The following is a 57,337-nucleotide window of genomic DNA, read 5'->3' as shown; positions in this document are numbered from 1 at the left end:
CGCGGAACGTCTCGGCCTGCCGGCGCTCCAATCCCAGGAGGTCGGCGGCGCGGGCCATGTCGATGTCCAGGAAGGTCCGGCCCATCAAAAAATTCGACGCCTCGGCCGCGACGTTCTTGGCGAGCTTGGCGAGGCGCTGCGTGGCGATGATCCCGGCCAGGCCGCGCTTGCGCCCGCGGCACATCAGGTTGGTCATCGCGCCGAGGGAAAGGCGCCGCGCCTCGTCCGAGACCTCGCCGGCGGCGGCCGGGGCGAAGAGCTGGGCCTCGTCCACCGCCACCAGCATCGGGTACCAATGGTCCCGGTCGGCATCGAACAGCCCGCCGAGGAACGCGGCCGCGGCGCGCATCTGCCCGTCGGCGTCGAGGTTCTCCAGCGACAGCACCACCGAGACCCGGTGGGTGCGCACCCGCGCGGCGATCCGCTGCAGGGCGGTGTCGTCGCCATCAGCCTCCACCACGACGTGGCCGTAACGGTCGGCCAGACTGGCGAAATCGCCCTCCGGGTCGATGATCGCCTGCTGCACGAGGCCGGCGCTCTGCTCCAGCAGGCGCCGCAGCAGGTGCGACTTGCCGGAGCCGGAATTGCCCTGCACCAGCAGCCGCGTGGCGAGCAGTTCGGTGAGGTCGAGGAGCGCGGGGCGCTCGCCGGTCAGGCCGAGATCGATGTCGGAACGCATGGCGCCTCATAGCATGCCGGCGCCGGTTCCGGGGCCCCCGCGACGGCGCTGTCCACGCTTCCCGCCATACCAGCCAAGCCGTAGCCGGCCTGGACCCGGACATGGCAGACCTGTAGGCCGCACGGCCCTCCTCGCAAAATCCGGATCTCCAACACGATGGCGGCCTGCGGCCTCGATTTCGGCACGTCGAACACCACCCTGGGGCATGCGGGTCCCGACGGGCCGATCCTGCTGCCGCTGGAGGGCGCGCATCGCACGATCCCCAGCGCGATCTTCTTCGAACTTGGCCGCGAGCCGGTGATCGGGCGAGCCGCCACGGCGGCCTACGTGGACGGCCTGTCGGGGCGGCTGATGCGCGGCCTCAAATCGGTGCTCGGCACGCCGCTGATGGACGAGGCGACCCCGGTCGGCCGCCAGCGCCTGCGCCTGCGCGACGTGATCGCCCGCTACCTGACCGCGGTGAAGGCGCGGGCCGAGGCGGCCTGTGACGCGCCCCTCGACAGCGTGGTCCACGGCCGCCCGGTCCATTTCGTGGACGGCGACCCGGAGGCCGATCGCCGGGCCGAGGACACGCTGCGCGCCATCGCCCGCGACGTCGGTTTCCGCGAGGTCTCGTTCCAGTACGAGCCGATCGCCGCCGCCCTCGACTACGAGCGGCAGGTCCGGTCGGAGGAGATCGCCCTGGTCGCCGATATCGGCGGCGGCACCTCGGATTTCTCCATCGTGCGCCTGTCGCCCGAGCGGAGGCGCCGGGTGGAGCGGGCCGGCGACATCCTGGCCAATGACGGCGTGCGCATCGGCGGCACCGATTTCGACCGGCAGCTCAGCCTCGGCACGGTGATGCCGCTCCTCGGCCTCGGCAGCCCGATGCGCCGGGGCGACCTCGCCGTGCCGAACGCCTATTATCACGACCTCGCCACGTGGTCGGCGATCAACCGCCTCTACAATCAGAAGACCCTGCGTGAGATCGACGAGGTGATCCGCGATTGCGCCCGCCCCGAGCTCGTCGCGCGCCTGCGCGAGGCGGTGGAGGGCGAGCGCGGCCATGCCCTGGCGGGGGCGGTGGAGGGCGCCAAGATCGCGGCCTCGGAAGAGGGTGCGACGGATCTCGATCTCGGCCTCGTGGAGCGTGGGCTGTCGGTGCCGGTGGATCGCGCGCGCCTCGCCGCGCAGACGGGCGACCTCGCCCGGGCGGTGGCGGCCCGGATCGGGCGCTGCCTCGTCCAGGCGGAACTAGCGCCGGAGCGGATCGACGCCCTGTTCCTCACCGGCGGCTCCACCGGCCTGCCGCACCTGCGCGCCGCCCTGACCGCGGCGCTGCCGGCCGCCCGGGTGGTGGAGGGCGACACGTTCGGTTCGGTCGGCCTCGGCCTGACCATCGAGGCGGCCCGGCGCGGGGGGTGATGACGGAGCGGGCCCTGTCCCGGGGACGCTTCGGCCGGAACCCGGCCTCTCGGAAGGCGAGCCGGCCCGGGTCATCGAGCTCGATCTGTGACAGGCGGAACCCCGATTGACGCGCCCGCGCCGATCCCCGACAAGGCGGTCCCTCCCGGTCGGAGACAACGGCGGCCCATCCGGCGCCTTCCTCGCCGCCTCGCCCGATGCTGTTCAACTCCTTCGTTTTCCTTCTCGCGTTCCTGCCGGCCGCCCTGGTCCTGCACGGGCTGGTGGCGCGTGCCGCGCCGGCCTGGCGGCTGCCGCTCCTCGTCGGCCTCTCGTTCGTGTTCTACGGCTGGTGGGACATCCGCTTCGTGCCGCTGCTCGCCGGCTCGATCCTTGCGAACTGGAGCGTGGCCCGCCTCTATCGCCGCTGGCCCGGCCGCTGGCTGATCCCGGCGGCCATCGCGGCCAACCTCGCCCTGCTCGGGGTGTTCAAGTATCTCGACTTCTTCGCCGACCTCGCCAACCTGATCCCCGGCCTCGGGGCGCAGCGGCTGGGCCTCGCCCTGCCGCTCGGCATCTCGTTCTTCACCTTCCACCACATCATGTACCTCGCCGACCTCCGGGCCGGCCGGGCGCCCGCCTTCGGGCTGGTGAAATACGCCCTCTACATCGCCTTCTTCCCGCAGGTTCTCGCCGGCCCGCTCGTGCGCTGGAGCGAGATCATGCACCAGTTCGACGCGGCGCCCTACGCCCGGCCGGACGCCGCCGAGCGCTTCAGCCGCGGCCTGATGCTGCTGACGGTCGGCCTCGCCAAGAAGGTGTTCCTCGGCGATCCGCTCGCGGCCTACGTCAATCCGGTGTTCCAGGCCGCCGCTTCCGGCAGGGTCGTCACCGTCGCCGAGGCGTGGCAGGCGACGCTGGGCTTCACCTTCCAGATCTATTTCGACTTCTCCGGCTATACCGACATGGCGCTCGGCATCGCGCTGCTGTTCGGTCTCGTCCTGCCGCAGAACTTCGACGCGCCCTACCGCGCCACGTCCCTGCGCGACTTCTGGCGGCGCTGGCACATGACCCTATCGCGCTTCCTGCGCGATTACCTGTACATCCCGATGGGCGGGAACCGGCACGGGCTGCCGCGCCAGGTCGGCGCGCTCCTGGCCACCATGACGCTCGGCGGGTTGTGGCACGGGGCCGGCCCGACCTTCCTGGCCTGGGGCGGCCTTCACGGCCTCGGCCTCGGCGCCGGCCTGCTGGCCCGCCGCACGCGGCTGGCGATCCCCGCGCCGCTGGGTTGGCTGCTGACCAGCCTGTTCGTGATGCTGACCTGGGTCCTGTTCCGGGCGACGAGCTTCGAGGCGGCGATCCTCCTGTTCAAGGGCCTGTTCGGGCTGGCGCCCCGGGGCTCCGGCTTCAAGTGGCGCACCATCGCGGTCGCCGCCCTCGTCGCCACGGTTGGGCCGACCGCCTGGACGGCGGTCCACCGCCTGCCGCCGCGGCGCCTCCTCGCCTTCGGCTTCGCGCTCCTGTTCGTGATCGTCCTGCTGAAGATCGGCGACGATGCGAACTACGAGTTCATCTACTTCCAGTTCTGAGGATGGCGGCCCCCCGACCCCCCTCGGACCAGGACTGGCGCGGCTTCGCCCGCGCCCTGATCCTATCCGTCTTCGGCGTGTTCGCGGCCTATCTCGCCCTGGCGGTACTGGTCGATCCCTACGATACCGGCCGCTCGACCCTGCTGTCCCGCGGCGCGGTCCGGCCGCAGGGGCCCCGCACCGCATCGGCCGTGCGCGGGCGCGATCCGGCCTTTGCGGGCGCGGTGATCGGCAACTCGCACATCCAGCTCATCGAGCCGGCGACGCTGACCCGGCTCACCGGCATCCCGTTCGTCCAGCTCTCGGTGCCGGCCACCGGTCCGGCGGAGCAGTTCGCACTCCTCGACTGGTATTTGCGGCACCATGCGCGGCCCGCCGCCCTCGTGCTCTCGGCCGACGCGTTCTGGTGCGCGGACGATCCGAGCTTCCCGAGTGAGCATGGGTTTCCCTTCTGGCTGCTCGGCGGCTGGCCCGACTACCTCGGGGGACTCGTGCGCTTCCCGGCCGCGCAGGAGACGATCAACCGCCTCGGCTGGCTCCTGAACCCCCGCCGCAGGAACGCCGCCCCCGATGGCTGGTGGGATTACGAGCGCAACTATCTCGGCCAGGGCTTCGGCATCGATCCCGCCAAGAAGGCCGCCCTGGAGAGGCCCGTAGGCCCCGAGCCCGAGCCGCAGCGTGGCGGCCCGTTCCCGATCGCCGGACGGCTCCGGGCGGAGCTCGCGCGGGTCCCCGCCGAGACGCCGGTGGTGGTGGTCTTTCCGCCGGTCTATGCCCGCGCCGAACCGCCGCCCGGCAGCCCCCGGGCGGCGGCCGAGGCCGCCTGCCGCTCCGAGGTTCGCGCCGCGCTGGCGACGCACCGGTCGAGCACGGTGGTGGATTGGCGCGACGGGCGCCCCGAGGCGGCGGATCCGGACCTGTTCTTCGACCAGACGCATTACCGCCTGGGTCTGGCCCGGCCCCTCACGGCGGAGATCGCCGCCGCGATCGAACGGCTGCGGAGGCCGGTGACAGAATAAAAGCGCTGTAGCGTGGCTTGTTTGCCGCACGCGGCTGGACAGTGGCGGCGCTTTATGGGCCCCGCTTCCGTGTGCGTTGTCGCGATTGGGCACCTCGACTATACGGCACCTCACGTTATCGCCGCGCACCGGCCATCCCCTGGTGGGCGGTCTTACGATCCAGCGAGGGTGACGCATGGCGAAGGTGACTCTGGAGGACGGCTACGTCCCGTCCGACGACGAGCCCTTCATGAATGACCGGCAGCGCGAATATTTCCGACGCAAGCTGCTGGGCTGGAAGAATGACATCCTGCGCGAGGCGCAGGACACCCTCGTCGCGCTCCAGACCGAGAACGAGAACCATCCCGACCTCGCCGACCGGGCATCGTCCGAGACGGACCGGGCGATCGAGCTGCGGGCGCGGGACCGGCAGCGCAAGCTCACCGGCAAGATCGATGCGGCCCTCGCCCGGCTGGAGGACGGCTCCTACGGATTCTGCGAGGAGACCGGCGAACCGATCTCGCTGCGCCGCCTCGATGCCCGGCCGATCGCCACCATGTCCCTCGAAGCCCAGGAACGGCACGAGCGCCGGGAGCGGGTCTACCGCGACGATTAACCGAGCTGCTCCGCCGCCATCCGGAGCCCGCCCTGGCCGACCTCCCCGGCGGGTGCCACCGAACCGGCGCGTGCCGCAGGCGTTCTGCGTCGGACCCTTTTCGTGTCCGGAGAACCGCATGAGACGTCCCCTGATTGCGACGATCGCCGGTGCGGTCGCCGCGCTCGCGCTCGCCGGCTGCGAGCCGGCCAAGCCGGGCCCGGCCGGGCCGGCCGGCCCCAAGGGTGACCAGGGGCCGCCCGGGCCGCAGGGTCCGGCCGGCCTGAACGGGGCGACCGGCGAGCGCGGACCCACTGGCGAACGGGGCCCGTCCGGCGCTGCCGGCCCCCCGGGTCCGGCGGTCAACAGCCAGGTCCGGCTCGACGTCGCCTGCCGTCGCGAGGAGGTGTTGATCGGCGCCTATTGCCGCGGCATGGCGGTGGTACCGTCCGTGACCGTCACGGACGGCGTGTCCACGGTCGGCTGCCTCGACATGACCGCCAAGGCCGCCAAGGATACCCAACCCGTCGCGGTCTGCATGAAGGCGCCATGAGAATCTGGGTCCCTCGCTCGCTGGTCCCCGCTGTCCTGGCCGCGCTGGTCTCCACCGCGGCCGGTGCACAATCGGCCGTGCCCACGGAGCGTGCGGCGATCGACCTCGTGCGCGATCGCCGCACGGCCGCCTTCGCCACGGTGGCCCAGACCCTGGCCTACGCCCAGCGCGTGACCGGCGGCGCCTTCCGGCTCGGCGGGTATCGTCTCGATTATCGACCGGAGGCGCCCTTCGCCCGGGTGCAGATCTGCTATCGCCTCGGGATCGACCCCCCGACCTGCGGGCTCGACTACCGCGTCGCGGTGAACCCGGCCCATGTCGAGCCTTCCGACCGCTACGACGGCCTCACCCGTGACCTGGAGCACGGGCCGCAGGCCTTCCTGCGGGCGCTGGCCCGGGACGTGGATCTCCAGCGCCAGCCGGCGCTCCTGCGGAAGATCCAGGCCGCGCTGGACCCGTACAACCCCTACGACTGGCGGTAGGTTTTCGCTCGGGCTCAGAACAGGCTCGGCCAGCGCAGCAGCCGTTCCGGCCCGAAGGCCGCCACCGGCACCGCCGGGGTTCGGCCGGTGGCGAGGTCGGCCACGATCTCGCCGGTGATCGGGCCGGTGGAGAGGCCGATATGGCCGTGGCCGAAGGCGAAGAGCAGGCCGTCGTGCCGGGGCGCCCGGCCGATCACCGGCATCCCGTCCGGCGTGGACGGGCGGGAGCCGAGCCAGGGCTCGTTGTCGAGGGGACCGCCGAGGCGCAGGGTCCCGGCGGCCTCCCGCGCGGCCGCCTCGATCTGGGTGTGGTCCGGGGCGGCGTGGCGGGCGTTGAGTTCCACCCCCGACAGAACCCGCACCCGGCCTTCGCCCATCGGCGACAGGATCGAGCCCGCCCCTGTGTCGAGGACGGGCCGCGTCAGCGGCGGGCTGTCCGGGTGCAGGGCGTAGTGGCGATGATAGCCCCGCTCGGCCGCCACCGCGAAGCGGTAGCCCAGCGTCCGCGCGATCGCCCCCGAGGCGGCGCCGGCCGCGAGCACCACCTGCCGGGCCCGCACCGCGCCGGTTTCGTGGTCCACGCGCCACCCGTCCGGTCCGGGCGCCAGTCGCCCGACGCTGCCGCGCAGGCGGCGTCCGCCCAGCCCCGCGAACAGCGCTTCGCAGGCCTCGATGAGCCGGCCCGGCTCGCGCACGGAGCCGGTCTCGGTCAGCAGCATCGCCCGGGCGTAGGGACGGACCAGCGCCGGCTCGAGGTCGCGCAACGCCGCGGAATCGAGGATCTCGAAATCCACCCCGTGCCCGGCCAGGATCTCGCGCTCCAGGGCGGCACCCGCGAAGGCGGCCTCGGTCCGGTAGGCCTTCAGCCAGCCCGTGCGCTGAAGCCGGTCGCCCGTCCCGGCCCGGGCGGCGAGGCGCTCGTGGGCGGAATAGGCGGCGCTCGTCAGGGGCAGCAGCGCCCCGGCGGCCCGGCGCCAGCGCGCGGCGCGGGCGCTCGCCAGGAAATGCGCTGTGTAGGGAATGATCCGCGGCAGGTGCGCGTAGCTCAGGCGCAGGCCCCGGTCGGCGTTGCGCAGGTAGGCCGGGAGCTTGCCCCACAGGGCCGGGCTCGACATCGGCAGGATCGAGCCGCGGCTGATCACCCCGGCATTGCCGTAGGAGGTCCGGGCCCGGGCCTCGCCGGGATCGCACAGGACCACGTCGAGGCCGCGATCCCTCAGCGCGATGGCGCTGGCGAGGCCGACCATCCCGCCGCCGATCACCACGATATCGGCCGTCTCGTCCGTCGCCATCGAGCCTCGTCCCGCGCCAAGCGGAGCCTTGTGACGGGTTTTCACGACCCTGGGTAGCGCTCCGGATGCGGCACCCCATGAGTTCGGTGAAGGGCGATTTCCCGGAGCGCCCGCGGCAATCCGGTCCGAGATCGGTTACAGAGCGCATATGACTCTCGTCCGCTTCGCCCCGTCGCCGACCGGCTACCTCCATATCGGCAATGCCCGTCCGGCCCTGCTGAACGCGCTGTTCGCCCGGAGGACGGGCGGGCGCTTCCTGCTGCGCCTCGACGATACCGACGCCGAGCGCTCGACGGAGGCTTTCGCCGATGCGATCCGGGAGGATCTCGCCTGGCTCGGGATCGAGCCCGACCTGTTCGCCCGGCAAAGCGCCCGCAAGGTGCAGCACGATGCCGCCGCGGATCGCCTGCGCGCCGCCGGCCGCCTCTATCCCTGCTACGAGACGCAGGAGGAATTGGAACGCCGCCGCAAGCGCCAGCTCGGCCGCGGCCAGCCGCCGATCTACGACCGGGCGGCGCTCAGCCTCACCGCGGAGGAGCGGGCGGCACTGGAGGCCGAGGGCCGCCGGCCGCACTGGCGCTTCCTCCTGGAGGCGCGGACTGTGGCCTGGGACGACCTCGTCCGCGGGCCCGCCCATGTCGATTGCGCGTCCCTCTCCGACCCGGTGCTGATCCGGGCCGACGGCAGCTACCTCTACACGCTGCCCTCCGTGGTGGACGATGCCGACCTCGGCGTCACCCACGTGATCCGCGGCGAGGATCACGTCACCAATACCGGCGTGCAGGTGCAGATCTTCGCGGCGTTGGGCGCGGCCGTGCCGGTCTTCGGCCACCACAACCTGCTGACCACGGCGGACGGGGAGGGCCTGTCGAAGCGGCTCGGCCACCTGTCGCTGCGCGGCCTGCGCGAGGCCGGCTACGAGCCCGCCGCGGTGCGCTCCCTGGCAGTTCTCACCGGCTCGGCCGAATCCGTGCGGGCGGTGCCCGACCTCGAGACCCTGGCGGGGCTCGTCGATCTCGCCGAGATCTCGCGCGCGCCGGCCCGGTTCGACACGGCGGAACTCGACGGCCTGAATGCGCGCCTCGTCCACGCCATGGACTACGCCGCGGTGGCCGGCCGCCTCGCGGATCTCGGGATTCCGCCGGACCGCGCGGAGGCGTTCTGGCTGGCGGTGCGGGCCAATCTCGGCCGGGTCCCGGAGGCGGCCGCGTGGTGGCGGGTGGTCGCCGGCCCGGTCGAGCCGGTCCTCACCGAGGCGGCGGTGATCACGGCGGCCCGGGAGACCCTGCCGCCGGAGCCGTTCGGACCCGAGACCTGGAAGGCCTGGACCACCGAGATCCGGAGCCGCACGGGGGCCAAGGGCCGGGGGCTGTTCATGCCGCTGCGCCTCGCGCTCACCGGTCTGGAGCACGGGCCGGATCTGGCCGGCCTGCTGCCGCTGATCGGGCGGGACCGGGCGGCGCGGCGGCTGGCCGGCGAACCCGCCTGATCTACGGGGTCTCGGCCTCTGCCAGCGGAGTCGCCAGCAGCTTGTCGACCCGGCGTCCGTCGAGATCCACCACCTCGAAGCGCCAGCCGGCGATCTCGCAGGTCTCGCCCGTCTCCGGCAGGTGCTGGAGCGCCGCGATGACCAGGCCGGCGGCCGTGGCGTAGTCCCGCGACGGCGGGAGCCGCAGCCCGAGCTGGTCGGCCAGTTCATCGGCCGGCATCGAGCCGGCGATCAGCCAGGAGCCGTCGGCGCGGTGCACGGCGTCCGGCTCCGCGGTCCCGAAGCGGAAGGCGCCGGCGATCGCATCGAGGATGTCGGCGGGAGTCAGGAGCCCGTCGAAATGGCCATACTCGTCGTGGACGAGAGCCATCGGCACCGGCGCGGTCCGCAGGGTGTCGAGGGCATCGAGGGCGTCGAGGGTGTCGGGCAGAACCGGCGCCGGGCGCACATGCGCACGCAGGTCGAGGCGCTCCCCCCGCGACAGGGGCCCGAGGAGGTCGCGCACCTGGAGGATGCCGATCATCGCGTCCGGGCCGCCATCGGCCACCGGCAGGCGGGCATGGGGGCTCGCCAGGATCTGGGCCCGCACGGCGTCTGGATCGTCGGACAGGTCGATCCAGACTACGTCGGTGCGCGGGGTCATGACGCCCCGCACCAGCCGATCGCCGAGGCGGAGCACGCCGGAGATCATCGCCCGCTCGCCACCCTCGATGACACCCGCAGTCTCCGCCTCGGCCACGAGGCTGCGGAGCTCCTCCTCGGTGACCGCGCTGGCGCTCTCGGTCTCCTGGCCGATCAGGCGGAACACCGCCCGGGTCGAGGCGTCGAGCAGCCACACCGCGGGCAGGGCCACCTTGGAGACGATCCCCATGCCGGGCGCCACCGCGCAGGCGATCCGCTCCGGGTCGCGCAGGGCGAGGTGCTTCGGGACCAGCTCGCCGATGATCACCGACAGGTAGGTGATCACCCCGATGACGAGGCTGTAGCCCAGCGTGTCGGCCCAGCCCTTGGGCAGGCCGAGGTCGATCAGAACCAGGGCGAGCCGGTCACCCAGCGCCGCCCCCGAGACGACGCCGGACAGGATCCCGATCAGCGTGATGCCGATCTGCACGGTCGAGAGGAACCGCCCCGGCTCCTCCGCGAGGATCAGCGCCGCCTTCGCGCCGGGATGGCGGGCGTCGGCCAGGGCCCGCAGCCGGCCCTTGCGCGCCGAGACCAGGGCCAGCTCAGAGAGCGAGAACACGCCGTTGAGCGCGATCAGCAGGACGACGATGACGAGCTCGATCAGGCCGGATCATTGAGCCGCGTCCCGCGGGGCGGGGGCGGCTTCCTCTGTGGCGCGGGCCTGCAAGATGGGCGCGGGGCGCCGTCCGCGCAACGGCCAAGCCGCGGCTCAGCGCGGGCGCGCCTCGATCAGGGCCGAGTCGAGCAGGAAGCTGCCGTCGGGCTCGATCCGGAAATGGGCGGCGACCTCCACCGGCGCCGAGGCCTGGAGCGCCCGGATCGCCGCGACATGGGCCGCCGGCGTGCGCATCCGGGCGATCCAGCTCGCGAATTCCATGCGCGGCCGGCTGGCCATCACGGCGCCGGGGGCGAAGCCCGCCGCCTCCAGCATGGCGCGCCATTCCGAGACCCGGTAGTCGCGCACGTGCGACGGGTCGCGCAGCAGCTCCACCGCCTGGAGATGCGTGTCGAGCAGCGGGTCCTCGGGCGAGATGATGTCGCAGGCGACCAGCAGGCCCTCCGGCTTCAGCACCCGCCGCGCCTCCGCCAGGGCGGCCGGCACGTCGCGCCAATGGTGGGCGCTGAACCGGGTCAGCACCGCGTCGAAGGCCGCGTCGGGGAACGGCAAGGATTCCGCGGACCCCTGCCGGGTCTCGATAGGGGCGAGGCCGCGGCGGTGCGCCTCGGCGGTGACGGCCGCCAGCATCGCGTCCGAGAGATCGTAGGCGGTGACCGCGGCGCCCGCCGCCGCCGCCGAGAAGGCGACGTGGCCGCCGCCGCAGCCGAGGTCGAGCGCCCGCGCCCCCGGCATACCGCGGAGCAGGCTGCCGATCCGGTCGAGATCGGCGCCGCCGGCATGGACCGCGCTCGCCACGTAGGCCGCCGCCTGCGTGCCGAACTGGTCGACGACGTGGCTGGCATGGTCGCGGGCGCTCATGGATGCCTCTCGGGTTCAGACCGCCAGCGGTGCCAGGCGCGACAACCGAATCGCGATGGCGAGCGCCAGACCGTAGAGGGCCGCCACGAACAGCACCACGCCGGTCCAGCCGGAATGGGCGAAGAACCAGCCGCCGGCGGTGCCGAGCACCGAGGAGCCCAGATAGTACAGGCACAGATAGACCGAGGAGGCCTGCGCCCGGTCACGCCGGGCCCGCCGACCGACCCAGCTGCTCGCCACGGAGTGCGCCCCGAAGAAGCCGACCGTCGTCACCACGATCCCGAAGACGATCAGCAGGATGTTGTCCGATAGGGTCATCAGGATCCCGGCGAGGCCCAGGCCGGTGGCGAGCCAGAGCACCCGCCGCCGGCCGAAGCGGCTGGCGAGTTCGCCGGTCACCGGGCTGCTCACCATCCCGGCGAGGTAGACCGAGAAGATCAGGCCGATCACCGTCTGGCTCAGGGAGAACGGCGGATCGAGCAGGCGGAAGCCGATGTAGTTGTAGATGCAGACGAAGCCGCCCATCAGAAGAAACGCCTCGACGAACAGCCAGGGCAGCCCGGCATCGCGGAAATGGTGGCCGAAGCTGCCCGGCACCTCCCGCCAGGCCATCCGGCGCGCCACGAAGCTGCGCGAGGACGGCAGCCAGCGCCAGAAGGCCAGTGCGGCCACGAGCGCCAGAACCCCGATGGTGGCGAGCCCGGTGCGCCAGCCGACATGGTCGGCCATCACGCCGCTGATCAGGCGGCCGGACATGCCGCCGAGCGCGTTGCCGCCCACCAGCAGGCCCATGGACAGGCCGATGGCCTGGGCGTCCATCTCCTCCGCCAGATAGGCCATGGCCACGGCGGGCAGGCCGCTGGCCGTGAGTCCGCTGAGCGCCCGCAGCGCCAGGAACCCGTGCCACCCCGGGACCAGGGCGGCCACGAGGGTGAGCAGCGCGGAGGCCAGCAGCGAGGCGAGCATCACGGGCTTGCGGCCCCAGACCTCGGAGAGGGGGCTGACCACCAGCAGCGCCACCGCCAGCAGCCCGCAGGGGAGTGACAGGGCGAGGCTGCTCTCGGCCGGAGAGACGCCGAATTCGTCCGAAAAAATCGGCAGCAGGGGCTGCACCGCGTAGAGCACCGCGAAGGTCGAGAACCCGGCGGCGGCCAGCGCCAACGCCGTGCGGCGGAAGACCGGCGTACCCGACCGGATCAGCCGCTCGTCGCTCTCGCTGTCCATCCTGGCCCCGCGCCGCCGATTTCGACCGGTGGTGCGGGGCGGAGCCGCCGGCGTCAACCGCGATCGGCGCAGTCTCGCCCTGCGGCTGAGTCAGCCCGGCGCGCGCGCCGCGCCGGGTCGCTCAGCGCGGCGGGGCCGCCGGCGCCGGACCCTGCTGGAGCAGCGGGGTGATCCGCCGGACCGTGACCCGGCGGTTCTCCCGGGACGGTCCCGGCGTGTTCACCTTCAGGTACTGCTCGCCGTAGCCCTGGGTGGTCAGGTTCTCGGGCGGGACCTGGAACTGCCGGGTCAGCACCGTCGCCACCGACTGCGCCCGACGGTCCGACAGGGACAGGTTGTCGATATCCGAACCGACCGCGTCGGTGTAGCCCTCGATCAGGAAGACCTCCTGCGGGTTGGAGCGGATCGCCCGGTTGATCGCCGCGGCGATCACCGACAGCCGCGCAGCCTGATCCGGCGTGACCGTGAACGAGGCGGTGTCGAAATTGATCGTGTCGATGTCCACCGAGCGCATCCGGGCGCGCAGATCCGGGCTGTAGCGGACCTGGTCTAGGGTATAGCGCCGGTCGATCGCCACGACCGGCGGGGCCGTGAGCGCCTCGTAGACCGCGCCCTCGTCGGCCTGGTCGTACTCCACCACGTAGCGGTCGCGGGGGATGCGGATGTCCGGGGGCGGCAGAACCACCACGTCGTCGTAGATCGGGCGCGGCGGGCCTACATAGCTGTTGTCGATGATCACCACCTCGCGGCCATCGCGAAAACGGCGGTAGCGGCGCAGCATCCGGCCGTCATCGTCCGTGACGGTGACGATCTGCTCGCCCCCCGGCCGGTCGATGAAGCTGTAAAAATCGGCGCCCCGCCGTTCGGAGCGGAAGCCGCGCGGGTCGAGGTCGCGGAACCGCTCGTTCTCGTCGTGGCGGATCAGGTAGCCGTCGCGGTCACGCACGATGATGCGGCCGGGCTCCCGGTAGACGGTGCGGCCGCCCTCGCTGTATTCCCGGCGGTCGCGGCGGACCTGCTCGTAATCGCGCACGTCGTCGTCCTGCCGGAAGCCACCCGGGACGTAGCCGGGCTGTCCCGGGGCGTTCAACGCACCGCGACCGACCGCTCCGGCGGGCCCGTTGGCCGGCGGTTGTCCGGGTTGCGCTGGCCCTGGTGCGGGTGCCGGACCGGGCGGCTGGAACGGTCTGCCCGGCACGCCGGGCGCCATATTCGGCGGAAGCGGCCGACCGGGCTGGGCACCGGGCCCTTCGTTCGCCTGCGGCCGGCTCCCCGGCTGGACCTCTTCGCGTTGGACCGGCCGTCCGGGTACGCCGGGCGCCATGTTGGGCGGGAGGGGCCGCCCGGGCTGGGCCTCGGGGCCGCCGCTCGGCTGCGGCCGGTTGCCCGGCTGCACATCCTCGCGCTGGACGGGGCGTCCGAGCATGCCCGGCGCCGGGTCAGACGGCGCGGGCCGGCCACGCTCGGCACCGGCGCCCGCGTTCGGGCGATCCGGTTCGGGCGCGCCGCGGTCGCGGTCAGGCGACGGGCGGAGCTGCGGCGGAGCCGAGGGCCGCTCGTTGCCCGGCGGCCGAGGCTGCGCGCCCGATCCGCCGTCCCGATCCGGGGCCGGCCGATCCTGGCGCGCCGGCGGGCGTTCCTGGCGCTGCTCTTCCCGCGGCTCCTGCCGACGCTCCTGCTGTTCCCGGGCCGGCAGCGGTGGGGCCGCGGGCCTGGGTTCGGGGGCGCGTGGCCGCTCCGGCGGTTCGGCCTTGCGTGGCGGCGGCGGCTCGGGGTGCTCCCGGGCGGCCGGGGGCGGCGCGGCCCGGTCCGGACGCGGCTCAGGCCGTTCGCGCGCCGCCGGCGGACCCGGTGGTGGGCCGGGCGGCGGGCCGGGGCGTTCCTGCGGCGGCCGGTCCGGACGTGGGCCACCGCGCGGGGGCTCGCCGCCCCGGGGGCCGCGCTCCTCGGGACCGCCCTGTGCCAGCAGAATCGCGCCCGACGCTGCATCGGCGGCGTGGAGGGGCGTCAGCACCGGCAGCACCGTGCCGGTCAGGAGGATCAGTCGCAGGAACCGCATCGAGGCCTCGTATCGGGTGGAGCCGAACACGGGACTCGGTCGTTGGTTCCGCCGAAGCTCCGTTACGGCGTCAGCCGCTGGGGCACCGCGATCACGTTCGGGGCGATGATCCGAACGGCCACGTGATCCGGCTTGGCCAGCACGGATGCGGTCTCGTTCGGCGCCGCCCCGTCCTTCCCGGATTCGGAAGCCATGGCCGCGGCCTCCTCCTTCGTGCCGATTCCGGCGCGCCCGGCGGCGTCGGCCGCGAGTTCCGCCGCGGTCCGGTCGGCCCGGCCCACGAGGGTCAGCCTGACCTTCGGACGGGACAAGGCCTCGGCCTGCATCGGCGTCACGAAGATGTCGCCCTTATGCCGGACCAGCATGCTCTCCGCCTTGACCAGGGACTGCGCCCAGGACTTGCCGTCGGGCTTGCAGGAGCAGTTCGGGACGAATTCCTTGCGAAACTTGAAGGCGTTGGCGAGGCTCGCATAGGCGCGGCTGCCCTTCACCGTGGCGGCGTGCTTCAGGGCATCGTCGCCGTAGGGCATCGAATAGGCCTGCGCCTCCGTGCCGGGGCAGAGCGCCTGGCACATCTCGTCCGCGCCGCCGCGGCCTTCGGGCAGGTTCCGCATCGGGAAGAAGCCCCCGTCGCAGGTCCGCACGCAGACCATCTGCGGGCCGCCGCGGGCGTAGCTTTCCCCGCTCGCCGCATAGGTCTCCCGCGCCGGGCAGGTGGAGGCCACGAGGCTCTGGAGTTCGCGCCGGCGGGTTCCGTCGTCGTCGAACACCGCGCCGCCGTAGGTGGCCTTGAGGGCCCGGATACGCTGCTCGACCGCGCCGCATTGCGGCGGCCGCGTATCGAAGAACAGGAATTTCTCCGTGCAGTTGAGGCCGCGGTAATAGGCTTCCAGCCGCCCGATCTCGTCGTTGAGGGCCCGCGTCGTGCTGGCGCCGTTGTGCAGCGCGGTCAGCTCGGCCCGGTACCGGCGGCATTGAGGTGACGGCAGCTGCGGCGTCGGCCGCATCTCGGCGGCCGGCGGATCGGCCGGCGCCTCCTGCGCATCGGCCGTCGCGAGAAGCGTTGTGGACAGCCCGAGGGCGAGGACCGCGCTCAGGATGAGGCGGCCGAGCGAACGGGCGATCGGGCGGTGAGGCATCGGCTGCATCGCATTGACCGGGTGCGCGGCGCTCCGGAGGCCCCGGGCGTGCGCATCCGCGCTTCGGGACCGAAGCAAAGACATCCTACGCCCCCTCGCAACACCGCGACACCCCTCCTACATCCCGCCCGCAAGCTTCAGGGGGGATTGGCCGGCGATGTGGTTTCGGAGTCTCACTTATGTCGGGCTTCTCGGGCTGGGGCTGGCCGCGGCCGGCCCGGCGGCGGCCCAGGAGCCCGACCGGATCTTCGACAAGTCGACGGTCTGGCGTCCGCTGACGCCCAACGACAAGCTCGTCGTCTACGGCGTGGATGATCCGGCGGTCTTGGGGGTCGCCTGCTGGTACACCCAGCCCGAGAAGGGCGGGATCAAGGGCACGCTGGGCCTTGCCGAGGACGTCTCGGACATCTCGCTGGCCTGCCGCCAGACCGGGCCGATCGCCTTCAAGGGCAAGCTCGGCCAGGGCGAGGTCGTATTCAGCGAGCGGCGTTCGCTGATCTTCAAGTCGATGCAGATCGTGCGCGGCTGCGACACGCGGCGCAATACGCTGATCTACATGGTCTATTCGGACAAGGTCATCCAGGGATCGCCGAAGAACTCGACTTCGGCGGTGCCGCTCGCCCCCTGGGGCACGGAGCCGGCGCCCAAATGCGCGGACGCCCTGAAGGGCTGACCGGGGGCGGGGTCGCCCCGTCCGGCCGGGTTCAATCCTGGCAGGTGATGCGGATCGGGCGCTCGGTCGGGGTCGAGATCGGCTGGCTGATGGCGCCGGTATATTCGTCGGCTGCGGCGATGCCGTAGGCATTGGCGGCGGCGTAGCCCTGCGCCTCGCACCACGCGTTGGCGACGACCTGACCGCAGCTGCTGCCGGGCGTCGTCAGGCACTCGCCGACGCCGTATCCGTCGCTCGACGGGATCAGGAAGGTCTTCTCGACGTGGCCGGGCGCCTTCGCGGGGGTCTCGCCGTCGCTGCCCGCCAGGGCGGCATGCGCCAGTCCGGCGGTGGCAAGGGCGGTCACGAGGGCGAGGAAACCGGTGGCCGAGCGTCGCATGGAGGGTCCTTGGGCACAGGATCTGTGGCGTGAGGAACGTCGGACGGACGGTCCGACGGCGCGGTTAAGGAAGCCTTACCCGGATGGCGCGAAGGCCTTCTCGAATTCCTCACGCTTTTGGGTTAGCCCGATCACGCGCGCCGCGCCGTCGCGGCGATGCAACAGGATGCGGTGGCGGTGTGGTTTGCAGCGCCACGGTTCTGCCGCTCTTCGCCGTGCGCGACCCGTAGGTCTTTGACGGCAGGGTGGATTTGGCCGGCGGTAGCGGGGCGTCGCGCGCCGGCCGCGGCGCCGGGCGGAGGATGGATTTCATGGCGCCGATGTTGCGGCTTCACAACACGCTGACCGGCACCAAGGAAACCTTCGCGCCGATCGATCCCGCGCATGTCCGGCTCTACGCCTGCGGCCCCACCGTCTACGACGCCGCCCATATCGGCAACGCCCGGCCGATCATCGTCTTCGACCTGCTGTTCCGGCTGCTGCGCTACCTCTACGGCCCGGCGCACGTGACCTACGCCCGCAACGTCACGGACGTGGACGACAAGATCAACGCCCGGGCGGCCGCGCGCGGGATCACCATCCGCGACCTCACCGACGGGACGCTGGCCCAGTTCCACCGGGACGTGCGCGACCTCGGCGTCCTGATGCCGGAGGACGTGAACGTGGCGGGCGAGCGGCCCCGCTTCGTCGAGCCCCGCGCCACCGACCACATCGCCGAGATGGTGGCGATGATCGAGGCGCTGGTCCGCGCGGGCCACGCCTACGTGGCGGAGGGCCACGTCCTGTTCGACGTGCCGTCGATGCCGGATTACGGCGGCCTGTCCCGGCGCCCCCTCGACGAGATGGAGGCCGGCGCCCGGGTCGAGGTCGCGCCCTACAAGCGCTCGCCCCTGGATTTCGTGCTGTGGAAGCCGTCGAAGCCCGGCGAGCCGTCCTGGCCGTCCCCCGCCGGGATCGCCGAGCCGGGCCGGCCCGGCTGGCATATCGAGTGCTCCGCGATGTCGGCGAAGCACCTCGGCAAAACCTTCGACATCCATGCGGGCGGGATCGACCTGATCTTCCCCCACCACGAGAACGAGGTGGCCCAGTCGCGCTGCTGCTTCGGCACGCCGGTGATGGCCAATGTCTGGCTGCACAACGGCTTCCTCCAGGTCGAGGGGGAGAAGATGTCGAAGTCGCTCGGCAACTTCATCACCATCCGCGACGTGCTGAAGGACTGGCCGGGGGAGGTGGTGCGCCTCACCATGCTCAAGACCCACTATCGACAGCCGATCGACTGGACGCTGCGCGGGCTCGAGGAGTCGAGCCGCGTGCTCGACCGGTGGTACAACGCCGCCGGGGACGAACCCGCCGCCCCCGCCATGCCCGGCGCGGTGGTCGATGCCCTGTGCGACGACCTCAACACACCGGCGGCGATCAACGAACTCCACCGGCTCGCGGGCGCCGAGGCGCAACCGGCGGGCCTGCGGGCGGGCGCGAACCTGTTCGGGCTGCTGACCCGCACCCGCAGCGGCCGCGAGCAGGAACAGGTCGCCGCCGCCGGCATCGACGTCGCGGCGGTCGAGGCGTTGATCGCCGAGCGCCGCGCCGCGCGGGCCGCCAAGGACTGGGCCGCCTCCGACCGGACCCGGGACGCGCTCGCGGCGTTGGGCGTGACCGTCAAGGACAACAAGGACGGCACGACCACCTGGACCGTAGCCCGCTGATCGCCGCGCCCGCGTCCTCTCGCCCGCTTGCGCCGGTCCGGGCGGACGGCATCTGTGGTTCGGGCCGTCCCATGGCGGGACACGGCGCCGGGAGGGATCCGCAGGTGAGTATCTTCACGACCTTCGGTGCGCGGTTCGCGGTTTTGGCGTTCGGGCTCGGCCTGTCCGGGCCGGCCGCAGCCATCGAGGGCGGCGCCCCGGCGGGACGGGACGCCCTGGCGCAGGCGACTGTCGCCATCGGCACGATCACCCAGCCCGAGGAGGCGCTGCGCCTGACCCGCTGCACAGGGGTGCTGATCGCCCCGGACCTCGTGCTGACGGCGGCGCATTGCGTGAACGGCGATCCCCTCGGCGCCCTGGTGGTGTTCTTCCGCGGCAGCGAGCCGGCGGGGCGGGTCTACGCGGCCCGGATCGCCGCCCGCTACAGTCCCGATCCCGGGGAGATGCTGCCGAACGCGGCGCCGGACGTCAGCCTCGCCGACCTCTCCCTCGACCTCGCCGTGCTGCGCCTCACCGAGCCGGTGCGCGACCGGCGCCCGATCGCCTTGGCGACCGAGCCGCGCCGGGTGCCCAAGAGCCTGCGGATCGCCGGGGCGGGCCTCTCCGGGCGCATGGTCGGGCGGCTGCGGACGGCCAGCCTCACGCCGCTCGCGGCCAGCAGTACGGGACTGACCATCGCGCGGGCGAACGGCGCCCGGGTCTGCTTCGGCGATTCCGGCGGGCCGGTGGTCGCGCAGGATCGGGGCGGCACCTACGTCTGGGGGATCGCCAGCGCCGTGATCAGCCGGTCCGCCCCCTGCGGCGGCTACGTGGTGATCGCCCCGGCCGCCCAGGTGTTCACGGGACAGCGCTGAGGCTGCCGGTCCACCAACCCGCAATCGCGTTCTCAGCTACAAGTGTGACGGGTCTCGCGGGAGAATGGCCGATACTGACTTCGTATTCGGCGCCGCCGCGCTGAAAGAAGAGCACTTTTCCCTCCCCCTTGCGGGGAAGAGCGTGCGTTGCGACCGTCCGAAAATGCGAAAACCCCGCGCGGTCGGACCGCACGGGGTTTTCGGGACCGGATGGGAGGCGGTTCAGACCGCCATGCGCTCCTCGCCGTCCATCGGCTCGCGCAGCACGTAGCCGCGGCCCCAGACGGTTTCGATGTAGTTCTTGCCCTGGCTGGCGTTGGCGAGCTTCTTGCGCAGCTTGCAGATGAACACGTCGATGATCTTCAGCTCGGGCTCGTCCATGCCGCCGTAGAGATGGTTGAGGAACATCTCCTTGGTGAGCGTCGTGCCCTTCCGGAGGGAGAGGAGTTCCAGCATCTGGTACTCCTTGCCGGTCAGGTGCACCCGGGCGCCGCCGACCTCGACGGTCTTCTGGTCGAGGTTCACGATCAGGTCGCCGGTGGTGATCACCGACTGGGCGTGGCCCTTCGAGCGGCGCACGATGGCGTGGATGCGGGCGACCAGCTCGTCCTTGTGGAACGGCTTGGTGAGGTAGTCGTCCGCCCCGAAGCCCAGACCCTTCACCTTGTCCTCGATGCCGGCCATGCCGGACAGGATCAGGATCGGCGTCTTGACCTTCGCCACCCGCAGGTTGCGCAGCACCTCGTAGCCCGACATGTCGGGCAGGTTCAGATCGAGGAGGATGATGTCGTAATCGTAGAGCTTGCCGAGATCGATCCCTTCCTCACCCAGGTCGGTGGTGTAGGTGTTGAAGTTCTCGGACTTGAGCATCAACTCGATGCTCTGCGCGGTCGCGCTGTCGTCCTCGATCAAAAGTACCCGCATCGTCGGTCCCCAGCCCAGCCGGCCGCATCAGCGCGCAGACACGTCCCCACCGTTCGCCCGCCACCGGCCTGTGGACGGGCGCTCCGTCGCTCTTGACGTGGAACGCTATGGATTAATCGTTAACAAAACCTGATTCCCACCCGCAAGCGGCTCGTTCCCGGATCCGCGCGTTTGACCGAAGGAATGTTGCTCCCCCGGTCCCGTTCACGGCCGTGATTCCACCCCGTTCGCGGCCAGGGCATCCGCCCTGGCGGTGTAAGTACTTCTCACGCAACGCTTCGCTCAGACCTGTGGTTCACCGGACACAGGGGCCCGACTTTTCGTCGAGCTTGGCCGTCGAACACCGCCGGATCGAGCCGCTACGTGCCCGTCCAGCGCAGTGTTAAGGAGGCCGGTAAACGAAGCGTTGAGAGCGCGGCTCATGACACAGGATTCGGCAAGATCCGTCTCTTCGCTGGCGGCGGCGCGGGCGGCCCTGGACCGTGTCGAGGTGCTGGAGACCTTCGGCCGGGTCGTGGCGATCCGCGGCCTCCTCGTGGAGGTCGCCGGACCGGTCGCCGCCATGCGGCTCGGCGGCCGGATCGACGTGGAGGGGGCGAACGGCCACGGGCTGGTGCCCTGCGAGATCATCGGCTTCCAGGGCGACCGGGCGCTCGCCATGCCGTTCGGATCCCTGGAGGGCGTCCGCCGCGGCTGCCCGGCCTATGTGCGCGATGAATCGGCCGGCGCGATCCGCCCCTCCGGCGGCTGGCTGGGCCGGGTGGTCGACGCCCTGGGGCGGCCGGTGGACGGGATCGGGCCCCTCCCGCAGGGGCCGGACGTCTACGCCCTGCGGGCCGATCCGCCCCCCGCGCACGCCCGCAGCCGGGTCGGGCCGCCGCTGGATCTCGGCGTCCGGTGCATCAACACCTTCCTGACCATGTGCGCCGGTCAGCGGATGGGCATCTTCGCGGGCTCCGGCGTCGGAAAGTCGGTGCTGCTGTCGATGCTCGCCCGCTACACCGCCGCCGACGTGGCGGTGATCGGCCTCGTCGGCGAGCGCGGCCGCGAGGTCCAGGAGTTTCTCCAGGACGATCTCGGCGCCGCCGGGCTGGCCCGCTCGGTCGTGGTGGTGGCCACCTCCGACGAGCCGGCGCTCATGCGCCGCAACGCCGCCTACGCGACCCTCTCGATCGCCGAGTATTTCCGCGATCAGGGCGCCAAGGTCCTGTGCATGATCGACTCGATCACACGCTTCGCCATGGCCCAGCGCGACATCGGCCTCGCGGCGGGGGAGCCGCCCACCGCCAAGGGCTACACCCCGACGGTCTTCTCGGAACTGCCGCGCCTGCTCGAACGGGCCGGGCCCGGGGTCGGGCAGGGGACGATCTCGGCGCTGTTCACCGTCCTGGTCGAGGGCGACGATCACAATGAGCCCGTGGCCGACGCCGTCCGCGGCATCCTCGACGGCCACATCGTCATGGAGCGGGCCATCGCCGAGCGCGGGCGCTACCCGGCGATCAACGTGCTGCGCTCGGTCTCGCGGACCATGCCGCGCTCCTGCGATCCGGCCTATCTGCCGGTGGTCCGCCGGGCCCGCCGGGTGCTGTCCACCTATGCCGACATGGAGGAGCTGATCCGCCTGGGCGCCTACCGCGCCGGCTCCTCGCAGGAGGTCGACGAGGCCGTTGCGCTCATGCCGCACCTTGAGGCTTTTCTGGGGCAAAGTAAGGAAGAAGCAACGTCCATCGGCGATGGTTACGCACGGCTCGGCCAGATCGTCGGCGGGGCCTAGGGGCACGGGCCGGGCGCGATCCCGGGCGGGGCCTTGAGCGTTGCGTGGAGTGAGCGTCCAGATGAAATCGCGTGACACGCTGATCCGCTTGCGCCGCTTCCAGGTCGACGAGAAGCGCCGTCGCGTGACCCAGATCGAGATGATGATGGCCGACTTCCAGCGGATGGCGGTGGAGCTCGACCGCGAGGTCTCCGTGGAGGAGGCACGCGCCGGCATCACCGATGTCGGTCATTTCGCCTACCCGACCTATGCCCGCGCGGCGGCCACCCGCCGGGACAACATGCGCCAGTCCGCCCAGGCGCTGGAGGGCCAGCTCGCCGAGGCCAAGGCCGAGCTCGGCGAGGCCTTCGAGGAACTGAAGAAGGTCGAGATCCTCAACGATCGCGAGCGCACCGCCGAGCGGGTGGCCGAATCGGTCCGCGATCAGGCCGCGATGGATGGGATCGGGCTGAACCGCGCCCGGGGCTGAGGCGTGTCGCGGCGGCGGGCTTGACCGTGCGCGCGGCACGAAACCGTCATGATCCCCTGACAAGGGGGTTCCACGGTGGCGTCACGCCGCTTGCAGGGCGTCGCATGACGGCGCATCAGGGGCACTCCCCGGGGCGTCGGTGTTCATGAAGAAGATCAGCGAGTTCATCTGGCCGGTCATCGGCCTCGCCGCCGTCGTCGTGTCAGGTTACTTCCTCTACCAGGAATTGAAGACTACATCCCTCGCGGCGATCTGGGCCGCGATCCTCGCGATCCCGCCGCACCGGATCCTGCTGGCGGCGTTCTCGACCCTGGTCGCCTACGCGGCCCTGGCCTGGTACGACCGGATCGCGCTGCTGCATCTGGGGGTGCGCCACATCTCGTGGCAGTTCGTCTCGCTCTGTTCCTTCACGACCTACGCGCTCTCGCACAATATCGGCGCCTCGGTCTTCTCCGGCGCCCTGGTGCGCTACCGGGCCTACACGGCCAAGGGGCTGACGGCGGCGCAGGTCGCCGTCCTGGTCGCCCTGTGCTCCTTCACGTTCTTCCTCGGCACGGTCCTGCTCGGCGGCTTCACCCTGGTGGTCGACCCGAACCTGCTATCGCGGCTCGAAGGCAAGCTGCCGGGCTTCCTGACCGATCCCAAGGCCGCGCTGATCGTCGGCATCGGCATGCTGGGCTTCGTCGGGCTGTACGTGATCGGCTCGATCCTGCGCCTGCGGCCCCTGCATATCCGCGCGTTCAAGCTCGAATATCCCCGCCCGGGCATCATGGCCCGGCAGCTCCTGGCCGCGCCGCTGGAGCTGCTCGGCGCGGCGGGCATCATCTACTTCGCCCTGCCGGACGCGATGAATCCCGGCTTCATCCCGGTGCTCGCGATCTTCCTGGCTTCGTTCTCGGTGGCCCTGGCCTCGCATGCCCCGGGCGGCCTCGGCGTGTTCGAGATCGTGTTCATCACCGCGATGCACATCACCGACGAGGCCCAGAAGGATGCGATCATCGCGGCGGTGATCATCTTCCGGATCTTCTATTTCTGGATCCCGGCCCTGATCTCGGTGATCGTGGTGATCGCCTTCGAGCGCTCGCGGCTGGCCGCGGCCATCGGCACCGCCGCGCAGGGACCGAAGGCGACCCCGGTGCCGGAGCCGCCCGTCACCATCCCCGGCCTCGACGCACACGAGCTGGAGCGGGAGCTCAAGCAGAAGGCGGTGTGAGACCGGCGGCCGGGCGCGTCCACCGTCGTGGACGACGAGGACGGGCGGGCTCCGCGTCTCTCCCCCCGCGGAGGGGGAGGGTGCAAATCGGTTCTGAACCGCAACACCTTTCGACCGGGCAATGATCCCAAACCCGATCTGTGGCTCCGGTAGCCCGCAGCTCGGAAGGAGAGGTACGGGTCCGGCCCGCTTCGCCCCGAACTGGAACGTCGAAGAAGCAGCGCAGCGCTGCCCGGCGCAGGGGAAGGCCCCACCGCCTGCGGTCCACTCAGATCGAGTTCACCGTCCGCAGCCGCGCCCGCGGATGGATCTCGGCCTGGCTCATCACCGGGGTTTCCCGGCGGAACCGCTCGATGATCGAGCGCACGAAGGGCCGGGTCTGGCCCGAGGTGACCAGGACCGGCATCTCGCCCTGGCGGGCCGCCGTCTCGAAGCGGTCGCGCACCGCCGTGACAAATTCGCTGAGCTTCGAGGGCTGCATCGCGAGGTAGCGTTCCTCCCGCTCGCCGACGATCGCGTCCAGGAAGGCCTGCTCCCAGGCCGGCGACAGGGTGATGATCGGCAAGGTGCCGTTCTGATCCTGGTACTGGGCGCAGATCTGGCGGCCGAGCCGGGCGCGAACGTGCTCGACCACGTCGCGGGGGTTCTTCACGCCGCCCGCCACCTCCGCGACCGCCTCGACGATCGCGCCGAGATCCCGGATCGAGACGCGCTCGGCCAGCAGGAACTGCAGCACCCGCTGGATTCCGGTGGTGGAGATCTGCGACGGCACGATCTCCTTGAGCAGCTCGGCATGCTCCTTGGGCAATTCGCGCAGCAGCTTCGAGACCTCGACGTGGTTGAGGAGTTCGGAGACATGCGCCTTGATCACCTCCGTGAGGTGCGTCGAGACCACCGTGGCGGCGTCCACCACCGTGTAGCCCTTGAGCTGGGCTTGGTCGCGGAGCGAGGCGTCGATCCAGGTCGCCGGCAGGCCGAAGGTCGGCTCCAGCATGTGCTGGCCCGGCAGCTGCACCTGCCCGCCCATCGGGTCCATCGCCATGAATTGGCCCGGGAAGATCCGGCCGGTGCCGGCCTCGATCTCCTTCACCCGGACCACGTAGGTGTTGGCGTCGAGCTGGACGTTGTCCAGGATGCGCACGGACGGCATCACGAAGCCCAGTTCCGCCGCGAGCTGCCGGCGCAGGGCCTTGATCTGATCGGTCAGCCGGTCCTGCCCCTCGCCGTTGACCAGGGCGAGGAGGGCGTAGCCCATCTCGAGCTTCAGGTCGTCGAGCTTCAAGAGGTCGGTGACCGTCTCCTCCTTGGCGGCCGCCGCGGCCGCGACCGCCTTGGCGTCGATCGGGACGCCCTCCGCGTCGACGGGCGGTGCCTCCTTGGCGGTCTTGCTGATCCGCCACGCGGCGTAGCCCGCGCCCCCGCCGAGCAGGAGGAACGGCAGCATCGGCATCCCGGGCAGCAGGGCGATCAGCAGCATCACGGCCGCCGACATGCCGAGCGCCTTCGGATAATGCGCGAGCTGCTTGCCGAGCGCCTTGTCGGCCGCGCCCTTCACGCCGGCCTTCGAGACGAGGAGGCCCGCGGCCGTAGAGACGATCAGGGCCGGGACTTGGCTGGCCAGGCCGTCGCCGATGGTCAGCAGCGTGTAGCTCTTGGCTGCCTCCCCAAAGCTCAGGCCCTGCTGCGCCACCCCGATGATGATGCCGCCCACGACGTTGATGAAGGTGATCATCAGGGCCGCCATCGCGTCGCCGCGGACGAATTTCGAGGCACCGTCCATGGCGCCGAAGAAGGACGATTCCTCCTCCAGCGCCGCGCGCCGGGCCTTGGCGGCCTTCTCGTCGATCAGCCCCGCCGACAGATCGGCGTCGATGGCCATCTGCTTGCCGGGCATCGCATCGAGGGTGAAGCGGGCCGCGACCTCGGCGATGCGGCCCGAGCCCTTCGTGATGACGACGAAGTTCACGATGATCAGGATCGCGAACACGATGATCCCGATGACGAAATTGCCGCCCATCACGAAATGGCCGAAGGCCTCGATCACCTGGCCCGCCGCCGCCGTGCCCTCGTGGCCGTGACCGAGGATCAGGCGGGTCGAGGCGAGATTGAGGGCCAGCCGCAGCATCGTCGCGATGAGCAGCAGGGTCGGGAAGACCGTGAATTCCAGCGGGTTGTCGATCGACAGGCCGGTCATCATGATCAGCACCGAGGTGATGATCGAGACCGCCAGCAGCAGGTCGAGCAGCATGGCCGGCAGCGGGAAGATCAGGACCGCGAGGATCCCCAGCACGCCGGTGGCGAACAGGAGGTCCGAGCGCTTCGACAGGGCCTGCATGTCGCCGCGGGTGGGCAGCGCGAACTGTCCCAGCATCGCTGCGACGCCCGTTCGTGCCGGCGCGATCGCCGTCTCCGCCATCGATCCCACCCATCGCCCTCCGCCGCGGATGCATCCCGCGCGACGGACCCGGCAAGATCTGCCGGGCGGATGGTTAGCGGTCCGTTAAGGCGGTCGCGGCGCAGGACGGGAACCCGGTGCGGCCCCGCCGCTTGATCGGTCGGCGATCGCACCGCGCGGGACTGCGGGACCAATCCCGGGCTGCACCGACCGGCGGTGCCGTCGCCGAGCATCCGGGCCCACGGCCCGTCGACTCGGGAGACTTCCATGGCCGCGCGCGCTCTGACCGCTCTGTTCGATGATTACGAGGCCGCTGCCCGGGCGGTGGATCAGATGGAGGCGGCCGGCATCCCCCACGCCGACATCAGCATCATCTCGAACCGGGGCGAGCCCGGCGCCACCGCGCTGCCGCCGATCGACAAGGCGCATGAACCGGTCGAGGCAGTGGATTCCGCCGGCACCGGCGCGACGGTCGGGACCGTGCTCGGCGGCGGTGCGGGCCTGCTCGCCGGCCTCGGGCTTCTCGCCATCCCCGGCCTCGGCCCGGTCGTGGCCGCGGGCTGGCTCGTGGCGACCGTCACCGCCGCCGGCGTCGGGGCCGCCGCCGGAGGGCTGATCGGCGGTCTCACCGGGGCGGGATTGAGCGAGGGCGAGGCCGAGACCTACGCCGAGGGCGTGCGACGGGGCGGCACCCTGGTGACGGTCCGGGTCGAGGATTCCCGGGCCGACCATGTGCTGACCATCCTGGATCAGGCGGGCTCGATCGATCTCGACGAGCGTGCCGACGGCTGGCGGTCGCAGGGCTGGACCGGTGGAACCGTCGGTCCGGCGGCCGGTCGGTCCGACATCCCGGCCTGAACCGTCCGCCGCTCCCGGGGGCGGACCGTCAGGACATCATCTTGCGGGCGAACATCGCCGCCGCGAACAGGACCGCGGCGCCCGCGGTGACGAGGCTGATCATCAGCATCCGGCGCGGCTCGGTCGAGGATTCGGCCCGGACCGGCTCCACGATCGGGCTGAAGAACTCGATCTGCCGGGATGCGACGATGCGGGCGCGCTCGTAGGCGGTCAGCACCTGCTGATAGTATTTCTCGGCGTTCTTGCGATCGTTCTCAAGCGCCTCGAACCGCGTCAGCGCGTCCGAGAGCAGGCGCTTCTGCTCCGGATCCTGGCTGGCGGATTGCCGCTCGATCCGGTTGATGTTGTCGTCGAGATCCCTGATCTGCTGCTTGATGTCGATGATCCGGCGGGATTCCGGCCCGAGGTCGCGCTGGCCGATGGCGAGCTGGACCGCGAGGTTGATGCGGGCCGCGCGCAGTTCGGCCACCATCTTCAGATTGACTTCGTTCGACTTCTGCGCGTCGAGCACGCCCTCGCGGTTGCGCAGGTCCCGCATCGCGACGCGGATCTTGGTCATCCGCTCTTCGGCGAGCTTCAGCTCGCGGGTGCTCTCGGCCACCGCATCCTCACGCGCCTTGACGCTGAGGTCGTTCACCATCCGCTCGGCCTCCTTCATGACGGCCTTGGTGATGGCGAGGGACTGATCCGGGTCGAACGCCTGGACGCTGACCGCCATGATCCCGGATCCGGGCTCGATCTCGATATCGACGCGCCGCTTCCAGTAGCGAAGGAACTTCTCGATCGGCTTGTTCGGGTCGAAGCGCGAGAAATAATCGATGCCCTCGTTGCCGAACCACTCGCGCAGGGGCAGCTGCGCCTCGAGCGTCTCCAGCATCGGTCGGCTCAGGATGTATTCGTGGGTGATCATCGTGTCCTGAGCCACCATCTGGCTCGGCACACCCGAACTGGTCCCGACCGAATCCGGGGTCGCCTTGTCGGCCGTGCCGATGGCCGGCCGGATCGCGAACCGCGCTTCGGTGACGTACCGGTCCGAGGCGATCAATCCGTAATAGACCGCCCCGGCCAGCGCCGGCAGCACGAAGCACAGCGCGAACAGAACCGGGACCCAGGGATCGTTCTTGACGTGGCTCTGGTAGGACCGGATGCCCTTCTTGCGGTCGGCGAAGCGCGACATGCGGGCGATTTGGCGCAGCGACTCGGTGATCGCCTGCTGGCGGGCCGCAGTCGTGACCGGCTGCCCCTCGGCTTTCCGGATCTCCATGTTCATGGCTTGATTCCCGGCCTCCCCGGCCTCGAAGGTCGACCCCCGCCGAGGCTCTCGACCGGGCCGCAGCGCACGCGTCCGAAGCCTGTCCCACGCGGAGACGGCAAAAGCATGTCTTTACGGCCGCGCCACGTCCCGGCTCACGCGTTCAGGCGCCGATAGACCTCGATGGCGTCGTTGACGTCCTCGTAGATGATCGCGCGGCCGTTGAGCAGCACGAGGCCCTGCGAGCACCATTGCCGGATCACCTCCATGGAGTGCGAGACCATGATGACGTCGGCATGCTTGCGGCGCTGGGAGAAGACCTCGTCGCAGCGCTTGGAGAACCGGGCGTCGCCGACCGAGGTGATCTCGTCGATCAGGTAGCAGTCGAACGGGATCGCCATGCTCATCCCGAAGGCGAGGCGCGCGCCCATGCCCGACGAGTAGGTGTAGATCGGCACGTCCAGGTAGCTGCCGAGCTCCGAGAAGTCCTCGACGAATTCCAGGACCTTCCGCGGATCTTCCCCGTAGATCCGGGCCACGAACATGACGTTGTCGCGGCCGGTCATCTTCGGGTGGAACCCGCCCGCGAAGCCGAGCGGCCACGAGACCCGCAGGCCGCGGTGGATCTTGCCCCGGGTCGGGTCCTCGGTCCCGGCGATCAGCCGCATCGTGGTCGACTTGCCGGCGCCGTTGATGCCGAGGATCCCGTAGGAGACGCCCGGCTTCAGGGTGAACGACGCGTGTTCCAGGATGGTCCGCTTGTGACCGTCCGTCCGGTAGACCTTGCTGACTTTCTCGAATCGGATCACCGGGGTGGTCTCCAGGGCGGATCGCCGAACCGCCGGTCCGAGCTGTCGGATGGGCGCGCTCCTGCCCGCCGAAAGCGGCAAATATGAGAACGCGCCCGACCCGGACGGCCACCCCGAGGCCCCTTTCCGAACAGGCGGGCTACAGAACGGGCCAGCATGAAAGTGCAGCTCATGGCCACGTCATTGACGCATTCCGGCATATGGCATACCAAATACCAGCGGTCCGGACGCAGATCAGCGGTGCTGGGCCGACGATCTGGAACTTTAACTCCAGGCCGGGGGAGAAAGGTCGTCCATGTCCGACGCGGAGACCCGCATGCGAGCCGGTGCCTCGTCCGACGTCGCCCGATTCAGCTCCGCCATCGGGGACGCCGTGGTGGTGGCCGACCCGGAGGGTGCGATCACGGTCTGGAACCCGGCGGCCGAGCGGATCTTCGGCTTCGCCGCCGCGGAGGCTCTGGGCCGGACCCTGGACCTGATCACGCCCGAGCGGCACCGCCGCCGTCACTGGGACGGCTACGCGAAGACGATGCAGACCGGCATCACCCGCTACGGGGCGGAGACCCTGAGGGTGCCGGCGATCCACAAGGACGGGAGCCAGCTCTCCATCGCCTTCACGGTGGGGATGGTGCGCGACGCGTCCGACCGGATCACGGGAATCGTCGCGGTGATCCGCGACGAGACCGAGCGCTGGACCGCGGAGAAGCAGCTGCGCCAGCGCGTGGCCGAACTCGAAGCCGCATCGGATCGACCGGACCGGGCCTCCTGAGTCCCGGCGGGCCGCCCGGGGCCGCCATCACCGAAACTGCCATCACCGACAGGGAGAACGCCCCATGAGCAAGCCGCTGGAAGGGATCAAGATCATCGACTTCACGCACGTCCAGGCGGGGCCCGCCTGCACGCAGTTGCTGGCGTGGTTCGGGGCCGACGTCATCAAGGTCGAGCGCCCCGGCTCCGGCGACGTCACCCGCACGCAGCTGCGCCACGTCGAGGACGCGGATGCCCTCTACTTCACGATGCTTAACTCCAACAAGCGCTCGCTCACCCTGGATACCAAGACCCAGGCCGGCAAGGAGGTTCTGGAGAAGCTGATCAAGGATTCCGACGTCATGGTCGAGAATTTCGGCCCTGGCGCGCTCGACCGGATGGGCTTCTCCTGGGCGCGGATCCAGGCGCTGAACCCGGGCATGATCCTCGCCTCCGTGAAGGGCTTCTCGGACGGCCACCACTACGAGGATCTGAAGGTCTACGAGAACGTCGCGCAATGCGCCGGCGGCGCCGCCTCGACCACCGGCTTCTGGGACGGGCCGCCCACCGTCAGCGCCGCGGCTCTGGGTGATTCCAACACCGGCATGCACCTGGCCATCGGCATCCTCACGGCGCTCCACCACAAGAACAAGTCCGGCACCGGCCAGAAAGTCGCCGTATCGATGCAGGATTCGGTGATCAACCTCTGCCGGGTCAAGCTGCGCGACCAGCAGCGCCTCGACGCGCTCGGCTACCTCGAGGAATATCCGCAATACCCCCACGGCGAATTTTCGGACGTGGTGCCGCGGGGCGGCAACGCGGGCGGCGGTGGCCAGCCGGGCTGGGTGCTCAAGTGCAAGGGCTGGGAGACCGACCCGAACGCCTACATCTACTTCACCATCCAGGGCCATGCCTGGGCGCCGATCTGCAAGGTGCTCGGCCGTGAGGAGTGGATCACCGATCCCGGCTACGACACCGCCCGCGCCCGGCAGGACAAGATCTTCGACATCTTCAAGACCATCGAGGAATGGCTCGCGGACAAGACCAAGTTCGAGGCCGTCGACATCCTGCGCACCTACGACATCCCCTGCGCGCCGGTGCTGTCGATGAAGGAGATCGCCGAGGACAAGTCCCTGCGCGCCAGCGGCACCGTGGTCGAGGTCCCGCACCCGAAGCTCGGCTCGTACCTGACCGTCGGAAGCCCGATCAAGTTCTCCGACATGAGCGTCGAGGTGAAGGCCTCGCCGCTGCTGGGCGAGCACACCGACGAGGTGCTGCAGGGCCTCGGCTACACGCCGGACCAGATCCGGGCCATGCACGAGGCCCGGGCGGTCTGACCGAGACCCTCCGACCTCTGCTATCCTGAGACAGGACGGCGCCGGCCCGCGCCGTCCTGTCGCTGTGCGAGCCGCGGATCGATGCGCCTGTTCCTGAGCCGTTTCCTGCCGGAGCTGAGCCCGGTCAGCCGGCGCGAGCGCCTGCGCGCCGCCGCGGGCGCCCTGGTGGGGATCCTGGCGACGGGCCTCGTCTGCCGGGCCGCGGTCGGTTCGGAGGCGCTGCCGATCCTGATCGCCCCGATGGGCGCCTCGGCGGTGCTGCTGTTCGCGGTCCCGGCGAGCCCGCTGGCGCAGCCCTGGTCGATCCTCGGCGGCAACGTCGTGGCGGCCCTGGTCGGCGTCACGGCGGCCTCGTGGATCCCCGACCCGTTCGTCGCGGCCTCCTGCGCCATCGGGGTGGCGATCGCCCTGATGATGGCCCTGCGCTGCCTGCATCCCCCGAGTGGGGCCGTCGCGCTGACGGCGGTGCTCGGCGGCCCGGCGATCCGCGCGCTCGGCTATGGCTTCGTGCTCTGGCCCGTGGCGGCGAACTCGCTGCTGCTGCTCATCGCCGCCCTGCTGTTCAACAACTTGACCGGACGCGCCTACCCGCATCAGCGCCTGGCCGGCCCTCGGACCGCCGACCCGCCCTCCGACGCCCGGGTCGGGTTCCGGGCCGCCGACCTCGATGCGGCGCTGGAGGATTTCGACCAGGTGCTCGATGTCGACCGGGGCGATCTGGAGCAGATCCTGCGGCGGGTGCAGATGCGGGTCTATGGCCGCCGCTCCGGGTCGATCACCTGCGCGGCGATCATGTCGCGCGACGTGATCGCGGTGGCGCCCGACGCGCCGCTCGGCGAGGCGCTGCGGCTGCTGCGCCACCACCGGATCAAGGCGCTGCCGGTCACCGACGAGGGCGCCCGGGTGCTCGGGATCGTCACCCAGACCGACCTCCTCGACAAGGCGGCCTGGGACCGGGCGGGACCGCGCCTCGGCTGGGGGCGGCGGCTGCGCCTCACCGCGGAGCGGGGCAGGGCGCCCCATGGCTGCGCCGCCGACATCATGAGCCCGGTCGAGCCCGTCCGCCCGGACATGCCCGCCGGCGAACTCGTGCTGCGGCTCTCGGAGGCGGGCCTCCACCACCTTCCGGTGGTCGGTGCCGATGGCCGGCTCGTCGGGATCGTGTCGCAGACGGATCTCATCCCGGCGCTCCTGGCCGAGGCGGGGGCCGCGCGCGCTCCGGCCCGGACCGCCCCGGCCTGAGGCTCAGGCGCTGTCGGGCGGCTCCGCCAGGACGGACGATACCGCCTGCGCCACTACGGCGGGCTGGTCGGCGTGTGGTCCGTTCTTCCGGAGACCTCTGACATCCTCCCCCGGGCGGGAGAGGTCTGCTCTCGCGGAGAGCCGGGTGAGGGACGAGACCTGATCCCAACCCCCTCCCGCCCGGGCTACGCCGTTCACAGATCGCGTCCGGATAGGGGCAACGGGCGACCCCTTTCGGAGGCCACCTTTCCCCGCAGAAGCTACCGGACTCACGCTTCGCAGTCTGACATCAACATCTTGAAAACTGAGCGCTTTTCCCCTCCCCCTTGCGGGGAGGGGTCAGGGGTGGGGGTGGTGCAGAAGGCACCGCCGCGCGTCGTCCGGGACCACCCCCACCGCCAACGCCTCCCCGCACGGGAGAGGGAACCCGCGCCCCGCCGATCTGACCGGCAAGCTTGCTGAGACCTCAAGCCTGTGTCGCCCGTAGCCGCAAGGGGGAGGAGAGAGCGTCTCGGCCAGCGATGCGTGGAGTATCGTAGCCCGCAAAAGGGAGGGCGGGCGTGCGCCTCCGTTGGAGGGGCATTCCCGAACCGGCCGTACCTCACTTCTTCTTCTGGATCCCGCTCTGCGGGTTGAGGCTGCCGATGTTGCCGCTCTCGCTGCCGGCCGCCGGGTCGATCACGGCGTTGATGAGAGCCGGCCGGCCCGAATCCATCGCCGCGTTCACCGCCCGGGTCAGTTCGTCCGGCGTGGTGACGTGGTAGCCGGTGCCGCCGAAGGCCTCCATCATCCGGTCGTAGCGGGAATCCGGCACGAAGACGGTCGTGGCGGGATCCCGGCCGGTCGGGTCGGTGTCGGTGCCGCGGTAGATGCCGTTGTTGTTGAACACCACGATGCAGACCGGCAGCCCGTAACGGCAGATCGTCTCGACCTCCATGCCGGAGAACCCGAAGGCGCTGTCGCCCTCCACGCACAGGACCGGCTTGCCGGTCTCGACAGCCGCCGCGACGGCGAAGCCCATGCCGATGCCCATGATGCCCCAGGTGCCGACATCGAGCCGCTTGCGCGGCTGGTACATGTCGATGATGCCCCGGGCGAGGTCGAGGGTGTTAGCGCCCTCGTTGACCAGGATCGCGTCCGGGCGCTCCTTCACGATGGTCCGCAGGGCGCCGAGCGCGGCGTGGAAGGTCATGGGCGACGCGTTGCTCATGAGCTTCGGGGCCATCTTGGCGATGTTCGCCTCGCGCTTGGCCTTGAGCGTCGCGATCCAGTCGGCCGGGGGCTGCTGCCAGCCCTGGCCCATGCCGTCGAGGAGCGCCTGCACGCAGGAGGCGATGTCGCCGACCACGGGGGCCACGATCTCGACGTTCGAATCCATCTCCCGGGGCTCGATGTCGATCTGGATGAACTTGGTCGAGCCCGGCTCGCCCCAGCTCTTGCCCTTGCCGTGCGACAGCAGCCAGTTCAGCCGGGCGCCGATCAGCAGCACCACGTCCGAGTCCTTCAGCGCCGTGGACCGCGCCGCTCCGGCCGAGAGCGGGTGCGTGTCGGGCAGGAGGCCCTTGGCCATGCTCATCGGCACGTAGGGGATGCCGCTGGTCTCCACCAGCGCCCGGATCGCGTCGTCGGCCTGCGCGTAGGCGGCGCCCTTGCCGAGCACGATCAGCGGCCGGCGGGCGGCTTTCAGGACCGCGAGCGCTCGCTCGATCGCCTCGGGGGCGGGGCGCTGCGCCGGGGCCGGATCGATCACCTTGACCAGGGACTTCAGGCCGGCCTCGGCGTCCAGCACCTGGGAGAACAGCTTGGCCGGCAGGTCGAGATAGACGCCGCCGGGCCGGCCCGAGCAGGCCGCGCGGATGGCGCGCGCCACGCCGATGCCGATATCGGCCGCGTGCAGCACCCGGAAGGCCGCCTTGCACAGGGGCTTGGCGATGGCGAGCTGGTCCATCTCCTCGTAGTCGCCCTGCTGCAGGTCGACGATCTCGCGCTCGGAGGAACCCGAGATCAGGATCATCGGGAAGCAGTTGGTGGTGGCGTTGGCGAGGGCCGTCAGGCCGTTCAGGAAGCCCGGGGCCGAGACCGTGAGGCAGATGCCCGGCTTCCGGGTGAGGAAGCCCGCGATCGCCGCCGCGTTGCCGGCATGCTGCTCGTGCCGGAACGAGATGACCCGCATCCCCTCGGCCTGGGCCATGCGGCCGAGATCGGTGATCGGGATGCCCGGCACGCCGTAGATCGTCTCGATGCCGTTGAGCTTGAGCGCGTCGATGACGAGGTGGAAGCCGTCGGTGAGATCCGGCTCGGCCTCCACCTCGGGGTTGGTGTGGACGATCTTGGCCAGGGCGGTCATCGCAGGGTCTCCGGAGAATTCGTATCGGTTGGGTCGGCGCTCGGCGCCGGCCGGATTGGTGATCTCCCATCCACCCCCTCATCCTGAGGTGCCCGCGTCAGCGGGCCTCGAAGGAGGGCTCCGGAGGTCTCAGCGATCCCTGGATGCCTCCTTCGAGGCCTCCGCTTCGCTTCGTCACCTCAGGATGAGGGGGTGGATGGGAAATCGGTGATTGTTCGGCGTCCTTTGTGTCGTATCGGAGAGCGGCGCTCAGGCCGCCCGGATCGGCTGAACGGCGAGCGCCGCGGGGGCGTCGTCCGCGGCGAGGTAGCGGGCCCGCATCGGGCGGAGCAGGAACATGGCCAGGGCCGCCGCCGTGACGTTGAGGACGATGATCAGCGTGAATACCGCCGACCAGCCGTAGGCCGCCGAGAGCAGGCTGGCGAAGGGGACGAGGAACGCCGCGGTGCCCTTGGCGGTGTAGAGCAGGCCGGCATTGCTGGCGGCGTATTTGGAGCCGAACGTGTCGCCGCAGGTCGCGGGGAACAGCGAGTAGATCTCGCCGAACACCCCGAAATACACCGCCGTAGCGAAGACGAACACCATCGGGTTGTGCCCGTAGGTCAGGAGCACGATCACCGCGAGCGCCGCGGTCGAGAAGGCGATGAACATCGTGTTCTCACGGCCGATATGGTCGGACACGAAACCGAAGAACGGCCGTCCGAACCCGTCGAAGATCCGGTCCAGGGAGATCGCCAGCGTCAGCGCCGCCATCTGGAGGCCGAACAGGCTCACCGGGACGCCGGCCACTTGGAAGTCGTGGGCGATGGGCGCGATCTGCGCCGCCGCCATCAGGCCACCGGAGGCGACCATCACGAACATCGCGTACATGACCCAGAAGACGGGGGTGCGCACCGCCTCGCGGGGTGTGCGGTCGACCTTGGTCTGCGGCAGCCGCAGGCTCTTGCGCTGGATCGGGGCGGCGGTGGCCGGCTTGCGCAGCAGGAACGCAATGGCGAGAACCACCGCTCCCTGGCCGAGGCCGAAATACAGGAAGGCGTCCTGATAGCCGCTCGTGGCGATCATCCGGGCGATCGGCACCACCGTGATGGCGGCGCCCGCGCCGAAGCCCGCCGCGGTGGCGCCCGCCGCGAGGCCGCGCCGGTGCGGGAACCACTTGAGGGCGTTGCCCACGCAGGTGCCGTAGACCGAGCCGGCGCCGATGCCGGCGGTCACGGCGCCGAGATAGAGCAGGAACAAGCTGTCGGCATAGGCATCGATCGTCCAGGCGAGGGCGATCATCACGCCGCCGAAGGCGACCACGAGCTTCGGGCCGTAGCGGTCGACGAACCAGGCCTCGACCGGGACCAGCCAGGTCTCGGTGGCGACGAACAGGGTGAAGGCGAGCTGGATCGCCGCGCGGCCCCAGTGATACCGCTGATCGATCGGGTCGACGAACAAGGTCCAACCGTATTGAAGGTTGGCGATCATGGCCATGCAGATCACGCCGAAGGCGAGCTGCCACCATTTCGCCGCAGGCGAATCCTGGCGTTCCATCCCTGAGCCTCTCTCGTGGGCGGCGCGGCCTTGCGGTGGCCCGTCTCGTACGTTGCAGATCATGCACATCCCCATCAGGTATGCAATATACCAGCATGCGACGGTCGGGACGAACTGTCAGGCGGCGATATTATTCCGGTTGCGTGGCTTGGGTAATCCGCCCCCATGCGCCGAGCGTCGGGTGGTCGGCCGGGTCCAGCGTCTCGTCGAGGTGAGGAATCGACGCGGCGTCGGCTGGAATGCCAAGCAATGGACGGGCCGCCGCCCAGTCCGGCCCCGCGTCCGAAACCGCCAGGGCGTCACGGTCCAGTCCGACGATCCGGCCGCGGTCGAGGCGCAGGATCGCCCGCCCGGTCCCGGCCTGGACGAAGCGGATCGACGCCATCCGGCTCAGGCAGGCCTGCAGGAACGCGGTGTTGGCCGCCGCCGACAGGTCGGCACCCGCAAAGACCGTATCGGGGCCGCAGGCGAAGATGTCGACCTTGCGGAACCGGTCGATGTCGATCAGCCCCTTCACGTCCAGGATGTTGAGGATCCCGCCGGCCCAGAACGCGATGGTGCGCGGGCGCTGCCCCAGCGGAACGCTGTTGTCGAGGAACTCGCAGACCACCTGCTTGTCCCGGGCCAGCGCCCAGTTGAAGAACAGGCGCGGCATGCCGGTATAGGCCTCGACATTGTGGGCGAGCAGGTCCTCCACCGCCTTGTAGCGGCCGAACAGCTCGCCCCGCTTCCAGGCGCGCTCCACGGTGTCGGCCGGGGGCGTGACCATGAACTGCATGTAGACCCGGTCGCCGAACCGGGTGAGCAGCTGGCCGCCGCCGTCCGAGCCGGCCTCGGCCTGGAAGCTGTCGAACCGGAACCGGTCGATCAGCAAATTGGAGATCCGCCCCTCCGCCGCCTTGCGGGTGACGTAGCGGTCGAGCTTCATGTCGATGATCTCGACCTCGTAGCCCGTCAGGGTGCCGGCGTAGCGATGGGCCCCGCCGAGGCTGTCGTAGTCGAGGAGGTACTTGCGCCAGACGTCCGGGGTGATCACCGCGAAGTCGGACCAGGCCATGCCGAGACGCCTGGCGAGGGCCAGCTGGTAGGGCCGGATCGTGCTCTTGCCGGAGGCCGAGGCGCCCTTGACGTTCATCACCACCGGATGGTCCTGCGGCGCCAGCCGGCGGTAGCCGCGCGCCTCCACCACGCTGGCGATCCAGGGTTCGATCTGCTCGCCGATGCGGCGGCTGCCGTAGCCGTTCGAGACCAGCGTCCCGGCGAGGCTCCGCAGCAGGGATGCATCGCGAATCAGGGTGTTCTGTCGGGCGATGAGACCCGACACCACGGTGCGCAGGGCCTCGCAGGCGGCGATCTCCAGGCCGTCGCCAGACTCCGCGGCCCGCCGCTGCCAGGATTCGAGGTGGCGCAGGGCCCGGGTCGCGGGGTCCTCGCGCGGCGCTGCGGCGGGGACCGGGCGCCGGCCGAGAAGGCGATCGAGCCAGCCCGGCTCGGGCGGGGCGGGGGTTGGGCGGTCGTCCAGGATCGCGGCGATCGCGCGGCCGAGCACCGCGTCGGCCGCGGCGCGGATCTCCGCCAGGGTCGCCTCGACCGCGCCGAGGCGGGGCTCGATCCCATCGCGCAGGATCGTGGCGACGATCGCCCGGAAGTTCACCCCGAGATCGGCGTAGACCGCCCCCACCGGCACGGACAGGTCCGACATGACCCGGATCAGGACCTCGTGGACGACGAGGCGGCTGGCCCTGAACCGCACGAGCTGTCGGGCCGGCAGCCCGCACAGGTCGCTGAGCTCCAGGGCATCGCGCAGTGGCGTCTCGACGTGCTCAGGCCGGTAGACGGTGATCAGCGGCAGGAAGGCGGCCGGCAGATCCGACCGGACGCCCGGGTTCCACGGTCCGGCGGATGGTTCCGGAGGGGGGGGCGCCGCTCCGGTCATCCGCGCGTTTCCCTCGCCCCTCTGCGGGCTACGATGTTCACGCATCGCCGCCGGAGATGCACCCGTGTCCGGCCGCTGCCCTGGTTCGTCGACGATGTGTGCGTCCGGTAGCCCCCAGAGGGAGCGTGGGCGCGCGCCATTCCGCCCCGCCCGACGCCCCTGCGAACCGCCGCGAAACCCTAAAAGATCTTCTGGAACCAGCCATGGGCATCATTGGAATTGCCCCGCTGGATATCGACCAGGAGATTCCGCAGCCGCTGTGCCACCGGTCCGGCCTTGCCGGTCCCGATGGTGAAGCTCTCCTCCCGGCCTTTCACCGTGCCGATCGGCGTGATCACCGCGGCGGTGCCGCAGGCGAAGGCCTCGGTCAGGCGGCCCTCCCGCACGTCGGCGCGCCACGCGTCGATCGTGTAGGGCTCCTCCCGGACTGTCATCCCGGCTTCCCGTGCGAGGGTGATCACCGAATCCCGGGTGATGCCGGGCAGGATGCTGTCCGAGAGCGGCGGCGTGACCAGGGTGCCGTCCCCGAACACGAAGAACACGTTCATACCGCCCAGTTCCTCGATGAAGCGGCGCTCGGCCGCGTCGAGGAACACCACCTGCTCGCAGCCCTGGGCGGCGGCCTCCGACTGCGCCGCGAGGCTCGCCGCGTAGTTGCCGCCGCACTTGGCCGCCCCGGTGCCACCGGGGGCGGCGCGGGTGAAATGCTCGGAGATCCAGACCGTGACGGTGCCGGTCGGATCCTTGAAGTACGAGCCCACCGCCGAGGCGATCGTCACGAACAGGTATTCCGAGGCCGGCTTCACGCCGAGGAACGCCTCGGATGCGATCATGAACGGCCGCAGGTAGAGGCTGCCGTCGGGGGTGTCGGGGATCCAGGCGCGGTCGATCTCGACCAGCCGGCGCATCGCCTCCACGAAGGCGTCCTCGGGGAAGGGCGCCATCGCCATGCGCTCGGCCGAGCGGCGGAAGCGCAGGGCGTTGGCCTCGGGCCGGAACAGGGCGGCGCCGCCATCGGCGGTCCGGTAGGCCTTGAGACCCTCGAAGATCTCCTGCGCGTAGTGCAGCACCGCGGCGGCCGGATCGAGGGGGATCGCCTCGCGCGCCTGGATCCGGACATCGGACCAGCCGCGCCCGGCCGCATAGCGCGCCACGACCATGTGGTCGGTGAACACCTTGCCGAAACCGGGATTCGCCATCAACGCGGCCCGCTCCTCGGCGGTCCGCGGGGCGGGGTGACTCTTGATGTCGAACGTCAGGTCGCTCACGGTCTCATCCTCATCGGCTGAGGCTCTTATGGCGCGCTCCGGCGCGCGAATCTACGGAGCCGGCGCATGACGGCGTCGCCGCGGGTGCGGCTCACGCCGCCGTCGCGGGCTCCGACAGCTGCAGGCGGTGCAATCGCGCATAGGTGCCCGCGGCCGCGATCAGGTCGTCGTGCCGGCCGGTCTCGATCACGCGGCCGGCCTCCATCACGGCGATCTGATCGGCCTCGCGCACCGTCGAGAGCCGGTGGGCGATCACCAGGGTGGTGCGGCCACGCATCAGCCGGGTCAGCGCCTCCTGCACCAGACGCTCCGATTCGGAATCGAGGGCCGAGGTCGCCTCGTCGAGGAGTAGGATCGGCGCGTCTTTCAGGAAGGCGCGGGCCAGCGCCACGCGCTGCCGCTCGCCCCCCGAGAGGCGTCCGCCGCCGGGTCCGACCCGGAACGCGTAGCCCTCCGGCAGGGCCGTGACGAACTCGTGCGCCGCCGCCGCCCGCGCCGCCGCCTCGATCTCCGCCGGGGCGGCCCCGGGGCGGCCGAAACCGATATTGGCGGCGATCGTGTCGTCGAACAGCACCACGTCCTGCGAGACCACCGCCACCGCCGCGCGCAGGGAGGCCAGGGTGACGTCCCGGACATCCTGGCCGTCGATGGTCACGCGGCCGGCGGTCACGTCGTAGAGCCGCGGGACGAGGTTGAGCAGCGAGGATTTCCCGGACCCCGAGCGCCCGACGAGCGCCGTCACCGACCCGGGCCGCACTGCGAGGTCGATCCCCTCCAGGGCCGGGGCGTCGGGCCGGTAGCGGAACTGCAAGGCCTCGAAGCGGATCGCCCCGTCGGTCACGGCCAGCGGCGGGGCGCCCGGCGCCTCGCGGATGCAGGCGGCCTCGTCCATCACGTCGAAGTAGCGCCGGAGCGCAGCGGCTGCCTCCTGCAGGATGGCGTTGAGATTGCCCAGCGCCCGGGCCGGCTGGGCCGCCAGCAGCAGGGCCGCCACGTAGCCGGTGAAGTCGCCGACCGTCTTCTCCCCCGCCAGCACCCGCTGTCCGACCAGAACCAGCACCCCCGCCACCGCGATGCCGCCGCCGATCTCCAGGAGCGGATCGAGGCGGCCCCGGGCATTGGCGGCCTTCATCTTGAGCCGGCGCACCTCGTCGAGGGCCGCGGCGGCGCGGGCCTTGAGGTAGCTCTCCATCGCGTAGGTCTTGGCGACGCGCGCGCCCTGCAGGCTCTCGGAGATTAGGCTGGCGGTGGCGCCCATCTGCTCCTGGGTCGAGGTCGAGACCCGCCGGAGCTTCCGGCCGATCCGCCCGATCGGCCCCGCCACGAACGGAACCGTGACGCCGGCGATCAGCGTCAGCACCGGGTCCATCCAGAGCAGCGCCGCCACGAGGCCGATCAGCATGGCGATGTCGCGCAGGAGCACCGTCGAGATGCGGGTGAGCGCCTCCTTGATGAAGGCGAAGTCCGTGGTGAAGCGCTGGGTCAGCGCCGCCGGGCTCTCGCGGCCGAGCTGGGCGAGATCGGACTCGATCAGGTGGCCGTAGAGCGCCGCCTGCATGTCGGCCTCGACCCGCGTGACCACCCGGTTGGTCAGCACCGTCTGGCCGTAGAGGGCGAAGCCGCGCAGGGCGGTGACCACGATCACCACCAGCGGCCCGTAGGCGATCGCGGCCGCGTCCTTGCGGTCGAAGGCGTCGAAGGCGGCCTTGATCAGCGCCGGATAGAGCCCGGTCGAGGCGCCCACCAGCGCGATCAGCACCAGCACCACGGCCAGCGTCGCCCGGTGCGGAAACAGCCACGTGCGCCAGAGCCGGACGAGGAGGGGAGCCGTGTCGCCGGGAAGGCGCGCCATGAAACCTACGGGGTCGGACCAGGGCCGCCCGCACACGGGAGGCGCCGCGGCAGCGGTGTGCCGCCGCAGCCGCCGCGGATCAAGGCCTTCGGTCAGCGCCCGTCGCCGCCCCGTCCGTGCTCGTCGTCGTGGTCGTGGTCGTGGTCGTGGTGCCACCCGCCCCGCATGCCGTGACCGCCCATCGGGCCCATCGGCCGGGCGAGGATCATCGCCCGCCGCTTCTGGTCCTGATCGAGGCTGGCGTAGAGCGGCTGCGACGCGTCGGCGAGCTTGCGCAGGGCCTCGCCGCGGGCCGATGCGGCATCGGCCATCGCCCGGAGGGCCGCCGGGGCGTCGTCGCGGAATTTCGGCCGGTCGCGCATCGCATCGCGGCGCTGCTGGCGCAGCTTGGCCATGTCGCGGATCGCCGATTCCACCGGCGGCCACAGCTTCTCCTGGTCGGGATTGAGCGTCAGGCCGGCATGCAGGGCGGCGATGCGGGCATCCGTGAACGCCGCCCGATCCTCGGGGCTGAGGGCGCTCCAGCGCCCATGCCCGCGGAAGCCCTCGGGGCCGTGGTCGCGGGCGGCGGCCGCGCCCGCCAAGCCCAGGCCGAGGGCCCCGGTGACGAGGATCGCGGCTCTCAAACGTCGGGACATGGAAACCTCCGTCTCACGCTCCGGACGCCGCCAGGCCGAACTGGCCGCGGCGCCCGACGCCGCCCATCAGACCCCGGTCGTGTATCCCGCTTGTGTATGTAACACTGTTACACTAGGGGCAGACCGGATCGGAACGGTTCAGGGAGTGGGGCGGTGCGGCGGGCGGCGGGAACGATCCGGACCTTGGTCCAGGCGGCGGTGGGCTTCGCGATCCTCGGCCTCGCCGTCCCGGCCCGGGCGGTGCCGGAGGGGAGGCCGGTCCGGGCGGTGGCCAGCTTCTCGATCCTCGGCGACCTCGTCCGGCAGGTCGGCGGCGGGCACGTGACGGTGACCACCCTGGTCGGGCCGGATTCCGACGTCCACGGCTTCAGCCCGACCCCGGCCGACGCGCGCAAGCTCGCCGAGGCTGACATCGTGGTCGTGAACGGTCTGGGACTGGAGGGCTGGCTCGACCGGCTGATCCGGGCCTCCGGCACCCGGGCGCCGGTGGTGGTCGCCTCCACGGGGGTGACGCCCATCCCCGCCCGGGACGAGCACGCGCAGGGCGAGGGCGGCCACGGCGACCATGCCGTCGACCCGCATGCCTGGCAGAACGTCGCCAACGTGCGGATCTATGTCGCCAACATCCGGGACGGCCTCGCGACGGTCGATCCGGCCCATGCCGCCGCCTACCGGGAGGCCGCCGCCGCCTACATCGTCAAGCTCGACGCCCTGGAGCGGGACCTGCGCGCCACGATCGCCGGCATCCCGCCGGAGCGCCGCCGGATCATCACCACCCACGACGCCTTCGGGTATTTCGCCGCGGCCTACGGCCTGCGCTTCGTGGCGCCGCAGGGCGTCTCCACCGACAGCGAGGCGAGCCCCCGGGACGTGGCCGCGATCATCCGGCAGATCCGCCGGGACCGCGTGCCGGCGGTGTTCCTGGAGAACATCAGCGACCCGCGCCAGATGGAGCAGATCGCCCGGGAGAGCGGCGCCCGCCTCGGCGGCAAGGTCTATTCCGACGCGCTCTCCGGTCCGGACGGCCCGGCGCCGACCTATCTCGACCTGATGCGCGCGAACCTGCGGGCCTTCGCGGCGGCCCTGGCGCCCGGCTGAGGTCCGGGCGTTGGTTCGCCTTCGGGGCGTCCGACATGACATAGCGTAAACCGCCGGTTAAGAGGCCTCTTCTAGCCTTACGCAACGGGTGCCAGCCGATCCTCGTCCGCGAGGGCTCAGGGCCGTGGGGCCTTGTGAGAATCGCGCAGCTCGGAGATCGCGTGGCTTGGGGGCCTGACCGCTGGCGCTTCTATCGGCTCCTCGCGCGCGAGGCCGTGCGCGCGATCCGCGCGGCCGGCGCGAGCCTCACGGCATCCCCCGACATCCTCGCCCGGATGCGGGTCACGGGTCTGGTGATCGCGCCCCAGGACCTGCGCACCTCCGACGCGACCTTCGCGGACGACATCTATGCCGGCCTGTTCGTCTTCGCCGGCCGGTCGCTGGCGGCGAGCGGCGGCTCGCCCTTCGATTACGCGCCGCCCTCGCCGGAATGGGCCGACGAGCTCTACGGCTTCGGCTGGCTGCGCCACCTGCGCGCCGCCGACACGGCGCTGGCCCGGGCCAATGCCCGCGCCTTCGTGGCCGACTTCATCGCCGGGCGGGGCGATCCGGCGCTGGCCCGCCAGACGCCGGTGGCGGCGCGGCGGCTGATCTCGTTCCTGTGCCAGTCGCCGCTCGTGCTGGAGGGCGCGGACCACGCCTTCTACCAGAACTTCCTCAAGGCCATCGGCCGCAACGCCCAGCAGCTCGAGCGCGACCTGCGGCGGGGGGTGCCGCCGCAATGGCGCCTGAACGCCGCCGTGGCGCTCTGCTACGCCGGCCTGTGCTGCGACGGGATCCAGCCGATCCTGCGCCGGGCGACCCGGATCCTGTCGCGGGAGCTCGACCGGCAGATCCTGACCGATGGCGGCCACCGCTCGCGCGATCCGCGCTTCGCCATGGAGCTGCTCCTCGACCTGCTGCCCCTGCGCCAGAGCTACCTGAGCCGGAGCGTCGAGCCGCCGCTGGCGCTCCTGCGCGCGATCGACCGGATGCTGCCGCTGCTGCGACTGCTGCGCCATCCGGATGCCTCGCTCAGCCATTTCAACGGCATGGGCGCCACCGACGCCGACCATCTCGCGACCCTGCTGGTCTATGACGGCGCGCTCGCCCGGCCGCTGATGCACGCGCCGAATTCGGGCTACGAGCGCCTGGAGGGCGGCCGGGTCGTGATCGTGGCCGATGTCGGCGCGAGCCCGCCGCTCCCGTACTCGATCAATGCCGGCGCCGGCTGCCTCGCCTTCGAGATGTCGAGCGGACCGCAGCGCATCGTGGTCAATTGCGGCCTGCCGGCGAGCGGGCCGGACCTGCGCCTCCTGGCCCGGTCCACCGCGGCGCATTCCACCGCCTCCGTGGCTCGCACCTCCTCGTGCCGGTTCCTCACCCGCGACGGCTGGTGGGGCGAGCGCCAGCTGGCCGATTGGCTGATCCGGCGGCGCGGCCCGGTGGTCCTGAGCGGCCCGACCGCGGTCGCGGCCGAACAGGCCGAGGAGGCCGACAGCGTCATGCTGGCGGCCCGGCACAACGGATTCGGACCGGAATTCGGAATCGTCCACGAGCGGCGCTGGCAGCTCTTCGCCGCCGCGGCGCTCCTGGAGGGCCGGGACGCGTTCCTGCGCCAGGGCAAGGCGGGAAGCCGGGCGCGCCGACGCCCACACGACGTGGCCATCCGCTTCCATCTCCACCCCGGCATCGCCGTACGCGGGGTGCCGGAGGGACTCGAACTGGCCTCGGCCCTCGGTGAGATCTGGGTGTTCCGCGCGGAGAACGTCGAGATCGCCCTGGAGGAGAGCGTGTATTTCTCGGGCCTCACCGGCGCCCGCCGCACCGACCAGATCGTCCTCCATCTCAGCGTGTCGGAGGATGTCGAGGTGCGCTGGAGCTTCGAGCGCCGGGCCTCGGCGCCGTTGCGAGGGGTCGCGCCGGCCTGACGCGTGTCTGGCCCGGTTCCCCGTTTCCATGCTACCGCGCTCGAAAATCTCGAACATCCGGCACGAAACCATGGCGCACGATCAGGTGCGGGTCTCCCGCGCGCTCCTCTCGGTCTCCGACAAGGCCGGCCTCGTCGACTTCGCCCGCGCGCTGCATGCCCGCGGCATCGCGCTGGTCTCGACGGGGGGCACCCATCGGGCGCTGCGGGAGGCCGGCCTGCCGGTGACGGAAGTCGCCGACCTGACCGGCTTTCCCGAGATGATGGACGGCCGGGTCAAGACCCTGCACCCGGCGGTGCATGGCGGCCTGCTGGCGATCCGCGACAACCCGGAGCACCAGGCCGCCCTCGCGGCCCACGGGATCGGGGCGATCGATCTCCTGGTGGTGAATCTCTATCCGTTCGAGGCGACGATCGCGGCCGACAGGCCCGATGCCGACTGCATCGAGAACATCGATGTCGGCGGGCCGGCGATGATCCGCGCGGCGGCCAAGAACCACGCGGACGTGGCCGTCGTCACGGATGTCTCGGACTATGCCGGCGTGCTCGCCGCCCTGGAGACGAACGACGGCGCGATCGGGGCCGACCTCCGGCGCCGGCTCGCCCAGAAGGCCTTCGCGCGCACGGCGGCCTACGACGCCGCCATCGCCAACTGGATGGCCGGCCGCTTCGGCGCGGACGAGCCGGCGCCGTTCCGCGCCTTCGGGGGCGCCCTGGCGCAGGGTCTGCGCTACGGCGAGAATCCGCACCAGGCGGCGGCCTTCTACCGGGCCCCAGGCAAGCCCCGCGCCGGCGTGGCGACCGCCCGCCAGCTCCAGGGCAAGGACCTGTCCTACAACAACTTCAACGACACGGACGCCGCCTACGAATGCGTCGCCGAGTTCGAATCTGCGCGCGCGGCCGCGGTGGCGATCATCAAGCACGCCAACCCATGCGGTGTCGCCGAGGGCGCGAGCCTGCTCGAAGCCTACGAGCGGGCGCTCGCCTGCGACCCGACCTCCGCCTTCGGCGGCATCGTGGCGCTAAACCGGACCCTGGACGCGGCGGCGGCGGAGAGGATCGTCGAGATCTTCACCGAGGTGATCATCGCGCCGGACGCCACCCCGGAGGCCGCGGCGATCGTCGCGGGCAAGAAGAACCTGCGCCTGCTCCTGGCCGGCGGCCTGCCCGATCCGCGGGCGCCGGGCGAGACGGTCCGGACCCTATCCGGCGGATTGCTGGTCCAGGGCCGGGACGCGGCCGTGGTCGACGACATGCCGCTTCAGGTCGTCTCCCGGCGGGCGCCCAGCGCGGCGGAACTCGCCGATCTCCGGTTCGCCTACCGGGTCGCCAAGCACGTGAAGTCCAACGCCATCGTGTACGCGAAGGGCGGCGCCACGGTCGGGATCGGCGCCGGCCAGATGTCGCGGGTCGATTCCTCGCGCATCGCCGCCTGGAAGGCCGCCGAGGGTGCCAAGCGTCTGGGACGGTCCGAGAGCCTCGCGGTCGGGTCCGTGGTCGCGTCCGACGCGTTCTTCCCCTTCGCCGACGGTCTGATGGCGGCGGCCGAGGCGGGGGCGACGGCGGTGATCCAGCCCGGCGGCTCGATGCGCGATGCGGACGTGATCGCGGCGGCCGATGAGGCCGGCCTGGCAATGGTCTTCACGGGCCATCGCCACTTCCGGCACTGACGCGGCACCACCTCCGTCGACCCTTCACGGCACCGGACGCGTTCGACGGCCCCGGTATTCTCGGCCGTCGGACCCGTCGGACGTGATCGCGGCGGGGCCCGATGGCGACCGCGGCGTGGTGGCGGAGCCGTTAAGGATCCCCCGAGATCGGTCGAGCAGCGCCGCTATCAGATGCAGGACCGCGGGCAATCGAGAGATTGTCTGTAATGCTCATGGCGCAAGCAAGAGTATTATGGTCTAAATTTCGATTTCCTGGACATTATCGATTGCAATATTTTAGGATCAAAGATCGGATTTGCCCGAGACGTCTTTCCGTGTTGCGGCCGGGCTTGATATCAGGCCGTCGCCACGTCATCATTCCCGAGATTTTTGCAGGATGATCGCGCGATGCATCTCCTCGAACGGTTCTTGCCTGGGTGATGAGATGCTGGTCGCGGCAATGTTGTTCTTGGTAGGATGGCTCATCGGCCGGTCCTACACGGTCGTCGTCTTGGCCATGACGTCGTCCGTCATCATGTTCACAGCTTTGACGATCTTCGTCACCCGGTATGAGATCGATCTGCTCCACGTGCTGATCACCGTGGGCTATCTCGCCGCGCATCAGTCGGGATACCTGCTCGGCGCCTACATGAGCGGCTATCAGCAGAATCACTGACGCAACGCTTCGCGCTTACCACCACCAGACCGGCCGTGCCGCGAGGATGTCGATCGCCACCCATAAGACGACCGTCGCCGCCGACCAAGAGCATACAAGGATAAGTGGCGGCCTCGTGCCAGGCTTGCGGCACAGTTGTGCAAAGGCGTTGTTCACGTCTGGAGTCCTGGGCTTCGGTTGGTGAAGAATGCCATATACGGCCGGAAACCGTTTATGGTTCCGCAAATTCGATGATGGCCATGCCTTGGAATAGTCAAGCGCGACATCTTGCCTGCCTCTCGCGCTGTCTGTGATCAGGCCAATCCAGGGTAAGTCAAAACCGGAAATCGGACTTTCAAGACTTTTATATTTTGCAAGATTTATTTACAAAAAGTCTTTATTAGAGATTTGTCGCGGCCGACTGTGATACGAAACGCATATTGGGCAGGGGGTCAGCGGCGCTTTCGGGAGCGGGCGCACGCAACGCGATGCCGTATCGCGATTCCCCCTGTCGGCCTTCGGCGCGCTGCCGAGGCCCCGAGGGCGAACGCCCGGGCCGCGCCTACGGCCCGGGCGTACAGGATCGGACGACGTCGGCGTCCCCGGGGCCGAGGGTGTCAGGCATCCGTGAAGATGTCGCGATCCCTGGTCTCCGGCACGAACAGCACGCCGATGATCACCGTCGCGACCGCGATGACGACCGGGTACCAGAGGCCGAAATAGATGTCGCCGGTCTGAGCCACCATGGCGAAGGCGGTGGCCGGGAGCAGTCCGCCGAACCAGCCGTTGCCGATGTGATAGGGCAGCGACATCGCGGTGTAGCGGATCCGGGTCGCGAACAGCTCCACCAGCATGGCGGCGATCGGGCCGTAGACCATCGTCACGAACAGCACGAGGAGGAACAGCAGGCCGATCACCCGGGCGACCTGCGACCGGAACACATCGAACGGGTTCGCCATCTTGACGATCCCGGGATCGCCCGCCTCCGGGTAGCCCGCCGCCTGGAGCGCTGCCGTGGTAGCCCTGTTGGCCTCGGCCGCGCCGCCCGGGGGGTAGGGGATCTCGGTGCCGTTGACCCGAACCGTGGCGGACTGGCCGGCCGCGCCCGCCACGGTGGCGTAGCGCACAGACGACTTCGACAGGAAATCGCGGGCGCTGTCGCAGGGCGCTGTGAACACCCGGGTCCCGACCGGATTGAACAGGGTCCCGCAGGCGGCCGGATCGGCCGTGACCGTGACCGTCACGGTCTCGATCGCCGCCGCGAGCTTCGGGTTGGCCGCGGCGGTGATGCCCTTGAAGATCGGGAAGAAGGTGGCGGCCGCCACCGCGCAGCCCGTCAGGATGATGACCTTGCGGCCGATCCTGTCGGAGAGCCAGCCGAACACCACGAAGAAGCCGGTGCCGAGCAGCAGCGACCACGCGATCAGGAGATTGGCCGTATAGCCGTCGACCTTGAGGATCGATTGCAGGAAGAACAGCGCGTAGAACTGGCCCGTGTACCAGACGACGCCCTGGCCGGCGACGAGGCCGAACAGGGCGATCACCGCGACCTTGGCGTTCGTCCACCGCCCGAAGGCCTCGGTGAGCGGCGCCTTCGAGGTCTTGCCCTCGTCCTTCATCTTCTGGAAGGCCGGCGATTCCGAGAGCTGGAGGCGGATCCAGACCGAGACGCCGAGCAGCAGGACCGAGACCAGGAACGGGATGCGCCAGCCCCATTCGGCGAAGGCCGCCTCGCCCGCGAACGTCCGGGTCGCCAGGATGACCAGCAGCGACAGGAACAGGCCCAGCGTCGCGGTGGTCTGGATCCAGCTCGTGTAGAAGCCGCGCCGGCCGTTGGGCGCGTGCTCGGCCACGTAGGTCGCCGCGCCGCCATACTCGCCGCCCAGCGCCAGCCCCTGGGCCAGCCGCAGGACGATCAGGATGACCGGCGCTGCGATCCCGATCGTGGCGGCGTTGGGCAGCACGCCGACGAGGAAGGTCGACAGGCCCATGATCAGGATCGTGACCAGGAACGTGAATTTGCGCCCGACGCGATCACCGATCCGGCCGAACACCAGGGCGCCGAAGGGGCGGACGATGAACCCGGACGCGAAGGTCAGCAGCGCGAAGATATCCCGCGTCGCCGGCGGATAGGCCGAGAAGAACTGTGCCCCGATGATCGCCGCCAGCGAGCCGTAGAGGTAGAAATCGTACCACTCGAACACGGTGCCGAGCGAAGACGCGAAGATCACGCGCTTCTCGGCGGAACGCATCGGCCGCGCGGCCCCGTCCGCCCGTGCAACGACACTCGCCCCCGCCATGACCCGTTTCTCCCCGGACGAACCCTGTGCGCGACGCAGATGAGCGATGCGTGATCGCTGGGACAGGCACGGTCAACCGGTCGACCGATCGTGAATTTTCTGATCGACACCGATGAGTGGGTTGCGTGGCGGCGTCGCCGCAGCAACCGCGTGGGCGCCTCCGGACGCCGCGCGCCGGCAATGTCCGGCGCGCACGAGAACCACTTGGGGCGCCTGAAACGAAGAAGGGCGCGGCCCGTGCCGCGCCCTTCGCTTTCACCGCGTCTCGGTCGGTCAGTGCGCGTGTGCGCCGGACGCCCCGATGCCGGTTTCGGAACGCACGAACTGCGCCTCGAAGGCCGCGCGTTCGCGCTGGGCCCGGCGGGACCGGTCCATCAGGGACACGACCCAGATCGTCGCGAAGGCCAGCGGCATCGAGAACAGGGCCGGGTTGTCGTAGGGGAAGATCGGTGCGGCATTGCCGAACGTCGCCACCCAGACCGCCTTCGACAGCACCACCATGGCCACCGCCGAGATCAGCCCGACGAGGCCGCCCGCGAGCGCCCCCCAGGTGGTGGTGCCGCGCCACAGGATCGACATGGCCAGTACGGGGAAGTTGCAGCTCGCCGCCACCGCGAAGGCCAGCCCGACCATGAAGGCGACGTTCTGGTTCTCGAACACGTAGCCCAGATAGATCGCTACCAGGCCGATCACCACCGCCGAGAGCTTCGACAGATTGACCTCGTGCTTCTCGGTGGTGCGCCCGCGGGCGATCACCTGGGCGTAGAGGTCGTGGCTGATCGCCGAGGCGCCGGCCAGCGTCAGGCCTGCCACCACGGCCAGGATGGTCGCGAACGCCACCGCCGAGATGAAGCCCAGGAAGTACGGGCCGCCGACCGCGTTGGCGAGGTTGACGGCGACCATGTTGGTGCCGCCGATCATGTCCTTGAGCTTGTCGAAGGTGCCGGCCGCGCCGAGCTTGAAGTAGCTCGGATCGGACATCAGCAGGGCGATGCCGCCGAAGCCGATGATGAACGTCAGGATGTAGAAGTAGCCGATCAGGCCGGTGGCGTAGAACACCGACTTGCGCGCGGCCTGCGCGTCCGAGACCGTGAAGAACCGCATCAGGATGTGCGGCAGGCCGGCGGTGCCGAACATCAGGCCGACGCCGAGGGAGATCGCCTCGACCGGGTTCGACACGAGGCCGCCGGGCGCCATGATGGCGTCGCCCTTCGGGTGGACCTGCACGGAGGCGGCGAACAGCGTTTCCGGGTTGAAACCGTACTTGAACAGCACCGCCCCGGCCATGAAGGTCGCGCCGCCGAGCAGCAGGCAGGCCTTGATCACCTGCACCCAGGTGGTCGCCTTCATGCCGCCGAAGGCGACGTAGACGATCATCAGGATGCCGACGATGATCACCGCGTAGAGATAGGGCAGGCCGAACAGGAGCTGGATCAGCTTGCCGGCGCCGACCATCTGGGCGATCAGGTAGAAGGCCACCACCACCAGGGTGCCCACCGCCGAGATGATGCGGATCGAGGTCTGGTCGAGGCGGAAGCTCGCCACGTCGGCGAAGGTGAACTTGCCGAGGTTGCGCAGGCGCTCGGCGATCAGGAACAGCACGATCGGCCAGCCGACCAGGAAGCCGGTGGAATAGATCAGCCCGTCGAAGCCCGAGGTGTAGACGAGGCCGGAGATGCCGAGGAACGAGGCCGCCGACATGTAGTCGCCGGCGATCGCCAGGGCGTTGGTCCCGGCCGAGATGCCGCCGCCCGCGGCGTAGAAGTCGGCGGCCGATTTGGTGCCCTTGGCGGCCTTGTAGGTGATGCCGAGGGTCAGCAGCACGAAGAACAGGAACATGCCGATGGCCGGCCAGTTCGTGGCCGATTGCGTCACCGCGCCGAGATCGGGGCCGGCCGCGTAGGCGCCGCTCGCCACGATCGCGGCGAGCGTCAGGCCGAGGAGGAGGCGGTTCATCGGCCCACGCTCCGCTTGAGGGCGGCGCTCAGCGTGTCGAAGCGCGTGTTGGCCCGGGCCACGTAGATGCCGGTCAGCGCGAAGGCGAACAGGATCACGAACACGCCCATGAACAGCCCGAGCGACGCGGTGCCGCCGCCGACCTTCACGGCCAGGAGCGACTTGTCGAAGGCGATCAGGCCGATGAAGCCGAAATAGACCACCAGCATCAGGATCGTCAGGATCAAGCCGAACCGGGTGCGTTCGGCGACGAGCTGCTGGAATTCCGGGGTCCGGACGATCCGGTCGATCTGCGGATCGACCGCCGCGGCGGCGTTGCGGGATGGGGGGGGCGCCGTGCCCCCGCGAAGGCCGAGTGTCGAGCCGCTCATGGCGTGTTCCTCCCGCAAAGGCGCTCCGGCCTTCCGGTTTTTCTTGAGACCTGAGTTTCGTGGTTCTTGTTGGGGGCGGGCGCCGGACCGGCACCCGCCTCGTCATGTCCTGGAGGTCGGACCGATCAGGGCCGGTTCTGCCGGTTCTCGATCAGGTCTTCCACCACCGCCGGCTCGGCAAGCGTCGAGGTGTCGCCGAGCGAGCCGAAATCGTCCTCGGCGATCTTGCGCAGGATTCGGCGCATGATCTTGCCGGACCGGGTCTTGGGCAGGCCGGGGGCGAACTGGATCAGGTCCGGCGAGGCGATCGGCCCGATATCCTTGCGGACCCAGGTCACGAGTTCCTTGCGCAGGGCGTCGTCGCCCTCCTCGCCGTCGTTGAGGGTGACGTAGGCGTAGATGCCCTGGCCCTTGACCGTGTGCGGGTAGCCGACCACCGCCGCCTCGGCGACCTTCGGGTGGGCGACGAGGGAGGATTCGACCTCCGCGGTGCCCATCCGGTGGCCCGAGACGTTGATCACGTCGTCGACCCGGCCGGTGATCCAGTAATAGCCGTCCGCGTCCCGGCGGGCGCCATCGCCGGTGAAATACTTGCCCGGATAGGTCGAGAAGTAGGTCTGCTCGAAGCGCTCGTGGTCGCCGTAGACCGTGCGCATCTGGCCCGGCCAGGAATCGGCGATGCAGAGGTTGCCCTCGCAGGGACCCTCCAGGACCTTGCCCTCGGCGTCGACCATCTCGGGTCTGACGCCGAAGAACGGCCGGGTCGCGGAGCCCGGCTTCAGGGCGGTGGCGCCCGGGAGCGGGGTGATCAGGATGCCGCCGGTTTCGGTCTGCCACCACGTGTCGACGATCGGGCAGCGCCGGTCGCCGACCACGTTGTAGTACCAGTCCCAGGCTTCCGGGTTGATCGGCTCGCCGACCGAGCCCAGCACCCGCAGGCTCTGCCGGGAGGTCTTCTTCACCGGCCCCTCGCCGCCGCCCATCAGCGAGCGGATCGCGGTCGGCGCCGTGTAGAAGATGTTGACCTTGTGCTTGTCGATCACTTCCCAGAACCGGGAGCTCGACGGGTAGGTCGGGATGCCCTCGAACATCAGCGTCGTCGCGCCGTTGGCGAGGGGGCCGTAGACGATGTAGCTGTGGCCCGTGACCCAGCCGACATCGGCCGTGCACCAGTACACGTCGCCCTCGCGGTAATCGAAGACGTATGCGTGGGTCATCGACGCGTAGACCAGATAGCCGCCCGTGGTGTGAACGACCCCCTTCGGCTGGCCGGTCGAACCCGAGGTGTAGAGGATGAACAGCGGGTGCTCGGCCTCCACGGGCTCGGCGGGGCAATGGTCGGTCACCTGCTCGGCAGCCTCGTCGTAATAGACGTCCCGGCCCGCCTCCATGGCGACGGTGCCGCCGGTGCGGCGCACCACGATGACGTGGTCCACGAAGTCGGCGCCGATCCGCTTGATCGCCTCGTCAACATTGGCCTTCAGCGGCACCTTGCGGCCGCCGCGCAGGCCCTCGTCGGCGGTGATCACTACTTTGGAGCCGCAGCCCTGGATGCGCGAGGCGAGGGAATCCGGCGAGAAGCCGCCGAACACGATGGCGTGGATCGCCCCGAGCCGCGCGCAGGCGAGCATCGCGTAGGCGGCTTCGGGGATCATCGGCAGGTAGAGCGTGACCCGGTCACCCTTGCCGACGCCGCGGTTGCGCAGGACGTTGGCCATCCGGCAGACCTGCGCGTGCAGCTCCCGGTAAGTGATGTGCCTGGACTCGTCCGGATTGTCGCCCTCCCAGATGATCGCGGTCTGGTCGCCGCGGCTCTCCAGGTGCCGGTCGATGCAATTGTAGGCGACGTTGGTCGTGCCGTCCTCGAACCACTTGATCGAGACCTTGCCCGGCTCGAAGCTGGTGTTCTTGACCTTGGAGAACGGCGTCATCCAGTCGATGCGCTTGCCGTGCTCGCCCCAGAAGGCGTCCGGATCCGAGACCGACGCCGCATACATGTCCCGGTACGTGGCATCGTCGACGTGAGCACCCTCACGCCACGCTGCCTGCACGTCGATGATCTTGCCGTCCATGGCGTTCCATCCCTGCTTGGCGTCCGATCGTATCGCGGCCTCAACCGCGCAGCCAGGACTTCCAAAGTAACGTAGCCTACACTTTACGGTGGCGATATCATCGCCTTTTCGCTCGTGCACGCTGCGGAATCGGTAGATAAATTGGGCACAATGTAAGGCGGTGAGTGGAGCTTCGGCCCTGCGCTGTCAAGCCGAGCTTGCCGAGACGGCACGCCGAGCCCGAATACTTGTCGGGTCCGCCTCCGGCCCGGGACCCGCGGGCCTCAACCGTTCGCCGCCCGCCGCGTGGGCATGATGATCTCCACCAGCGTGCTGTCCTCCGTCGGCGTCGACAGCTGGAGGCGGCCGCCATTGGCCTCCACCAGGGCCCGGGGCAGGGCCAGACCCTCCTCGACATCCCCCGCGGGACCGGCGGCCCGCGTCGCGGTGCCGGTGTCACGCACCCGCAGCGCGACGGCCGTCCGCTCGGCCGCGCCCGTCGATACGATGATCTGGCCCCCGGCCGTCGAGCGCCGGATTGCGTTCTCGATGATCAGGGCGGCGGCGCGGGTCACGGACCGCTCGTCGGCCTCCAGCTCGCCGAGATCCGTGGAGAAGCTCGTCCGCACGACGATGCGGCCGCGGGCCGCCGCCGCCTGGAACTGCGCCACGCAGCCGGCCGCGAGGTCGTTGAGATCGAGGGCGCGCGGTTCGAGGTGCAGGGTTCCGGCCTCCACCGCGGCGAGGTCGAGGAGCATGCCCACCCGTTCGAGCATCGCGTCGCCGGAGGCCTTGATCTCGGTGAGGCAGGCCCGGTAGCGCGCGTCGCCGAGCGTGCCGAAGGGCTCCTTCAGCATCGCGTCGGCGAGGTCGATCATCCCGGTCAGGGGTCCGCGGAAGGCGCGGTCCAGGCGCACCAGGGCGGTGCCGGCGCCGTTCGACGGTGCCCGGCCCCCCGCGAGGTCCGTGGCGGCCGCCGGAGGGCGGTTCGTCCGCTCGATCACGGCCACCCGGCGGCCGTCGCCCTCGACCGCTCTCACGTCGAGGGTCACGGGCTCGCCGGCGAGCAGGACGATGCGCCGGCCCCGGGCCACGCCGCGCAGCAGGTCGGCGACGGCCAGCACGCTGTCCCGGTCGACCTGGGCGACGAAGCTGGCGCCGACGATTTCCCGGGGCTCGCAGCCGAGCAGCACGGCGGCGGCGCGGTTCACCGCGAGGATGCGCCCGGCCTGATCGAGGGTGACGGTTCCGGTCTCCAGCGCGTCGAGGGTGGCCTCGGCGCTAGCCGCCCGCTCCGATTGCGCGGTGCGGGCGAGGCGCTCGGCGGCGAGGGCGGCGGCTGCATCGGTTTCGTCGACCGGGCGGAGGACCAGGCACAGGGCGGCCTCGCCCGCCCAGGTGCAGGGCCCGCTCAGGGCCTCGACCGGTCGGGCGCGCCCATCGGCGGCCGCGACGGCGGTCAGGCGCGCGGCCGGATCCGTTTCTGCGTCCTGCGGGGCGCCCGGGAAAAGCCCGCCGAGACCGCTCACGGACAGGGCCGCCACGTCGGCGTGACCGGTCAGGCTCAGGAGACGGCCGTTCGCCGCCAGGATCGTGCTGCCGCGATGCACGAGGGCCGGAAGCGGCAGCCCGGCCAGGATGTCTGCGAAGGCCCCCGCGGCGGCGCGATCATCGCGCGGCTCCGCGGGACCGGACTGGGGTCCGGGGAAAACCATGACCGCGCCGCCTTCGGCCTTCGGACGCCGCCCCTCGGGCGCCGCCTCGTCGCCGGCGTAGCGCGCGCCGAGGGCCCGGGCGATCTCCCGGAACGCGGCGTGCTCGTCCGTCGACAAGGGGGCCGTGGCGGGTTCCCGCGCGGAGGCCGCCTCCCGGGCGGGACCGGGTTCGGGCGATGCCTCGGGCGCGGGCAGTGCTGTCGGCGCCGCCGCGTCCGCAGGGGCCTCCGATCGCGCCGACGGCAGGCCCCGGATCAGGCCAAACCCGGCAAAGCCCGCGAAGGCTGCCGCGTCCCGTCCCAGGGGGGCGCCGGACAGCTCGACCCGGACCGCCCCGGTTCCGGCATCCAGCGACGCCGGCTCGCCGCGGAAGGTGCGGCGGTCCCGCAGCGCCGCCAGCATCCCCTCGGCCCCGGCCACGTGGCCGGACGCGGCGAGGTCCTGCCAGCGCTGACCGACGAGGCCCGCCAGGACCTCCGAGCCGGTGAGCGAGACCAGCGTGCCCGCCGCATCGATGCGCCACAGGAAGCGGTCGTCCCGCTTGGGCGCCGGAGCGGGTGCCGCCGGCTCCGGCAGCATCATCCCGGCGGGTTCCGGCGGGCGCGCCTTCGCCCGGGGTGGTGTCACCGGAGCGGTCGGCATCACCAGGAACACGGGCTTTCCCCCCTCCTGGGTGCTCCGGGCCAGCCAGCAGAGCACCGGGGGCGCGATCCTGCGGGGGTCGAAGCGCAGCCGTGCGAGCCGGGGCGACGCATCCCCCGGGGCCGCGGCGGCGATCTGCCGGGACAGATCCGCGGCGGCGCAGACGTCGGCCAGGGGACGCGCGGTCGGCGAGGCATGCAGGATCTGCCCGGTCCCGGGATCGACGACCAGGTGAACCGAATCCGGCGCGGTCAACGCAGCCGACAGGCTCGGCAGCCGCGCCCAGGCCGCGAAGGCGGCGGCGAGCCCCGGTCGATCGGCTTCGTCGGTGGATGTCAGTGTCGTCTCCACAACCCGCGACCTCGAACCCACACGCGGTCCCCCGTTCCCCGGACCCATCTGCCCGAGAAACGCGCACGACCGTAGCCCTATTGTAAACTCCCCGTCGTCGCGGCGCTGGACTCTTGCGCCGACCGTCACACGTTTACGGCATGTCAACCTTAACGCCGGTGGCGCGGGTGGCATACAGTGACGAATCGGTTATTGTGCGGTGCACAAAGAGCCATCCACAGGCGTCAACATGAGAGGAGACGGCACATGAGCAATCCCCCGAACTACGAAGTCCCGGCCGAGATGCGCGACCTCGCCGAGAAGAGCGTCGAGCAGGCCCGGAAGGCCTTCGACAGCTTCATCGGTGCCGCCCGTCGCACCGCCGACACTGTGCAGGGCTCGACCGAGCTGGCCCGCACCAACGCCCGTGATGTGTCCACGCGCGGCTTCGAATACGCCGAGCAGAACGTCAACGCGGCCTTCGACCTCGCCCAGAAGCTTGTCCGGTCCCGGGACATGCAGGAGGCGATGCAGCACCAGGCCGAGTTCGTGCGCAGCCAATTCGCCGCCATCCAGGCGCAGGCCAAGGAGTTCAGCGGCATCGCCCAGAGCGCGATGCAGCAGGGTGCCGAGCGTGCGAAGTCGGCGATGCAGCAGGGCGCCGACGAGGCCCGCAAGGCGATGGAGCAGGGGCAGGATGCGGCCAAGAACGCCGTCCACAACGCCCAGGACGCCGCCGAGCGCAGCAGCCACTAAAGCATCATCCCGAAAGGTGGTTTCCAGCTTCCGGAAAACGATGATGCAAA

At 70.7% G+C, this 57,337-nt stretch carries 46 protein-coding genes (1 of these 46 running past the window's edge); 23 read left to right on the top strand and 23 right to left on the bottom strand.

The features are described from left to right. Positions 1 to 679 carry the 5' end (the start) of a helicase HerA domain-containing protein gene (locus tag AC3IF1_RS27345; protein ID WP_489220137.1) on the bottom strand. 818 nt of this gene lie to the left of the window's left edge, so the window shows 679 of its 1,497 coding nt (coding positions 1-679); it begins with the start codon at positions 677 to 679; its stop codon lies beyond the left edge, outside the window. Positions 680 to 835: 156 nt separating this feature from the next. On the opposite strand from AC3IF1_RS27345, the gene AC3IF1_RS27340 reads away from it, so the two are divergent. From AC3IF1_RS27340 to AC3IF1_RS27315, 6 genes are all read left to right on the top strand, one after another. Continuing rightward, the gene (locus AC3IF1_RS27340; protein WP_489220136.1) at positions 836 to 2,083 is read left to right on the top strand and encodes an Hsp70 family protein; all 1,248 of its coding nucleotides are present in this window, start codon (positions 836 to 838) and stop codon (positions 2,081 to 2,083) included. 197 nt (positions 2,084 to 2,280) lie between these two features. Continuing rightward, positions 2,281 to 3,654, top strand: coding sequence for an MBOAT family O-acyltransferase (locus AC3IF1_RS27335; protein ID WP_489220135.1), 1,374 nt, complete (start codon positions 2,281 to 2,283; stop codon positions 3,652 to 3,654). A 2-nt stretch (positions 3,655 to 3,656) separates the two neighbouring features. Further along, entirely contained in the window at positions 3,657 to 4,673 is a 1,017-nt protein-coding gene (locus AC3IF1_RS27330; RefSeq protein ID WP_489220134.1) for a hypothetical protein, read from the top strand. Positions 4,674 to 4,848: 175 nt separating this feature from the next. Continuing rightward, positions 4,849 to 5,268, top strand: a complete 420-nt coding sequence (dksA, locus tag AC3IF1_RS27325; RefSeq protein ID WP_243972910.1) for an RNA polymerase-binding protein DksA — start codon at positions 4,849 to 4,851, stop codon at positions 5,266 to 5,268. A 118-nt stretch (positions 5,269 to 5,386) separates the two neighbouring features. Next, positions 5,387 to 5,800, top strand: coding sequence for a hypothetical protein (locus tag AC3IF1_RS27320; protein ID WP_489220133.1), 414 nt, complete (start codon positions 5,387 to 5,389; stop codon positions 5,798 to 5,800). Next, entirely contained in the window at positions 5,797 to 6,282 is a 486-nt protein-coding gene (locus tag AC3IF1_RS27315) for a hypothetical protein (protein ID WP_489220132.1), read from the top strand. The genes AC3IF1_RS27320 and AC3IF1_RS27315 overlap by 4 nt, the downstream gene beginning before the upstream one ends. A 14-nt stretch (positions 6,283 to 6,296) precedes the next feature. Here AC3IF1_RS27315 and AC3IF1_RS27310 read toward each other — a convergent pair whose 3' ends face one another. Then, positions 6,297 to 7,574 (bottom strand): NAD(P)/FAD-dependent oxidoreductase, encoded by a 1,278-nt coding sequence (locus tag AC3IF1_RS27310; protein ID WP_489220131.1) that lies wholly within the window; start codon positions 7,572 to 7,574, stop codon positions 6,297 to 6,299. 148 nt (positions 7,575 to 7,722) lie between these two features. Between AC3IF1_RS27310 and gltX the strand changes: the two genes are divergently transcribed. Continuing rightward, on the top strand, positions 7,723 to 9,063 hold the full coding sequence (gltX, locus tag AC3IF1_RS27305; RefSeq protein ID WP_489220130.1) for a glutamate--tRNA ligase: 1,341 nt from the start codon (positions 7,723 to 7,725) through the stop codon (positions 9,061 to 9,063). 1 nt (position 9,064) lies between these two features. Here the strand turns inward: gltX and AC3IF1_RS27300 are convergent, their stop codons facing one another. The 4 genes from AC3IF1_RS27300 to AC3IF1_RS27285 form a co-directional block, all read right to left on the bottom strand. Further along, positions 9,065 to 10,351: a hemolysin family protein gene (locus tag AC3IF1_RS27300; protein WP_489220487.1), complete on the bottom strand. Its 1,287-nt coding sequence runs from the start codon at positions 10,349 to 10,351 to the stop codon at positions 9,065 to 9,067. Between the two features lie 105 nt (positions 10,352 to 10,456). Beyond that, entirely contained in the window at positions 10,457 to 11,224 is a 768-nt protein-coding gene (locus AC3IF1_RS27295; RefSeq protein WP_489220129.1) for a class I SAM-dependent methyltransferase, read from the bottom strand. 15 nt (positions 11,225 to 11,239) lie between these two features. Then, positions 11,240 to 12,448 (bottom strand): MFS transporter, encoded by a 1,209-nt coding sequence (locus tag AC3IF1_RS27290; RefSeq protein ID WP_489220128.1) that lies wholly within the window; start codon positions 12,446 to 12,448, stop codon positions 11,240 to 11,242. A 121-nt stretch (positions 12,449 to 12,569) separates the two neighbouring features. Beyond that, on the bottom strand, positions 12,570 to 13,538 hold the full coding sequence (locus AC3IF1_RS27285; protein ID WP_489220127.1) for an OmpA family protein: 969 nt from the start codon (positions 13,536 to 13,538) through the stop codon (positions 12,570 to 12,572). A 201-nt stretch (positions 13,539 to 13,739) separates the two neighbouring features. On the opposite strand from AC3IF1_RS27285, the gene AC3IF1_RS27280 reads away from it, so the two are divergent. After that, positions 13,740 to 14,633, top strand: a complete 894-nt coding sequence (locus AC3IF1_RS27280; RefSeq protein WP_489220126.1) for a hypothetical protein — start codon at positions 13,740 to 13,742, stop codon at positions 14,631 to 14,633. On the opposite strand, the gene AC3IF1_RS27275 is transcribed toward AC3IF1_RS27280, so the two are convergent. Further along, positions 14,570 to 15,646, bottom strand: a complete 1,077-nt coding sequence (locus AC3IF1_RS27275; protein WP_489220125.1) for a DUF2865 domain-containing protein — start codon at positions 15,644 to 15,646, stop codon at positions 14,570 to 14,572. The two genes, AC3IF1_RS27280 and AC3IF1_RS27275, sit on opposite strands and share 64 nt — an antisense overlap. Positions 15,647 to 15,803: 157 nt before the next feature. Here AC3IF1_RS27275 and AC3IF1_RS27270 point away from each other — a divergent pair, with 157 nt between their 5' ends. Continuing rightward, on the top strand, positions 15,804 to 16,319 hold the full coding sequence (locus AC3IF1_RS27270) for a CreA family protein (protein WP_489220124.1): 516 nt from the start codon (positions 15,804 to 15,806) through the stop codon (positions 16,317 to 16,319). Positions 16,320 to 16,350: 31 nt separating this feature from the next. Here the strand turns inward: AC3IF1_RS27270 and AC3IF1_RS27265 are convergent, their stop codons facing one another. Further along, positions 16,351 to 16,698 (bottom strand): hypothetical protein, encoded by a 348-nt coding sequence (locus AC3IF1_RS27265; RefSeq protein WP_489220123.1) that lies wholly within the window; start codon positions 16,696 to 16,698, stop codon positions 16,351 to 16,353. Between the two features lie 311 nt (positions 16,699 to 17,009). Here AC3IF1_RS27265 and cysS point away from each other — a divergent pair, with 311 nt between their 5' ends. Together cysS and AC3IF1_RS27255 are read left to right on the top strand one after the other, a co-directional pair. Next, entirely contained in the window at positions 17,010 to 18,404 is a 1,395-nt protein-coding gene (gene cysS / locus AC3IF1_RS27260; RefSeq protein WP_489220122.1) for a cysteine--tRNA ligase, read from the top strand. Between the two features lie 104 nt (positions 18,405 to 18,508). Then, the gene (locus AC3IF1_RS27255) at positions 18,509 to 19,258 is read left to right on the top strand and encodes a S1 family peptidase (RefSeq protein ID WP_489220121.1); all 750 of its coding nucleotides are present in this window, start codon (positions 18,509 to 18,511) and stop codon (positions 19,256 to 19,258) included. Between the two features lie 222 nt (positions 19,259 to 19,480). Here the strand turns inward: AC3IF1_RS27255 and ctrA are convergent, their stop codons facing one another. Beyond that, positions 19,481 to 20,182, bottom strand: coding sequence for a response regulator transcription factor CtrA (gene ctrA, locus AC3IF1_RS27250; RefSeq protein WP_161393306.1), 702 nt, complete (start codon positions 20,180 to 20,182; stop codon positions 19,481 to 19,483). A 421-nt stretch (positions 20,183 to 20,603) separates the two neighbouring features. Here ctrA and fliI point away from each other — a divergent pair, with 421 nt between their 5' ends. From fliI to AC3IF1_RS27235, 3 genes are all read left to right on the top strand, one after another. Next, on the top strand, positions 20,604 to 21,956 hold the full coding sequence (fliI, locus tag AC3IF1_RS27245; protein WP_243971365.1) for a flagellar protein export ATPase FliI: 1,353 nt from the start codon (positions 20,604 to 20,606) through the stop codon (positions 21,954 to 21,956). 61 nt (positions 21,957 to 22,017) lie between these two features. Further along, positions 22,018 to 22,425 carry a flagellar export protein FliJ gene (fliJ, locus tag AC3IF1_RS27240; RefSeq protein WP_243971368.1) on the top strand — a complete coding sequence of 136 codons (408 nt, stop codon included), beginning with the start codon at positions 22,018 to 22,020 and terminating at the stop codon, positions 22,423 to 22,425. Positions 22,426 to 22,570: 145 nt separating this feature from the next. Continuing rightward, the gene (locus tag AC3IF1_RS27235) at positions 22,571 to 23,638 is read left to right on the top strand and encodes a lysylphosphatidylglycerol synthase domain-containing protein (RefSeq protein WP_489220120.1); all 1,068 of its coding nucleotides are present in this window, start codon (positions 22,571 to 22,573) and stop codon (positions 23,636 to 23,638) included. Between the two features lie 268 nt (positions 23,639 to 23,906). On the opposite strand, the gene flhA is transcribed toward AC3IF1_RS27235, so the two are convergent. Next, a complete protein-coding gene (gene flhA / locus AC3IF1_RS27230; protein ID WP_243971371.1) occupies positions 23,907 to 26,054 on the bottom strand; it encodes a flagellar biosynthesis protein FlhA in 2,148 nt (715 codons plus the stop codon). 246 nt (positions 26,055 to 26,300) lie between these two features. Here flhA and AC3IF1_RS27225 point away from each other — a divergent pair, with 246 nt between their 5' ends. Beyond that, positions 26,301 to 26,891 (top strand): hypothetical protein, encoded by a 591-nt coding sequence (locus AC3IF1_RS27225; protein WP_243971373.1) that lies wholly within the window; start codon positions 26,301 to 26,303, stop codon positions 26,889 to 26,891. A 28-nt stretch (positions 26,892 to 26,919) separates the two neighbouring features. Here the strand turns inward: AC3IF1_RS27225 and AC3IF1_RS27220 are convergent, their stop codons facing one another. Both AC3IF1_RS27220 and AC3IF1_RS27215 read right to left on the bottom strand, forming a co-directional pair. After that, positions 26,920 to 28,161 carry a KpsE/RkpR family capsule polysaccharide export protein gene (locus AC3IF1_RS27220; protein ID WP_489220119.1) on the bottom strand — a complete coding sequence of 414 codons (1,242 nt, stop codon included), beginning with the start codon at positions 28,159 to 28,161 and terminating at the stop codon, positions 26,920 to 26,922. Positions 28,162 to 28,298: 137 nt separating this feature from the next. After that, positions 28,299 to 28,952: an ABC transporter ATP-binding protein gene (locus tag AC3IF1_RS27215; RefSeq protein WP_243971377.1), complete on the bottom strand. Its 654-nt coding sequence runs from the start codon at positions 28,950 to 28,952 to the stop codon at positions 28,299 to 28,301. Between the two features lie 316 nt (positions 28,953 to 29,268). On the opposite strand from AC3IF1_RS27215, the gene AC3IF1_RS27210 reads away from it, so the two are divergent. From AC3IF1_RS27210 to AC3IF1_RS27200, 3 genes are all read left to right on the top strand, one after another. Beyond that, positions 29,269 to 29,721 (top strand): PAS domain-containing protein, encoded by a 453-nt coding sequence (locus AC3IF1_RS27210; RefSeq protein ID WP_489220118.1) that lies wholly within the window; start codon positions 29,269 to 29,271, stop codon positions 29,719 to 29,721. Positions 29,722 to 29,785: 64 nt separating this feature from the next. Beyond that, complete coding sequence (gene frc / locus AC3IF1_RS27205) at positions 29,786 to 31,036, top strand: formyl-CoA transferase (RefSeq protein ID WP_489220117.1); 1,251 nt, start codon at positions 29,786 to 29,788, stop codon at positions 31,034 to 31,036. Between the two features lie 81 nt (positions 31,037 to 31,117). After that, entirely contained in the window at positions 31,118 to 32,278 is a 1,161-nt protein-coding gene (locus tag AC3IF1_RS27200) for an HPP family protein (RefSeq protein ID WP_489220116.1), read from the top strand. 601 nt (positions 32,279 to 32,879) lie between these two features. On the opposite strand, the gene oxc is transcribed toward AC3IF1_RS27200, so the two are convergent. From oxc to AC3IF1_RS27170, 6 genes are all read right to left on the bottom strand, one after another. Continuing rightward, positions 32,880 to 34,625 carry an oxalyl-CoA decarboxylase gene (gene oxc, locus AC3IF1_RS27195; protein ID WP_489220115.1) on the bottom strand — a complete coding sequence of 582 codons (1,746 nt, stop codon included), beginning with the start codon at positions 34,623 to 34,625 and terminating at the stop codon, positions 32,880 to 32,882. Positions 34,626 to 34,874: 249 nt separating this feature from the next. Next, positions 34,875 to 36,161 (bottom strand): oxalate/formate MFS antiporter, encoded by a 1,287-nt coding sequence (gene oxlT, locus AC3IF1_RS27190; RefSeq protein WP_489220114.1) that lies wholly within the window; start codon positions 36,159 to 36,161, stop codon positions 34,875 to 34,877. Positions 36,162 to 36,291: 130 nt separating this feature from the next. Then, on the bottom strand, positions 36,292 to 38,097 hold the full coding sequence (locus tag AC3IF1_RS27185) for a DEAD/DEAH box helicase family protein (protein WP_489220113.1): 1,806 nt from the start codon (positions 38,095 to 38,097) through the stop codon (positions 36,292 to 36,294). 179 nt (positions 38,098 to 38,276) lie between these two features. After that, a complete protein-coding gene (locus tag AC3IF1_RS27180; protein ID WP_489220112.1) occupies positions 38,277 to 39,365 on the bottom strand; it encodes a branched-chain amino acid aminotransferase in 1,089 nt (362 codons plus the stop codon). A gap of 91 nt (positions 39,366 to 39,456) precedes the next feature. Then, complete coding sequence (locus AC3IF1_RS27175) at positions 39,457 to 41,217, bottom strand: ABC transporter ATP-binding protein (RefSeq protein WP_489220111.1); 1,761 nt, start codon at positions 41,215 to 41,217, stop codon at positions 39,457 to 39,459. A 92-nt stretch (positions 41,218 to 41,309) separates the two neighbouring features. Continuing rightward, a complete protein-coding gene (locus AC3IF1_RS27170; protein WP_489220110.1) occupies positions 41,310 to 41,855 on the bottom strand; it encodes a Spy/CpxP family protein refolding chaperone in 546 nt (181 codons plus the stop codon). A 210-nt stretch (positions 41,856 to 42,065) separates the two neighbouring features. Here AC3IF1_RS27170 and AC3IF1_RS27165 point away from each other — a divergent pair, with 210 nt between their 5' ends. From AC3IF1_RS27165 to AC3IF1_RS27150, 4 genes are all read left to right on the top strand, one after another. Continuing rightward, entirely contained in the window at positions 42,066 to 42,953 is an 888-nt protein-coding gene (locus AC3IF1_RS27165; RefSeq protein WP_489220486.1) for a metal ABC transporter substrate-binding protein, read from the top strand. A 161-nt stretch (positions 42,954 to 43,114) separates the two neighbouring features. Then, positions 43,115 to 44,863 (top strand): heparinase II/III family protein, encoded by a 1,749-nt coding sequence (locus tag AC3IF1_RS27160; RefSeq protein ID WP_489220109.1) that lies wholly within the window; start codon positions 43,115 to 43,117, stop codon positions 44,861 to 44,863. A 70-nt stretch (positions 44,864 to 44,933) separates the two neighbouring features. Further along, a complete protein-coding gene (purH, locus tag AC3IF1_RS27155) occupies positions 44,934 to 46,532 on the top strand; it encodes a bifunctional phosphoribosylaminoimidazolecarboxamide formyltransferase/IMP cyclohydrolase (protein WP_489220108.1) in 1,599 nt (532 codons plus the stop codon). A 424-nt stretch (positions 46,533 to 46,956) separates the two neighbouring features. Further along, positions 46,957 to 47,187 (top strand): hypothetical protein, encoded by a 231-nt coding sequence (locus AC3IF1_RS27150; RefSeq protein WP_489220107.1) that lies wholly within the window; start codon positions 46,957 to 46,959, stop codon positions 47,185 to 47,187. Positions 47,188 to 47,783: 596 nt separating this feature from the next. On the opposite strand, the gene AC3IF1_RS27145 is transcribed toward AC3IF1_RS27150, so the two are convergent. The 5 genes from AC3IF1_RS27145 to AC3IF1_RS27125 all read right to left on the bottom strand — a co-directional run bounded on the left by AC3IF1_RS27145 (position 47,784) and on the right by AC3IF1_RS27125 (position 56,552). Beyond that, positions 47,784 to 49,466, bottom strand: coding sequence for an MFS transporter (locus AC3IF1_RS27145; protein WP_489220106.1), 1,683 nt, complete (start codon positions 49,464 to 49,466; stop codon positions 47,784 to 47,786). 273 nt (positions 49,467 to 49,739) lie between these two features. After that, positions 49,740 to 51,422: a cation acetate symporter gene (locus AC3IF1_RS27140; protein WP_489220105.1), complete on the bottom strand. Its 1,683-nt coding sequence runs from the start codon at positions 51,420 to 51,422 to the stop codon at positions 49,740 to 49,742. Then, on the bottom strand, positions 51,419 to 51,793 hold the full coding sequence (locus AC3IF1_RS27135; RefSeq protein WP_243971402.1) for a DUF485 domain-containing protein: 375 nt from the start codon (positions 51,791 to 51,793) through the stop codon (positions 51,419 to 51,421). Before AC3IF1_RS27135 ends, AC3IF1_RS27140 begins: the two co-directional genes overlap by 4 nt. A gap of 125 nt (positions 51,794 to 51,918) precedes the next feature. After that, positions 51,919 to 53,865 carry an acetate--CoA ligase gene (gene acs, locus AC3IF1_RS27130; RefSeq protein ID WP_243971404.1) on the bottom strand — a complete coding sequence of 649 codons (1,947 nt, stop codon included), beginning with the start codon at positions 53,863 to 53,865 and terminating at the stop codon, positions 51,919 to 51,921. Between the two features lie 263 nt (positions 53,866 to 54,128). Then, the gene (locus AC3IF1_RS27125; RefSeq protein ID WP_489220104.1) at positions 54,129 to 56,552 is read right to left on the bottom strand and encodes a sensor histidine kinase; all 2,424 of its coding nucleotides are present in this window, start codon (positions 56,550 to 56,552) and stop codon (positions 54,129 to 54,131) included. A gap of 246 nt (positions 56,553 to 56,798) precedes the next feature. Between AC3IF1_RS27125 and AC3IF1_RS27120 the strand changes: the two genes are divergently transcribed. Beyond that, positions 56,799 to 57,287, top strand: coding sequence for a phasin (locus AC3IF1_RS27120; RefSeq protein WP_489220103.1), 489 nt, complete (start codon positions 56,799 to 56,801; stop codon positions 57,285 to 57,287). Positions 57,288 to 57,337: the final 50 nt, after the last annotated feature.

Source organism: Methylobacterium sp. E-012 (genome assembly GCF_057836545.1).
The sequence above is the reverse complement of the archived record's forward strand: the minus strand, read 5'-3'. Positions and strand labels throughout refer to the sequence as shown.

What these genes read in the sequence shown, in the direction of transcription:
- AC3IF1_RS27275 (WP_489220125.1), bottom strand. Translation starts at nt 15,646, where the DNA reads ATGCCTCACCGCCCGATCGCCCGTTCGCTCGGCCGCCTCATCCTGAGC.
- AC3IF1_RS27340 (WP_489220136.1), top strand. Translation starts at nt 836, where the DNA reads ATGGCGGCCTGCGGCCTCGATTTCGGCACGTCGAACACCACCCTGGGG.
- AC3IF1_RS27290 (WP_489220128.1), bottom strand. Translation starts at nt 12,448, where the DNA reads ATGGACAGCGAGAGCGACGAGCGGCTGATCCGGTCGGGTACGCCGGTC.
- dksA (WP_243972910.1), top strand. Translation starts at nt 4,849, where the DNA reads ATGGCGAAGGTGACTCTGGAGGACGGCTACGTCCCGTCCGACGACGAG.
- AC3IF1_RS27225 (WP_243971373.1), top strand. Translation starts at nt 26,301, where the DNA reads ATGGCCGCGCGCGCTCTGACCGCTCTGTTCGATGATTACGAGGCCGCT.
- cysS (WP_489220122.1), top strand. Translation starts at nt 17,010, where the DNA reads ATGGCGCCGATGTTGCGGCTTCACAACACGCTGACCGGCACCAAGGAA.
- AC3IF1_RS27335 (WP_489220135.1), top strand. Translation starts at nt 2,281, where the DNA reads ATGCTGTTCAACTCCTTCGTTTTCCTTCTCGCGTTCCTGCCGGCCGCC.
- AC3IF1_RS27210 (WP_489220118.1), top strand. Translation starts at nt 29,269, where the DNA reads ATGCGAGCCGGTGCCTCGTCCGACGTCGCCCGATTCAGCTCCGCCATC.
- oxc (WP_489220115.1), bottom strand. Translation starts at nt 34,625, where the DNA reads ATGACCGCCCTGGCCAAGATCGTCCACACCAACCCCGAGGTGGAGGCC.
- acs (WP_243971404.1), bottom strand. Translation starts at nt 53,865, where the DNA reads ATGGACGGCAAGATCATCGACGTGCAGGCAGCGTGGCGTGAGGGTGCT.
- AC3IF1_RS27120 (WP_489220103.1), top strand. Translation starts at nt 56,799, where the DNA reads ATGAGCAATCCCCCGAACTACGAAGTCCCGGCCGAGATGCGCGACCTC.
- oxlT (WP_489220114.1), bottom strand. Translation starts at nt 36,161, where the DNA reads ATGGAACGCCAGGATTCGCCTGCGGCGAAATGGTGGCAGCTCGCCTTC.
- AC3IF1_RS27330 (WP_489220134.1), top strand. Translation starts at nt 3,657, where the DNA reads ATGGCGGCCCCCCGACCCCCCTCGGACCAGGACTGGCGCGGCTTCGCC.
- gltX (WP_489220130.1), top strand. Translation starts at nt 7,723, where the DNA reads ATGACTCTCGTCCGCTTCGCCCCGTCGCCGACCGGCTACCTCCATATC.
- AC3IF1_RS27315 (WP_489220132.1), top strand. Translation starts at nt 5,797, where the DNA reads ATGAGAATCTGGGTCCCTCGCTCGCTGGTCCCCGCTGTCCTGGCCGCG.
- AC3IF1_RS27150 (WP_489220107.1), top strand. Translation starts at nt 46,957, where the DNA reads ATGCTGGTCGCGGCAATGTTGTTCTTGGTAGGATGGCTCATCGGCCGG.
- frc (WP_489220117.1), top strand. Translation starts at nt 29,786, where the DNA reads ATGAGCAAGCCGCTGGAAGGGATCAAGATCATCGACTTCACGCACGTC.
- AC3IF1_RS27320 (WP_489220133.1), top strand. Translation starts at nt 5,387, where the DNA reads ATGAGACGTCCCCTGATTGCGACGATCGCCGGTGCGGTCGCCGCGCTC.
- AC3IF1_RS27265 (WP_489220123.1), bottom strand. Translation starts at nt 16,698, where the DNA reads ATGCGACGCTCGGCCACCGGTTTCCTCGCCCTCGTGACCGCCCTTGCC.
- AC3IF1_RS27175 (WP_489220111.1), bottom strand. Translation starts at nt 41,217, where the DNA reads ATGGCGCGCCTTCCCGGCGACACGGCTCCCCTCCTCGTCCGGCTCTGG.
- fliI (WP_243971365.1), top strand. Translation starts at nt 20,604, where the DNA reads ATGACACAGGATTCGGCAAGATCCGTCTCTTCGCTGGCGGCGGCGCGG.
- ctrA (WP_161393306.1), bottom strand. Translation starts at nt 20,182, where the DNA reads ATGCGGGTACTTTTGATCGAGGACGACAGCGCGACCGCGCAGAGCATC.
- fliJ (WP_243971368.1), top strand. Translation starts at nt 22,018, where the DNA reads ATGAAATCGCGTGACACGCTGATCCGCTTGCGCCGCTTCCAGGTCGAC.
- purH (WP_489220108.1), top strand. Translation starts at nt 44,934, where the DNA reads ATGGCGCACGATCAGGTGCGGGTCTCCCGCGCGCTCCTCTCGGTCTCC.
- AC3IF1_RS27310 (WP_489220131.1), bottom strand. Translation starts at nt 7,574, where the DNA reads ATGGCGACGGACGAGACGGCCGATATCGTGGTGATCGGCGGCGGGATG.
- AC3IF1_RS27295 (WP_489220129.1), bottom strand. Translation starts at nt 11,224, where the DNA reads ATGAGCGCCCGCGACCATGCCAGCCACGTCGTCGACCAGTTCGGCACG.
- AC3IF1_RS27200 (WP_489220116.1), top strand. Translation starts at nt 31,118, where the DNA reads ATGCGCCTGTTCCTGAGCCGTTTCCTGCCGGAGCTGAGCCCGGTCAGC.
- AC3IF1_RS27220 (WP_489220119.1), bottom strand. Translation starts at nt 28,161, where the DNA reads ATGAACATGGAGATCCGGAAAGCCGAGGGGCAGCCGGTCACGACTGCG.
- AC3IF1_RS27145 (WP_489220106.1), bottom strand. Translation starts at nt 49,466, where the DNA reads ATGGCGGGGGCGAGTGTCGTTGCACGGGCGGACGGGGCCGCGCGGCCG.
- AC3IF1_RS27140 (WP_489220105.1), bottom strand. Translation starts at nt 51,422, where the DNA reads ATGAACCGCCTCCTCCTCGGCCTGACGCTCGCCGCGATCGTGGCGAGC.
- flhA (WP_243971371.1), bottom strand. Translation starts at nt 26,054, where the DNA reads ATGGCGGAGACGGCGATCGCGCCGGCACGAACGGGCGTCGCAGCGATG.
- AC3IF1_RS27235 (WP_489220120.1), top strand. Translation starts at nt 22,571, where the DNA reads ATGAAGAAGATCAGCGAGTTCATCTGGCCGGTCATCGGCCTCGCCGCC.
- AC3IF1_RS27270 (WP_489220124.1), top strand. Translation starts at nt 15,804, where the DNA reads ATGTGGTTTCGGAGTCTCACTTATGTCGGGCTTCTCGGGCTGGGGCTG.
- AC3IF1_RS27135 (WP_243971402.1), bottom strand. Translation starts at nt 51,793, where the DNA reads ATGAGCGGCTCGACACTCGGCCTTCGCGGGGGCACGGCGCCCCCCCCA.
- AC3IF1_RS27170 (WP_489220110.1), bottom strand. Translation starts at nt 41,855, where the DNA reads ATGTCCCGACGTTTGAGAGCCGCGATCCTCGTCACCGGGGCCCTCGGC.
- AC3IF1_RS27185 (WP_489220113.1), bottom strand. Translation starts at nt 38,097, where the DNA reads ATGACCGGAGCGGCGCCCCCCCCTCCGGAACCATCCGCCGGACCGTGG.